Origin of the sequence: Streptomyces sp. NPDC048057 (assembly GCF_040653095.1) — a bacterium.
Taxonomy (GTDB): domain Bacteria; phylum Actinomycetota; class Actinomycetes; order Streptomycetales; family Streptomycetaceae; genus Streptomyces.
Map to the genome: position 1 here is coordinate 167,216 of NZ_JBEZNF010000010.1, position 57,671 is coordinate 224,886.

At 73.9% G+C, this 57,671-nt stretch carries 43 protein-coding genes and 1 pseudogene (2 of these 44 running past the window's edge); 19 read left to right on the top strand and 25 right to left on the bottom strand.

Annotated elements, in window-relative coordinates; translation table 11 throughout:
* On the bottom strand, positions 1-207 hold the start of the coding sequence (locus AB0E05_RS14260; RefSeq protein WP_361962900.1) for a CHRD domain-containing protein. Its footprint begins 708 nt before the window's first position; 207 of the gene's 915 nt are visible here — the first part of the coding sequence; the start codon lies at positions 205-207; its stop codon lies off the left edge, out of view.
* A 186-nt stretch (positions 208-393) separates the two neighbouring features.
* Here AB0E05_RS14260 and AB0E05_RS14265 point away from each other — a divergent pair, with 186 nt between their 5' ends.
* Positions 394-1,299, top strand: coding sequence for a class I SAM-dependent methyltransferase (locus AB0E05_RS14265; RefSeq protein WP_361962902.1), 906 nt, complete (start codon positions 394-396; stop codon positions 1,297-1,299).
* A gap of 21 nt (positions 1,300-1,320) precedes the next feature.
* Here the strand turns inward: AB0E05_RS14265 and AB0E05_RS14270 are convergent, their stop codons facing one another.
* The 4 genes from AB0E05_RS14270 to AB0E05_RS14285 form a co-directional block, all read right to left on the bottom strand.
* Positions 1,321-2,505, bottom strand: a complete 1,185-nt coding sequence (locus AB0E05_RS14270; RefSeq protein WP_361962904.1) for a lanthionine synthetase LanC family protein — start codon at positions 2,503-2,505, stop codon at positions 1,321-1,323.
* An 86-nt stretch (positions 2,506-2,591) separates the two neighbouring features.
* Positions 2,592-2,765 carry a hypothetical protein gene (locus AB0E05_RS14275; protein WP_361962906.1) on the bottom strand — a complete coding sequence of 58 codons (174 nt, stop codon included), beginning with the start codon at positions 2,763-2,765 and terminating at the stop codon, positions 2,592-2,594.
* Positions 2,747-5,374, bottom strand: coding sequence for a lantibiotic dehydratase (locus tag AB0E05_RS14280; protein ID WP_361962908.1), 2,628 nt, complete (start codon positions 5,372-5,374; stop codon positions 2,747-2,749). The genes AB0E05_RS14275 and AB0E05_RS14280 overlap by 19 nt, the downstream gene beginning before the upstream one ends.
* Before the next feature lie 58 nt (positions 5,375-5,432).
* Positions 5,433-6,257: a thiopeptide-type bacteriocin biosynthesis protein gene (locus AB0E05_RS14285; RefSeq protein ID WP_361962910.1), complete on the bottom strand. Its 825-nt coding sequence runs from the start codon at positions 6,255-6,257 to the stop codon at positions 5,433-5,435.
* A 293-nt stretch (positions 6,258-6,550) separates the two neighbouring features.
* Here AB0E05_RS14285 and AB0E05_RS14290 point away from each other — a divergent pair, with 293 nt between their 5' ends.
* Positions 6,551-7,891 carry a hypothetical protein gene (locus AB0E05_RS14290; protein WP_361962912.1) on the top strand — a complete coding sequence of 447 codons (1,341 nt, stop codon included), beginning with the start codon at positions 6,551-6,553 and terminating at the stop codon, positions 7,889-7,891.
* Between the two features lie 13 nt (positions 7,892-7,904).
* On the opposite strand, the gene AB0E05_RS14295 is transcribed toward AB0E05_RS14290, so the two are convergent.
* Genes AB0E05_RS14295 through AB0E05_RS14305 form a run of 3 tightly spaced genes read right to left on the bottom strand, consistent with a single transcriptional unit; the run spans position 7,905 to position 10,617 of the window.
* On the bottom strand, positions 7,905-8,444 hold the full coding sequence (locus tag AB0E05_RS14295; RefSeq protein WP_361962914.1) for a hypothetical protein: 540 nt from the start codon (positions 8,442-8,444) through the stop codon (positions 7,905-7,907).
* Positions 8,441-9,925 carry a HAMP domain-containing sensor histidine kinase gene (locus AB0E05_RS14300; RefSeq protein WP_361962916.1) on the bottom strand — a complete coding sequence of 495 codons (1,485 nt, stop codon included), beginning with the start codon at positions 9,923-9,925 and terminating at the stop codon, positions 8,441-8,443. Before AB0E05_RS14300 ends, AB0E05_RS14295 begins: the two co-directional genes overlap by 4 nt.
* 2 nt (positions 9,926-9,927) lie before the next feature.
* Positions 9,928-10,617, bottom strand: coding sequence for a response regulator transcription factor (locus AB0E05_RS14305; RefSeq protein WP_361962918.1), 690 nt, complete (start codon positions 10,615-10,617; stop codon positions 9,928-9,930).
* Between the two features lie 133 nt (positions 10,618-10,750).
* Here AB0E05_RS14305 and AB0E05_RS14310 point away from each other — a divergent pair, with 133 nt between their 5' ends.
* On the top strand, positions 10,751-11,407 hold the full coding sequence (locus AB0E05_RS14310) for a hypothetical protein (RefSeq protein WP_361962920.1): 657 nt from the start codon (positions 10,751-10,753) through the stop codon (positions 11,405-11,407).
* A 33-nt stretch (positions 11,408-11,440) separates the two neighbouring features.
* On the opposite strand, the pseudogene AB0E05_RS14315 reads toward AB0E05_RS14310, so the two are convergent.
* Positions 11,441-12,634: pseudogene (locus AB0E05_RS14315) on the bottom strand (RNA-guided endonuclease TnpB family protein); the annotation flags it as partial.
* A gap of 152 nt (positions 12,635-12,786) precedes the next feature.
* On the opposite strand from AB0E05_RS14315, the gene AB0E05_RS14320 reads away from it, so the two are divergent.
* From AB0E05_RS14320 to AB0E05_RS14330, 3 genes are read left to right on the top strand one after another with little or no spacing between them, the layout of a single operon-like run.
* The gene (locus AB0E05_RS14320) at positions 12,787-13,860 is read left to right on the top strand and encodes a peptidoglycan-binding domain-containing protein (RefSeq protein WP_361962922.1); all 1,074 of its coding nucleotides are present in this window, start codon (positions 12,787-12,789) and stop codon (positions 13,858-13,860) included.
* Complete coding sequence (locus AB0E05_RS14325; protein WP_361962924.1) at positions 13,857-14,618, top strand: ABC transporter ATP-binding protein; 762 nt, start codon at positions 13,857-13,859, stop codon at positions 14,616-14,618. Before AB0E05_RS14320 ends, AB0E05_RS14325 begins: the two co-directional genes overlap by 4 nt.
* Complete coding sequence (locus tag AB0E05_RS14330) at positions 14,615-15,826, top strand: ABC transporter permease (RefSeq protein WP_361962926.1); 1,212 nt, start codon at positions 14,615-14,617, stop codon at positions 15,824-15,826. The genes AB0E05_RS14325 and AB0E05_RS14330 overlap by 4 nt, the downstream gene beginning before the upstream one ends.
* On the opposite strand, the gene AB0E05_RS14335 is transcribed toward AB0E05_RS14330, so the two are convergent.
* Together AB0E05_RS14335 and AB0E05_RS14340 are read right to left on the bottom strand one after the other, a co-directional pair.
* The gene (locus AB0E05_RS14335; protein WP_361962928.1) at positions 15,813-17,318 is read right to left on the bottom strand and encodes an MFS transporter; all 1,506 of its coding nucleotides are present in this window, start codon (positions 17,316-17,318) and stop codon (positions 15,813-15,815) included. The genes AB0E05_RS14330 and AB0E05_RS14335 overlap by 14 nt on opposite strands.
* 105 nt (positions 17,319-17,423) lie before the next feature.
* On the bottom strand, positions 17,424-19,151 hold the full coding sequence (locus AB0E05_RS14340; RefSeq protein ID WP_361962930.1) for a right-handed parallel beta-helix repeat-containing protein: 1,728 nt from the start codon (positions 19,149-19,151) through the stop codon (positions 17,424-17,426).
* Between the two features lie 77 nt (positions 19,152-19,228).
* Between AB0E05_RS14340 and AB0E05_RS14345 the strand changes: the two genes are divergently transcribed.
* The 3 genes from AB0E05_RS14345 (at position 19,229) to AB0E05_RS14355 (ending at position 21,950) form a co-directional block, all read left to right on the top strand.
* Positions 19,229-20,125: a TetR/AcrR family transcriptional regulator gene (locus tag AB0E05_RS14345; RefSeq protein WP_361962932.1), complete on the top strand. Its 897-nt coding sequence runs from the start codon at positions 19,229-19,231 to the stop codon at positions 20,123-20,125.
* 119 nt (positions 20,126-20,244) lie between these two features.
* Positions 20,245-20,982 carry a transketolase gene (locus AB0E05_RS14350; protein WP_361962934.1) on the top strand — a complete coding sequence of 246 codons (738 nt, stop codon included), beginning with the start codon at positions 20,245-20,247 and terminating at the stop codon, positions 20,980-20,982.
* Between the two features lie 68 nt (positions 20,983-21,050).
* Positions 21,051-21,950 carry a transketolase gene (locus AB0E05_RS14355; protein ID WP_361962936.1) on the top strand — a complete coding sequence of 300 codons (900 nt, stop codon included), beginning with the start codon at positions 21,051-21,053 and terminating at the stop codon, positions 21,948-21,950.
* A 17-nt stretch (positions 21,951-21,967) separates the two neighbouring features.
* Here AB0E05_RS14355 and AB0E05_RS14360 read toward each other — a convergent pair whose 3' ends face one another.
* From AB0E05_RS14360 to AB0E05_RS14380, 5 genes are read right to left on the bottom strand one after another with little or no spacing between them, the layout of a single operon-like run.
* On the bottom strand, positions 21,968-22,696 hold the full coding sequence (locus AB0E05_RS14360) for a CPBP family intramembrane glutamic endopeptidase (RefSeq protein WP_361962938.1): 729 nt from the start codon (positions 22,694-22,696) through the stop codon (positions 21,968-21,970).
* Positions 22,697-22,701: 5 nt separating this feature from the next.
* Positions 22,702-25,257, bottom strand: a complete 2,556-nt coding sequence (locus tag AB0E05_RS14365) for an MMPL family transporter (protein ID WP_361962940.1) — start codon at positions 25,255-25,257, stop codon at positions 22,702-22,704.
* The gene (locus AB0E05_RS14370) at positions 25,254-26,186 is read right to left on the bottom strand and encodes a methyltransferase domain-containing protein (RefSeq protein WP_361962942.1); all 933 of its coding nucleotides are present in this window, start codon (positions 26,184-26,186) and stop codon (positions 25,254-25,256) included. The genes AB0E05_RS14365 and AB0E05_RS14370 overlap by 4 nt, the downstream gene beginning before the upstream one ends.
* A 51-nt stretch (positions 26,187-26,237) precedes the next feature.
* Positions 26,238-26,819 (bottom strand): hypothetical protein, encoded by a 582-nt coding sequence (locus AB0E05_RS14375; RefSeq protein ID WP_361962944.1) that lies wholly within the window; start codon positions 26,817-26,819, stop codon positions 26,238-26,240.
* Positions 26,816-28,054 carry an aminotransferase class I/II-fold pyridoxal phosphate-dependent enzyme gene (locus tag AB0E05_RS14380; protein WP_361962946.1) on the bottom strand — a complete coding sequence of 413 codons (1,239 nt, stop codon included), beginning with the start codon at positions 28,052-28,054 and terminating at the stop codon, positions 26,816-26,818. Before AB0E05_RS14380 ends, AB0E05_RS14375 begins: the two co-directional genes overlap by 4 nt.
* Positions 28,055-28,553: 499 nt before the next feature.
* Between AB0E05_RS14380 and AB0E05_RS14385 the strand changes: the two genes are divergently transcribed.
* The 3 genes from AB0E05_RS14385 to AB0E05_RS14395 are packed head-to-tail and all read left to right on the top strand — an operon-like array spanning position 28,554 to position 29,901.
* Positions 28,554-29,096, top strand: coding sequence for a TetR/AcrR family transcriptional regulator (locus tag AB0E05_RS14385; RefSeq protein WP_361962948.1), 543 nt, complete (start codon positions 28,554-28,556; stop codon positions 29,094-29,096).
* Positions 29,096-29,422 (top strand): multidrug efflux SMR transporter, encoded by a 327-nt coding sequence (locus AB0E05_RS14390; protein WP_361962950.1) that lies wholly within the window; start codon positions 29,096-29,098, stop codon positions 29,420-29,422. Before AB0E05_RS14385 ends, AB0E05_RS14390 begins: the two co-directional genes overlap by 1 nt.
* Positions 29,422-29,901, top strand: coding sequence for a DUF5360 family protein (locus AB0E05_RS14395; protein ID WP_361962952.1), 480 nt, complete (start codon positions 29,422-29,424; stop codon positions 29,899-29,901). Before AB0E05_RS14390 ends, AB0E05_RS14395 begins: the two co-directional genes overlap by 1 nt.
* On the opposite strand, the gene AB0E05_RS14400 is transcribed toward AB0E05_RS14395, so the two are convergent.
* The 4 genes from AB0E05_RS14400 to AB0E05_RS14415 form a co-directional block, all read right to left on the bottom strand.
* Positions 29,829-31,514 (bottom strand): MFS transporter, encoded by a 1,686-nt coding sequence (locus AB0E05_RS14400; RefSeq protein WP_361962954.1) that lies wholly within the window; start codon positions 31,512-31,514, stop codon positions 29,829-29,831. The two genes, AB0E05_RS14395 and AB0E05_RS14400, sit on opposite strands and share 73 nt — an antisense overlap.
* Positions 31,515-31,820: 306 nt before the next feature.
* Positions 31,821-32,789, bottom strand: coding sequence for a transposase (locus AB0E05_RS14405; RefSeq protein WP_361962956.1), 969 nt, complete (start codon positions 32,787-32,789; stop codon positions 31,821-31,823).
* A 102-nt stretch (positions 32,790-32,891) separates the two neighbouring features.
* Complete coding sequence (locus tag AB0E05_RS14410) at positions 32,892-36,746, bottom strand: amino acid adenylation domain-containing protein (protein WP_361962958.1); 3,855 nt, start codon at positions 36,744-36,746, stop codon at positions 32,892-32,894.
* A gap of 4 nt (positions 36,747-36,750) precedes the next feature.
* Positions 36,751-43,248, bottom strand: coding sequence for an amino acid adenylation domain-containing protein (locus AB0E05_RS14415; RefSeq protein ID WP_361962960.1), 6,498 nt, complete (start codon positions 43,246-43,248; stop codon positions 36,751-36,753).
* A 920-nt stretch (positions 43,249-44,168) separates the two neighbouring features.
* On the opposite strand from AB0E05_RS14415, the gene AB0E05_RS14420 reads away from it, so the two are divergent.
* Genes AB0E05_RS14420 through AB0E05_RS14445 form a run of 6 tightly spaced genes read left to right on the top strand, consistent with a single transcriptional unit; the run spans position 44,169 to position 50,234 of the window.
* A complete protein-coding gene (locus AB0E05_RS14420) occupies positions 44,169-45,170 on the top strand; it encodes a class I SAM-dependent methyltransferase (protein ID WP_361962962.1) in 1,002 nt (333 codons plus the stop codon).
* A 29-nt stretch (positions 45,171-45,199) separates the two neighbouring features.
* Complete coding sequence (locus tag AB0E05_RS14425) at positions 45,200-45,694, top strand: VOC family protein (RefSeq protein WP_361962964.1); 495 nt, start codon at positions 45,200-45,202, stop codon at positions 45,692-45,694.
* The gene (locus AB0E05_RS14430) at positions 45,691-46,653 is read left to right on the top strand and encodes a hypothetical protein (RefSeq protein WP_361962966.1); all 963 of its coding nucleotides are present in this window, start codon (positions 45,691-45,693) and stop codon (positions 46,651-46,653) included. The genes AB0E05_RS14425 and AB0E05_RS14430 overlap by 4 nt, the downstream gene beginning before the upstream one ends.
* A complete protein-coding gene (locus tag AB0E05_RS14435) occupies positions 46,650-47,552 on the top strand; it encodes an LLM class flavin-dependent oxidoreductase (protein WP_361962968.1) in 903 nt (300 codons plus the stop codon). Before AB0E05_RS14430 ends, AB0E05_RS14435 begins: the two co-directional genes overlap by 4 nt.
* Positions 47,549-48,418 (top strand): PhzF family phenazine biosynthesis isomerase, encoded by an 870-nt coding sequence (locus AB0E05_RS14440; RefSeq protein WP_361962970.1) that lies wholly within the window; start codon positions 47,549-47,551, stop codon positions 48,416-48,418. The genes AB0E05_RS14435 and AB0E05_RS14440 overlap by 4 nt, the downstream gene beginning before the upstream one ends.
* A gap of 22 nt (positions 48,419-48,440) precedes the next feature.
* Positions 48,441-50,234: a gamma-glutamyltransferase family protein gene (locus tag AB0E05_RS14445; RefSeq protein WP_361962972.1), complete on the top strand. Its 1,794-nt coding sequence runs from the start codon at positions 48,441-48,443 to the stop codon at positions 50,232-50,234.
* Between the two features lie 188 nt (positions 50,235-50,422).
* On the opposite strand, the gene AB0E05_RS14450 is transcribed toward AB0E05_RS14445, so the two are convergent.
* Positions 50,423-51,727, bottom strand: coding sequence for an MFS transporter (locus tag AB0E05_RS14450; protein ID WP_361962974.1), 1,305 nt, complete (start codon positions 51,725-51,727; stop codon positions 50,423-50,425).
* A complete protein-coding gene (locus AB0E05_RS14455; RefSeq protein WP_361962976.1) occupies positions 51,724-52,212 on the bottom strand; it encodes a MarR family transcriptional regulator in 489 nt (162 codons plus the stop codon). The genes AB0E05_RS14450 and AB0E05_RS14455 overlap by 4 nt, the downstream gene beginning before the upstream one ends.
* A gap of 295 nt (positions 52,213-52,507) precedes the next feature.
* Here AB0E05_RS14455 and AB0E05_RS14460 point away from each other — a divergent pair, with 295 nt between their 5' ends.
* Positions 52,508-52,996: a hypothetical protein gene (locus AB0E05_RS14460; RefSeq protein WP_361962978.1), complete on the top strand. Its 489-nt coding sequence runs from the start codon at positions 52,508-52,510 to the stop codon at positions 52,994-52,996.
* Positions 52,997-53,051: 55 nt separating this feature from the next.
* On the opposite strand, the gene AB0E05_RS14465 is transcribed toward AB0E05_RS14460, so the two are convergent.
* The 3 genes from AB0E05_RS14465 to AB0E05_RS14475 form a co-directional block, all read right to left on the bottom strand.
* A complete protein-coding gene (locus tag AB0E05_RS14465; protein ID WP_361962980.1) occupies positions 53,052-56,246 on the bottom strand; it encodes an amidohydrolase family protein in 3,195 nt (1,064 codons plus the stop codon).
* A gap of 196 nt (positions 56,247-56,442) precedes the next feature.
* Positions 56,443-57,243, bottom strand: coding sequence for a SigB/SigF/SigG family RNA polymerase sigma factor (locus AB0E05_RS14470; protein ID WP_361962982.1), 801 nt, complete (start codon positions 57,241-57,243; stop codon positions 56,443-56,445).
* A 226-nt stretch (positions 57,244-57,469) separates the two neighbouring features.
* Positions 57,470-57,671 carry the 3' portion of a DUF6328 family protein gene (locus tag AB0E05_RS14475; RefSeq protein ID WP_361962984.1) on the bottom strand. 338 nt of this gene lie beyond the right edge of the window, so 202 of the gene's 540 nt are visible here — the last part of the coding sequence; the start codon falls outside the window, past its right edge — the gene reads right to left on this strand; the stop codon is at positions 57,470-57,472.

A 57,671-nucleotide genomic window follows, 5' to 3' on the forward strand; every position in this document is an offset into this window, starting at 1 on the left:
TGCGACGACGCTCGCCCCCCGCCCGCCGTCGAGTCGGGCGATCAGCGAGGTCCCCGGCTCGGTGGCGGCCGGTGAACTCCGCTGCCCCGCGGCGGGCTGGGCCTTCGCCCCCGATGCGGGCGCCCCCGACGTGCCGTCGGCACCGGCGCAGGCCGCCACCGAAGCGGTCAGCAACACGACTTGGGCAGCGGCGAGCAGTCTGCGCATCGTCGTCACGTCCTTTCACTTGGACCACAGCGGACGCCCGAAGGCGCCGACGGGTCCGCACATCCGGGTACACGAAGCACGCACCCGGCGCGCTGGCGGTTCATCCGCCACCGAGGCCGTGCGGCGGCCGGCGGCGGTGACAAATGCGTTGGCGGCCCGCGCACGGGCGCCGTTAGCGTTGCGGCGATGACCCATGAGAACCCGCTCGCCTATCTGTTGGGCCTCGAAGGGCTCGCGCTGCTGCGCACCTTCACCGGGGAGTACGACCGTGCGTTCGCCGAGGCCAGGATCGCCGAGGTGCGCAGGCTGCTCGACGACGAGCGGCTGGCGCATGCCGGCGTGGAGGTCGACCGGCTGGACGCCGGCGCGGGGTACCGGATCTGGTCGGGGACGTACGACTTGCCCAACTCCGCCTTCGACACGGACGGTCCCGCGCTCAGGGACGTCCTCGACGGCCTGCCGGCCGGCACCGCGCTGGACGCCGCCTGCGGCACCGGCCGCGTCTGCGCCCTCCTCGCCGACCGGGGGCACGCGGTCATCGGCGTGGACGGCTCCCCCGAGATGCTCGCCCGGGCCCGCGAGCGCTTCCCCGGCGGTGAGTTCCGCCCCGGCGACCTGCACCGGCTCCCGGTCGCCGATGCCTCGGTGGACCTGGTGGTCTGTGCGCTGGCGCTCACCCACGTGCCCGATCTGGGTCCGGTCATGGCGGAGTTCGCCCGGGTGCTGCGTCCCGGCGGGCACCTGGTGACCTCGGACGTCCACCCCGAGCAGGTGGCGCGCGGCGCGGTGCCGGCCGTGCGGGACGGGGACGGCCGGCCGGGTCGGTTGGAGAGTCACGTCCACCGGATCGGGGACTACGTACGGGCCGCGCTCGCCGCGGGGTTCGCCGTGCGGCGCTGCGAGGAGCCCCGCCCGGTCGCGACCCGTCCCGTAAGCCCCGAGGCACCGGGCGATCTCGGTGCGGCGGTGGCGAGCGGGCCGTGGGAGCTGTGGCCGTGGTCCCTCGCCGCGCTGGTGCCCGACGCTGCCGGGGCGGCGTCGGCGGGTGTGCCCGGGGTGGTCGTGTGGCACTTCCAACTCGCCGGGGAGTGACGTCCTTTCGTCGGGCGGGCCCTATCTCAGCCCGAGGCAGGGCAGCCAGCTGCGGTCGCCGTCGTGGGCGGCGGTGAGCAGGGCGCTCAGTACGCCCGTGGCGCCGCCCAACAGCCCCGGGTGCAGCTCCGCCGAAGCGGCCGGGTCCGACAGGCGCCGCTCCAGGTGGTGCAGGAGCCGGGTGCGCAGCAGTACGGCGACGGGCAGACGCGCGTGCCGGGCGAAGGCGTCGGTGACGGCGAGGACGCCCGCCGCGCCGTGGCAGAGCCCGAGGAGGTCCGTCGGCTCCTCCCCGAAGAGGTGGAACTCCTCGTCGAAGCCCTCGGCGACGGTGGTGAAGGCGTCCAGCGCCCACTCGGCGGTCTCCTGGTCGTCGAGGGTGCGGGCGCCGTCCCACACGGCCCAGGCGACCCCGGGGTTCCCGTAGCACCACGCCTGGCGGGGGCGGGCGCCGGTCTGCGGTCGGCCTTCCAGCCCTGCGCCGTCCCAACTGCGGATGCCCCGGTCGTCGTCGAAGGACTGGCGGGTCAGCCAGTGAACGGTGTGGTGGAGGGCGCCGGTGAGGTGGGGTTCGGGGCCCAGGCGTCGTACGGCGGCGGTCAGCGCGGTCGCGACCCCGGCCACCCCGTGGCCCATGCCGGTGTTGATCCGGCCGTGGAGCCAGGACAGCGTGGGGTGGTCCGCGTACACGGTGCGCAGTCGCGGCAGGTCGGCGTCGTCGCAGAGCGCCGCGAGGTGCTGGGCGAACGGCAGCAGGGGCGCGGTGTCGGAGGTGCCCGCGGACAGTGCGAGGAGGGTGCCGGCGGGGCCGGTGATGAGGTCGTAGTCGGAGAAGGTGACGGACTCGGTGCGCCACGGGCGGCGTTCGGCGGCGTCCACGAGCCGGTCGCGGAGGCCGTCGGCGACGCGTTGCAGCGGCGGGTGCAGGAGGGCTGCGTGGTCCAGTCCGACGAGGGTGCCGGCCAGGCCGTCGTGGAGTCCGTGGCGCGGTGAACCGTGCCCGATCGTCCGGACCCACTGGGCGACGGCACGCCGTGCGCTGGCGGTCGCCCGGGGCGAGCCGGTCGCGGCGACGATGTGGGCGAGCACGGGGACGCCGGGGTCGGCGGTGGCCTGCGGCCCGGCGCGGTATCCGTCGAGCAGCTCCACGGCGAGGGCGAAGGGATCGAGGTCGGAGGCGGGGGCGTGCTGGGCGCTGGGCGACATCGGCTCTTCTGTCGGTGTGACGGGCCCGTACGGGGCGGGGGCTTGGGTGAGCCGCCCGGGAACCGTGCCCGGGCGGCTCGGTTCGATCAGCAGACGCCGATGACGCTGCAGATCAGAACGGTGCACAGGCCACTGCAGGCCCCGACGGCCGTGACCGCCTGGTCGGCGGTGGTGGGCAGGTCGGTGCTGGTGATGCGCTCGTCGAGCTGGTCGATCAGTTCGTCGAGGTCCGCAATCTTGATCAGTTCGTCGGTGGGCATGGAACCTCTCTCCTTTCGTGTGGATGGGTGGAGACCGTCCCGGCCGCCGTCCCCCGTGCGGAGGACGGTGCGGGAACGCCTTGGGTGAGGGCGGCTGCGGCCAGTGCCGCGAGCGCCACGGGGTCCCTGGTGCGGGAGATCCGGAGCAGCAGCTGCCCGGCGACGGCGGCGCCATGGTGCGTGGGGTCGCGCAGCGTCAGTTGGTCCGGGCCGGGCAGCATCTCTTCGAACAGCAGCTCGTCGCCGGGCCGACTGGCGCACATCCGGTCGATGAGCGTCAGCGAGGGCAGCGCTTCCAGGTCGACGGGCATGGGCTTGGAGTCCTGCGCGGGCCGGACGAAGACGAATCGCGGCAGCCGGGCCGAGTACCGCAGCGCGGCGAGGGCGCGGGCCTTGGCGAAGTCCCCGACGCGGGGCGACCACAGCAGGGCCCGTGGCACCCGCCAGGTGGCCGGTGCCACCACCAGGTCGCCGCCCACGGTCAGCCGGGGCATCCGGGCGATCTCGTCGGGCGGGCGGTCGAAGGCCGCCGCGGGGCAGTCGAGCCGGATGACGGTGCCCGCCGCCGGGTGGCTGGCACGCAACAGGAGTCCGACGAGGAGGTTGTACGGCGGCATGGGGGCGCGGGTGGCGTGGTAGACGGGCACGATCCGCTCGCCGTCCGCCTCCGCGACGGCGCGGGTGCCGGGCGCGGCGCCGACGGGGGCGCGGCGCAGGGTGATCCGGTCGAGCGGGAGGTAGCGCTGGGGCGGACCGCCGGGGGTGCAGTACGCGGCGTGGTGCGGGTCGCCGGTCCACCAGCGGGTGGTGACGGGCCGTCGCACCGCGTTGGCCGCCCGCTCGCCGATCGGGGGCACCAGGAGTTCGACGAAGCGGACGCCGGCCCGGCGCTCCACGGCGGCGAGGAAGGTGCGATAGCTCTCGACGGGGCCGTAGCGACCGTGCAGGGCTTTCAGTCCGTCGGCGAACCGGGCGTCGAGGACGCCGGCCGCGGACGCGGTCTCCAGGACGGCGACGGGTCCGGCGGGGCCGACGAGCGGGCGCAGCAGGCAGTCGAGTGGCCAGGCGGGGAGGGCTTCGGCGGTGGACGGCGCACCCACCGCGTCCAGCAGGGCGTGGTCGAGGTCGATCATTTCGTCGTCGCGGTGGCGCCCGATGTGGGTGAGCAGCCGGTCGTAGCCGGAGCCGGGGACGTGGGCGGGGTGCCAGCCGGTGTATCGGCTCGGGTGGGCCGCGGTGGGCACGGGGGCCTGCTCGGAGAGCAGGTGCGCGAGCAGGGTGCTGAGGGGACGGGGGTGCTCGTCGAGGGCTTGGGTGCCCGGTGCGGGCGCGGCGGGCACGGTGAGCTGGTCGGCCTGGCGGAGGGCCACCACGCGGGCGGCCACGGCCAGGGCGCGCTCGACGCGGGCGACGCCCGCGTCCGGGACGGTGGCGTCCACGGCCCGGTACGAGTCGACGAACCAGCCTTCGCCGTCGGCGCGAAGGCGGGGCCCGGCCTCGGAGCGGGGGCGGGAGGACGGGGCGGGGCGCGGCTGGGGCAGGGCTTCGGGCCCGGTGACGTGCACGGGCGGGACCCAGGCGCTGGCGTGGTGGCGCGGAGTGCCGCAGGGCTGGAGCACTCCGAGGTGGACCAGGTGGCTCAGGAAGGCGCGGAGCGCCGGGGAGCCGTCGCGGCCGGTGAGGGCCCGCTCCAGCTCCGCCAGGGGCCGCGGCCCGTCGGCCAGCAGGGCGAGCACCGCGTCCAGCGGCGGGGTGCGGCGCACGGCGACCTGTCGCATCCGGCCGAGGTCGTCGGGGTCGACGCCGTAACAGCGCAGGCGTCCGTCGGGGTCGGTGACGTGCAGGGCGGCCGGGGCGTACGCGATGGGGGCTTCGACGTCCCAGGGGTCGGCCGCGGCGAGCCGGGCGCGGACCCCGTGCACGTTCTCCGCGGTCGTGGCGGCGAGCGCACCGACCACGGCCCCCGGGGGCAACAGCCGGGCGCCCGCCCAGCCGTTGACCCCGCCGACCGGGACGAGTGCGACGTGACAGGCCCACCCCCGGGGCGTCGTCTTCACGGCCGCCCGGGCGACGGCGCGCCACAGATAGCCGCTGCGCTTGCGCAGCCGCTTGCCGGTCCACGTCTCGCCGCGGGCCAGATACGCCGTCACTTCCTGGGTCAGCCCGGGCGTAGCGGCGTCGACGAAGGTCCGCAGCACGGGGCTCTGGTCCAGCAGGGCCCACGACAGGGCGCCGATCCGCTGCCGCTCGGCGACCAGTGCCCGCTCGATGTCGGCCTGCACGACGTCCGACTGCTGGGCGGCCCGCACCAGGGCGGTGGCTTCCCTGGCCAGCCTTGTGGGCGCCGCCGCGAGCCGGTCCAGCAGGCGACACTCCTCGGGGCGGGGCACCGCGCCGGAGTGCAGCCGCCTGCGCAGCGCGAGCAGCGCGTGCCGCTCGGCGTCGGACAGTCGGGGGTCGGGGACGACGTCGCCCACCTTCTCGGCCAGGCGCCGGGCGCGCCCGGTCTGCCGGACGGCGGCGTCGGCGTGTGCGGCAAGCCGGGCGAACAGCAGCGGATTGCCCGCGCCGGTCCACAGCGAGCACGGGATCGCGGCGACTCTCGCCAACGCCGCTGTCCCCAGCAACGGGAAGGGCACCCTGCGAACGGAGCCGACCTCGACCATGTCAGGCCACCACCCCGTCGTCGGCCAGGGCTTCGGTCAGCAGGCACTGTCGGGCGGTGGGGATCCGCCCCCGGTTCCAGTGGAAGATCACGGCGTACGCGGCGGCGCGGCGCGGGCCGCGCACGGCTTCGCCTGCGGTGAAGTAGCCGCGGTGCCAGCCTTCGGCGGCGCGGGCCACCGCGGCCCGGTGCTCCGCGAGGACCGCCGGCCACTGTCCGGGCAGGGCGGCGAGGGCTTCCTCGCGCGGCCGGGCCCACCACTGGCGGATCCCTTCGGCGGCCCGGCGCCCGTCACCGTCCGCCCAGCCACCGGGGAGCGCTCGGCCGGTCTCGGACCGGACCGCCGCCCAGACCCCCCGGTGCTCCCATCCGACGACGTCGAGACCGGCCAACAGCTCCCGCACGAGCAGCAGGGACACCCGCCACGGCGCCGGCGCGGGCTCACCGCCGCGCCCGGTGTGCAGGTCCAACCAGGCCAGGGAGTCCGCGGTGAACAGCTCGTGCACCCAGGGCATGGCGGCTTCGCCGCCGAACAGATAGCTCTCCGGCTCGTACACCACGGCCACCGGTGGCGCCGCCCATTCCTCGAAGGCCTCGGTGCGCTTCAGCAACTCGGCCCGCAGACCGGCGGCGTCCGCCGCCTCCGCGGCCTGGAACCGCACCCTGAGCCCGGGCGGCTTGTGCATGAAGAAGAAGGCGCCGGCCCGGGCCGCCAGCAACTCGTGGGCGAGGTCGGCGAGCCTGCCGTACACATCCACCCACGTTGACTGACGAGGCGTCACATTGAGCTGCACCCAACTCGACTCGGGATACGGAGACTTGACCACCACTCCCCCTTTCCGCCGCGCCGCGGGCTGACGTTCCTTTCCCAAGAGAGAAATTCCTGATATCCATGGCATTCAAACAAATGCCGCACTAAGTCATATAATGCGCATCATGCTCTTTGCATATCTGTGCGGAATACATATCCGGGGGAAAGCCCGCCGCGCTGCGCCCCGGTCGCGACCGCCCCGGGGCGCTCGTACGGTGGTAGGGGTGCGGCATCGAACGGCCTCGGCGCCCGTACGCGTACCCCCGCGCCGTGCGCGGTGCCGGCCCGAACCGCCCAGGAGGTTCGGCCATGACACAACAGGTGCGGTGGACGCGGGTGGCGACGGCCGCGGAGTTGATGGACGCCGTCCACAGCGAAGTCCCGGCGATCCAGGTCGGCGGAGTCCTGCGCGGCATGCCGATGGTCACCCTGCCGCCGGGGGTGCGACTGCGCGGCGGCACCCTCGTCTTCGGCGCCCGGGGCATCCGGCTCACCAGTGACAACACCCTGGAGGACGTGACCGTCCACTGCCCCGAGCACGAGACCGCGATCGACAACGACACCGCCGTCGAGGAACTGGGCACCCTCACCCTGCGCCGGGTGCGCACCCGCGGCCAGGTGCTGCTGGTGGCCCGGGACTCGGTGCGCTTCGGCCACGTCCAGGTGGAGGAGCTGACGGTGGAGGCGGCCGACGTCCGGGGCCGGGCCGAACGGCCGCACGGCTTCGGCGTCGACGCCCTCCAGGGCGCGTTCACGCTCTGGAACCGCCAGCCCGACCCGGGGTGCGTGATCACCGCCGAACTCCTCGACCTGTCGGCGGGCTCCGACGGCACGCCGGTGCGCGGCAGCGGGGTGTTCGTCGGCGGGCACGGCGACGAGGACGGCCGCGGCGACGGCGGCACCGTACGCGTCGGCCTGCTGCGCACCGGGGAGATCCACACCGACGGCGGCATTCCGACCGGCACCCCGGACCTGATCTCCGGCGGGGTGTTCGTGATCTCCGGAGCCCGGGTGGAGAAGGTGCACACCGCCGGCCCGGTGACCACCTACGGACAGAACGACATGGTCCTCGACAACTGGGGCCAGGTGATCTCCTGGGAGGCCACCGCGCCCGTCACCTCCGTGGGCCCGAGCGGCATCGGCTTCGTCAACTTCGGCGACCTCGACCACCTCGACGTCCGCGCTCCGCTGACCACCCACGGCATCGGGGCGCGCGGCTTCAACGTCTACGACGGAACGCTGCGGCACGCCGCGTTCGACTCCATCACCACCACCGGGGACGGCGCGATCGGCGTCCAGGTCAGCAGGGACCTGCCCGAACTCGACATCCGGGGCGACCTCACCACCAGCGGCGGCACGGGCAGCAGCCTGGTGCGCGGCGTGCAGACGGAGTTGGCCGCCACCGCCCTCAGCGTCAAGCCGGGCGGCCGGATCGGCCGGGTCACCGTCGGCGGCCGGATCGCGAGCGAGGGCGACCGCCTGACCACCGTGGAGATCGACGGCGAACTCGACAGCCTCACCGCGCGGGGCGGCATCAGCGCCGCCGGGCAGGGCGCGGACGCGGTCCACGTCGGCGACTTCGCGCTCGACCTGTCCGGCGTCACCATCACCGCCGTCCACGGCCGCACCGTGGTCCAGGCCGCCGGGTGACCTGCCGCGGCAGCTACGTCAGGAAGTCCGAGCAGACGTACGTCGCGGGGTCCCCCTCCTGCGGCCGGACCGTCATGGGAACGTCGTCGGTCCGCTTCGTACCGCTGACGTCGAGCACCGCCTGCGCCCGGGCCATGCTGCACACCAACTGGCCGACCAGGTTGCGGTCCTGCACGGAGAGCTCGTCGAGTTGCGGGAGCGGCACGTCCACCGTGATCCGGCCGGCGCGGACCGTCACGTCGTAGTCCCCGTAGTAGTAGTCCGCCCCCACCAGCGTGGAGAGCCCGGCTGCGCGCTCCGCCTGCGTCGGCCCCTGTCCGAGGAGCTTGAGGACGTTGACGGGCTCGGCGAACGTCTCCAACGGGACGTCGGGGCGCGCGACCGCCTCCAGGCGGCCCGCCTGGGACACGAAGTACAGGCGCAGCCCCTTGGTCAGCCCGCCGGCGGACTGCCCGCCGTCGACGACGCCGGTGGGGCGCACCCCGCACCCGGCGAGCAGCACGCCAGCCGCCACTGCCGCCACGGCCACCGCCGCCCGGTTCCCCTCCCTCACCGGTCCTCCTCGCAGGTCGACCGCCACGGCAGGCGCAGGGTGAACACCGCGCCCCCGTCGGGGCCGTTGGCCGCGTCCACGGTGCCGCCGTGCAGTCGGGCGTTCTCCAGCGCGATGGCCGTACCCAGCCCGCTGCCCTCCGAGCGGGTGCGGGCGCTGTCCGCCTTGTAGAAGCGGTCGAAGACGTGCGCCAGGACCTCGGGCGGCAGTCCGGGGCCCCGGTCGGCGACCTCGATCGCGATCCGGCCACCGGCCCGGTCGGCGCTCAGCACGAGGGTGACCGGTTCCGCTCCGTGCCGCAGCGCGTTGCCCACGAGATTGGCCACGATCACGTCGACGCGCCGCCGGTCCACCGCGGCCACGACGCCGTCCGGCAGGTCGACGTCCACCTGCTCGGTCCAGCCGCGCAGGGAGAGCGTGGCGCGGACGGCCTGCGCGAGGTCGGTGTCGGTCGGGTTGAGCCGTGCCGCGCCCGAGTCGAAGCGGGACATCTCCATCAGGTCCTCCACCAACCGGGACAGCCGCGCGGTCTCCGCGCTCACCGTGCGGGCGGCGCGGGCCGCGTCCGGCGGCAGTTGGGCCGCGTCCTCGTCGAGGACGGTGGCGACCATCGTCATCGCCGCGAGCGGGGTGCGCAGTTCGTGCGAGACGTCGGCGACGAAGCGCTTGGCCCGGGCGTCCTGCTCGCGCAGCTCCGCGACGGACACCTCCAGGGCATCGGCCGTCTCGTTGAAGTCCCGTGCCAGGTCGGCCAGTTCGTCCCGACCGCGGACCCTGACCCGGATGCTGAGGTCGCCGGCGGCGTGGCGGCGGGTGGCGCGCCCGAGTTCGCGCACCGGGCGCAGCACGGTGCCGGCGGCCAGCAGGGCGAGGACGGTGGTGAGCAGCACCACCGGCACGAGGCCGGTGCGCACCGCGTCGACCACCCCCGTGGTGTCTTCGAGCTCCGCCCGCAGGGAGGTGACGGCGAAGACGTCGAGGCCGGACGGCGCGCCCCCGTCGGCGGTGACGGGGGTGCCCACCACCAGGTACGGGCTGCCCTTCCACTCGACGCGTTGGAAGCTCATCCGGTTGCGGCTGCTGACGGCCTCGCGCAGCTCGGGGGTGATGCGGGAGCGGTCGGCGGACACGTCGGACGAGCCCGTCAGCGCGCCGTACTGGGCGAGCACCATGGAGTCGTTGCCGAGCCCGTTGGCGATGCGGTTCGCCAAGGCCGTGAGGGAGACGTCGTCGGGCGGGATGTCGAAGTCCGCCGCGGCCTGTCCGACGCGGTTGCGCACGTCGTTGCGGACCGCGTCCTGCTTGCGCTCCAGGACCGCGGTGCGCGACTCGCGGTAGGCGAGCGCGGTTGCGGTCACCCCGCTGGCGAGGGCGACGAGCACGAAGGCGACGACGAGGCGGGCGCGCAGCCCGCCGAGCCGCCGCAGGAAGCGCCAGGGCGAGCGGCGGTCGCCGGGGCGGCGCTGCGGGGAGCGGCGCACGCTCACACCGGTCCGAAGCGGTAGCCGAAGCCCCGGACCGTCTGGACGTACCGCGGCCGTGCGGGGGTGTCCTCGATCTTCGCCCGCAGCCGGCCGACCGCCGCGTCCACCAGCCGGGAGTCGCCGAGGAAGCCGTGGTCCCACACGGCCTGGAGCAACTGCTCGCGGCTGAACACCCGCGCGGGCGAGGCCGAGAGTTCGAGCAGCAGGCGCAGTTCCGTGGGTGGCAGGGTGATCGGCGCGCCGCGTTTGCTGACGGTGAGCCCGGCCCGGTCGATGACCAGACCGGCGTGGTTCTCGCCGCGGGCCGACCCCACGGGTTCGGCCCGGCGCAGGGCCGCCCGGATCCTGGCCTCCAACACCGGCGCGGTCACCGGCTTGACCACGTAGTCGTCGGCGCCGGCCTCCAGTCCCTGGACGATGTCGCCGTCGTCGCCGCGCGCGGTCAGCATGATCACGGGCACGGTCGAGCCGCCCTCCCGCAGCCGTCGGCAGACCTCGAAGCCGTCGATGCCGGGCAGCATCAGGTCGAGCACGGCGAGTTCGACGGCGGCGCCGGCCGGGCCGGCCAGCAGGGCGAGCGCGGCCTCGCCGGTGGCGGCCGTGTCGACGTCGTAGCCGTGTCGGCGCAGCACCAGTTCCATGCCGTCGCGCACGGACACGTCGTCCTCGATGAGCAGTACTCGGGCCATGGAGCCGATTATGCGCGACGGTTTTCGCTGTTCAGGACCGGCGGCAGCAGGCAGGACGGCGATCGCGCGCATTGTTACCTGCTCATCATGTGGCGATGGCCCGATCACCATGTGGGCGGCCGACGGTCGTCGCATGACCATCCACACCGTCTCCCGCGGCACCGCCCGGCTCCGCCTCGCCGCGGCCGTCGCCGCTCCGCTGCTCGCCTTCTCCGTCGCCTGTGGCGACAACGGCGAGGGCGTACGCGCCGAAGGGGGCGGCGCGATCGCCTCCGTACCGGACGAGCCGACCGCGGGAGCCTTGGGCGACGGCGAGGGCAAGGAGTCCGCGAAGGCCCCCGCGGCGGGCAAGAGCGCCTTCTACGACGCACAGATGGAGTACGTCCGGTGCATGCGCACCAAGGGCGGCTCGAAGGACTACCCCGACCCCAAGCTCAGCGGCTACCTGGACTGGGACGCGATCAACGCGATGCCCGACCGGGTCGGCAGCGGCCAGGGACACAAGGGCGGCCGGGACGGCGTGTGCGGCCCGGAGCTGCGCGCGGCCAGCAATCTGGAGCCCAAGCGCGACAAGCAGAAGGACTACGAGTCGCTGATGGCGCACGCCACGTGCATGCGCGACGAGGGCGTCTCCCGGTTCGCGAGCCCCACCCTGTCCGGCGGCGGGGTGATGCCGGGCGGCGAGCCGAACCCGGTGTCCCCGGTACTCGACGAGAAGTCGCCCGTGTACAAGAAGGCCCGTGAGGCGTGCAAGGGCAAGCTGCTCGAAGGTCTGGACGGGATGCAGTAGGTGACACTCCCCCGCCTCAAGGCGGGGGCTTCTCGGCTCGCGCCGGGAAGCTTCCTGCTTCGTCGCCGACTGCCCGCCCGGAGTGCTCCGTTGAGGTCCTACACCGGCTCCACAGGCCGACACCGCCAGTCCGGCGGCCAGAAGGTTCTTCGCCGCGTTCACGTCCCGGTCGTGGGTCGTTCCGCAGTCGCACGTCCAGGTGCGGACGTTGAGCGGCATCTTCTCCCGGAGAGTGCCGCAGGTGGAGCACAGCTTGGAGGAGGGGAAGAAGCGGTCGACAGTGATCACTTCCCGCCCGTACCAGAGGGCCTTGTACTCCAGCAGGGTTCGGAACTCGGCCCATGCGGCATCCGAGATGGCGCGGGCCAGGGACCGGTTCTTGACCATGTTGCGCACGGTCAGGTCCTCGATCACGATCGTTTGGTTCTCACGAACAAGACGAGTAGTCAGCTTGTGCAGGCCGCCACGGCGCCGGTCGGCAATCCGAGCGTGGATCTTGGCTACCTTCTGTCGAGCCTTGCGCCGGTTGGCGCCGTCGCCCTTGGCCTTCTTCGCCAGACGGCGCTGGACCAGGGCGAGACGCGCACGGTCCTTGCGCTCATGCCTCGGGTTGGCGATCTTCTCGCCAGTGGAGAGGGTCAGCAGGTGATCCAGTCCGACATCCACCCCCACGGCACTCCCGGTGGCGGGCAGTGGCCAAGTGCCGGGATCCTCGCACAGCATCGAAACGAACCAGCGGCCCGCGCTGTCCTGGGACACGGTCACCGTGGACGGCTTCGCTCCCTCGGGAAGCGGCCGGTGCCACACGATGTCCAGCGGTGCGGCCACCTTGGCGAGCACCAGCTTCCCGTCACAGAGGCGGTATCCGGACGTGGTGTACTCGGCCGACTTCCGCGACTTCTTCCTCGTCCTGAAGCGCGGGTACTTGGCCCGCCTGGCGAAGAAGTTGGCAAACGCGGTCTGCAAGTGCCGCAGACACTGCTGGAGCGGCACCGAGGACACGTCGTTGAGGAACGCCAGTTCCTCGGTCTTCTTCCACGCCGTCAGCATCGCCGACGTCTGGTTGTAGTTGACGCGTTCCTGACGTGCCCATGCCTCCGTACGGGCGGCGAGCGCCATGTTGTAGACCTTGCGGACGCAGCCGAACGTACGCGACAGCTCCGCCGCCTGCTCGTCCGTGGGATAGAAGCGATACCGATACGCCCGCTTCACATACGCCGTGGTCACGCTCACAAACTAAGGGGACCACAGGTGAAGACCACATCTGCTGGTCAGAACACGGCCTTCCACCCAGCAGCGAAACCCCACCCCCCTGCCCAGCTCCACAGGAGTCCGTTCCCTCCCCGGCCTGAAGGCCAAGGTTCCCTCGGAGGTACCAGATGAAGCGCCGTACCGGATTCCTCGTCGGCGGTGCCGCGCTGGCCGCCGCCCTCGGCGCGGGCGCCCTGGTGTACGACGGCGGGAGCGTGGAGACCGCGGACGGCCGCGGTGACCTGCCGCCGGCGACCGCCCCCGTCACCCGCGCCGACCTCGTGCAGTCCACCACCGTGGACGGCACGGTCGACTTCGCCCAGCGCCGCCCGGTCAAGGCGGCCGTCCCGGGCACGGTGACGGTCGCGGCCCGGGAGGGCGCCAAGGTCACCCGCGGCCGGGCGCTGTACGAACTCGACGACAAGCCCGTCACCCTGCTGTACGGCCCGGTTCCCGCCTTCCGTGAGATGACGGTCGGCGCCCGCGGCAGCGACGTGCTCCAACTGGAGCGCAATCTCGTCGCGCTCGGCTACGGCAGCGGGCTCCGCGTCGACCCGCACTTCGACGAGGCGACGGAGGCCGCCGTCAAGCGGTGGCAGAAGTCGCTCAACCGCACGCCGTCGGGCACGGTCGGCAAGGGGGACGTCGTCTTCCAGCCCGCGGAGGTCACCGTCGTACGGGCGGACGCGGCGCTCGCCGACCAGGTGGGGCCGGACACGGCCGTCCTCACCGTCGCGTCCACCCGGCCCGTGGTCCGCGCGGAGCTGGACCGGGCCGACGTGTCGCTGACCGCGCCCGGCACCCGGGTCGAGGTGACCCTGCCCAGCGGCGCGACGGCCCGGGGCGAGGTCACGGGCACGGTCCGCCCGGAGGACCCGGGCGAGCCGGCGGCCGGGCCCGCGCAGGACTCCGTCGTCGTCGAGGTCGCCCTGGAGGGCGGGGCGTCGGCGGTCTCCGAGGAGGACGCCAAGGCCACCGCGAGCGTGCGGTTCGTCCGGGAGAGCCGCAAGGGCGTCCTCACGGTCCCGGTGGAGGCGGTCGTCGCCCTGCGCGGTGCGGACGGCGGTTACGGTCTCCAGATCGTCGAAGGCGACACGTCCCGGATGGTAAGGGTGGAGACGGGGATGACGGCGGACGGCCGCATCGAGGTCAGCGGCGCACAGCTCGCGGAGGGCCAGGAGGTCGGGGTGGCCAAGGAATGACGACCCCGCACTCCCCCGCCGCCGCGCAGGACGCCCTCCCCCGCGAAGCGGTCACCGCACCCGGGGCCGTGCCCGTCGTCGAACTGCGCGACGTCGGCAAGGCGTACGCGGGCGGCGTGCACGCCCTGCGCGGGGTCAGCCTCACCGTCCACGCCGGCGAACTCGTCGCGATCGTCGGCCCGTCGGGCTCCGGGAAGTCGACGGTGCTCAACATCGTCGGCACGCTCGACGCGCCCACCACGGGCACCGTCCGCGTCGCCGGGTACGACGTGGCCCACCTGTCCGACGCCCAGTTGTCGGCGCTGCGCGCCCGTCACATCGGCTTCGTCTTCCAGCACTTCCACCTGGCGGCGGGCCGCGACGCGGTCGACAACGTCGCGGACGGGCTGCTGTACGCGGGGGTGCCCCGCAGGCAGCGCCGGGCCCGCGCCCGCGTCGCGCTCGAACGCGTCCGCCTGGGTCACCGCCTCGGCCACCGGCCGGCCGAACTGTCCGGCGGGGAGAAGCAGCGCGTCGCCATCGCCCGCGCGCTGGTCGGCGAGCCGGACCTGCTGCTCGCCGACGAGCCGACCGGCGCCCTGGACACGGCGTCCGGCCGGGTCGTGGTGGACCTGTTGCACGAGTTGAACGCGGCGGGCACCACCGTCTGCGTCATCACCCATGACCACGACGTCGCGGACGCGCTGCCGCGCCGGGTCCGCTTCCGGGACGGCGAGGTCGTCGCCGACTCCCTTACCGCGAAGGCGGGTGCACGATGAGTTCCCGCGCCCCGCGCCCGCCGCGGCTGCGGCCCGCCCGGCTGGCGCCGGTCGACGTGCTCCGGCTCGGGGCGGTCGGGTTGCGCGCCCGGCGCGCCCGCGTCGTGCTGTCCGCCCTCGGCATCGCCATCGGGATCGCGACGATGGTCGCGGTGGTCGGTCTGTCGCACTCCAGCAAGGCGGACCTGATGGCCCGGCTCGACCGGCTGGGCACCAACCTGCTCACCGTGGAGGCCGGCAAGGACGCCGAGGGCAACGAGGCGAAGCTGCCGAAGTCGGCGGTGGCCATGGTCGAGCGCATCGGTCCCGTCCAGCACGCGACGGCGACCGGCGACGTGCCCGCCCGGGTCCGGCGCAGCGACGTGGTGCCGAAGGAGCGGACCGCGGGCGTCAGCGTCCAGGCGGCGCGCACCGACCTGCTGACGGCGCTGAACGCGGAGGTGGCGCAGGGGACGTGGCTGAGCGCGGCGAACGAGCGGCTGCCCGTCACGGTCCTCGGTTCGATCGCCGCCCAGCGCCTGGGCGTCACCACGCCGGGCGAGAAGATCCTGATGAACGACGAGTACGTGGTCGTGGTCGGCGTCCTCCGACCGGTGGAGCTGGTCCCCACCCTGGACCGGGTGGCGCTGGTCGGTTTCCCCGCGGCGGAGCGGTACCTGGGTTTCGACGGCCATCCCTCGATGCTCTTCGAGCGTTCCCCGGACGCCACCGTGGAGGACGTGCGCACCGTGCTGCCCCGTACGGTCAACCCCGGTGACGAGGGCTCCGTCAAGGTGTCGCGGCCCTCCGACGCGCTCGCGGCGAAGGCGGCCACCGACCGGGGCCTGACCGCGCTGATGTTGGGCCTGGGCGCGGTGGCCCTGCTGGTCGGCGGGGTCGGCGTGGCGAACACCATGGTGATCTCGGTGTTGGAGCGCCGTCAGGAGATCGGGCTCCGGCGGGCGATCGGGGCGACCAGGGGCGCGGTCCGCGCCCAGTTCCTCACGGAGTCCCTGCTGCTGTCCGCGCTCGGTGGCGCGGGCGGCGCCGTCCTCGGCACGGCGGCCACGTTCGGCTTCGCGCTGGCACAGGGCTGGACGCCGGTGGTGCCGCCGTGGTCCGTGACGGGCGGCTTCGCGGCGACGCTGGTCATCGGCGTGTTGGCGGGGCTGTATCCGGCGGTGCGGGCGTCGCGGCTGCGGCCCACGGTCGCCCTCAGCGCGACGTGACGCGCCGGCCGGTGGACCCGTCCGCCGGCCGGTCGCCGTCGGGCAGGGCGGACAGCGGTCGGGCGACGTCCTCCAGGGAGCGGCCTTCGGCGGCGACGGCGAAGAAGGCGGCGACCAGTCCGGCCGCGACCATCAGGGCCGCGCCGATGCCGAAGGCGAGCACGGCGTCCAAGACGACGCCGCTCTCCGTCAGCCCGGCGAAGACCAGCGGACCGGTGATGCCGCCCGCCGCCGTGCCGACGGCGTAGAAGAAGGCGATGGACATCGCCCGGGTCTCCATCGGGAAGATCTCGCTGACGGTCAGATACGCCGAACTGGCGCCCGCGGACGCGAAGAAGAGCACCACGCACCAGCAGAGCGTCATCGTGACGGCGTTCAGCACGCCGGCGCCGAAGAGGGCGGCGGTGGCGAAGAGCAGCAGCCCGGACAGCACGTACGTGCCGGCGATCATCGGCCGTCTGCCCCAGGTGTCGAAGAGGTGACCGAGGAGCAGCGGGCCGAGGAAGTTGCCGAGGGCGATCACGGCGAAGTAGTAGCCGGTGCTGCCGCTCGGCACGTCGAAGAAGCGCACCAGGATGGAGCCGAAGCCGAAGGTGATGGCGTTGTAGAGGAACGCCTGGCCGACGAAGAGCGCGAACCCGAGGACGGCGCGCCGGGGGTAGCGGCGGAAGACCGTGCGGGCGATCTCGCCGAAGCCGATGGTGCCGCGCTGGTGGATCGTCATCGTCGCCGTGGCGGGTGGCAGCGGTTGTCCGCGTTCCCCTTCGATCCGGTGCTCGACGTCGTCGACGAGCCGTTCGGCGTCGGGCGCCCGGCCGTGGATCAGCATCCAGCGGGGGCTTTCGGGCACGTGGCGGCGGACCAGCAGGATCACCAGGCCGAGGACGACCCCGAGGCCGAAGGCGAGGCGCCAGCCGACGTCCGCGGGGAAGAGGGCGGTGTCGAGAGCGACGACGGACAGCAGGGCGCCGCCCACCGCGCCGAGCCAGTAGCTGCCGTTGATGATGAGGTCGACCCGGCCGCGGTACCTGCTGGGGATCAGTTCGTCGATGGCGGAGTTGATGGCCGCGTACTCGCCGCCGATGCCGAAGCCGGTGAGGAAGCGGAAGAGGAAGAACCACCAGGCGGAGAAGGAGAGCGCGGTCATCGCGGTGGCCGCCAGGTACACCGCGAGGGTGACGAGGAAGAGCCTCTTGCGGCCGTAGCGGTCGGTGAGCCGGCCGAAGAACAGCGCGCCCGCGCAGGCGCCCGCCACGTACAGGGCCGCCGCGACGCCGGTGACCTGGGCGTCGGTGATCGTCAGTCCGCTGCCGTCCTCGGAGATCCGGCTGGCGATGGATCCGACGACGGTCACTTCCAGGCCGTCGAGGATCCACACGGTGCCGAGGCCGACGACGATCATCCAGTGCCACCGCGACCACGGCAGCCGGTCGAGGCGGGCGGGCACCGCGGTGGTGACGGTGCCCGTCGCGTCACGTGCCTGCTGGGTCATCGCCGTCGCCTCCCGACCGGACGCCGACCCCCGCGGGCCGGCCGCCGCGCCGATCAGCCGTACCACGCGCGCCGCACGGGCAAACCCCCGTGCGGCGCGGTCGGCTCACCCGCGGGGTGGCGCTGCGGGCGTACGCCGTCCCGCGGCGTGGAGGATCGCCGACGCCCGCGGGTCGGCGGCGAGCGCGGACGGGGCGAGGACGGTGTTGCCGTCGAGCACCACGCCGTCCGGGGCCTCGCCGGGGTCGGCGTCCCAGACGTTGTCGGTGAAGGTCACCCGGTCCAGCGGCGGCCAGACCGTCAGGACGACCGGGGCGTGCGAGCTGTGGACGACGTTGGCTTCGACGGTGACGTGGGCGGCGCCGTAGTCGGTGTAGATGCCCCAGTTCCAGGGGGTGACGGTGTCCCGGACGACGTTGCCGCGCAGCACCGCTCCGCTCTCGTACGAGTCGCCCTGGGGGCCGGACACGTAGATGCCGCCGCCGTCGGCGAGCACCTGCATGGTGTGGTGGACGAGGTTGTTCCGCACGTGGGTGCCGCGCCCCTCGTACACCACGATCCCGTTGTGCGGCACGTCGTCGACCTCGTTGTGGGCGATGACGGTGGCGGTGGCGCCGGTGACCAGGACGGCGGGCGAGCCGTGGTAGTCGAGGCCGACGCGGTGGACGTGGTTGTTCTCGATCCGGTGGTCGCGGGCTCCCTCGCCGATCGTCAGGCCGCCGCCGGCGATGTCGGCGACCTCGCTGTCGAGGACGGCGTTGCCGGCGCCCGCGCCCCGGAACTCCACGGCGACGCCGCCGAGTCGGACGAAGCGGCAGCCTTGCAGGGTGACTCCGTGGCACTCCTCGAAGAGCAGGTTCCCGGGGATGCTCGCTTCGTCGTCGGGGACGGTCACCTGCCCCTGTCCGTCGGCGAAGGTGACGGTGCTCAGGTCGCCGCCGTTGTCGTAGCCGTTGCCGTGGTAGTGCAGGAAGCCCTGCGGGGTGCTGGGGTGCAGCCAGGTGGCGTCGGCGAAGGTGACGCCCTGGAAGGTGAGGTCGCTGACGCCCCGGGCGTGCAGCAGCGTCTCCAGGACGGGTGCGACCACGCCCGTCGGGCCGTCGGTCGACGGCGGGGCCGCGCCGTCGCCGTGGTGCGGGCGGTAGTGCAGCACGGTGCCGGTCGTGGCGAACGTGCCGTCGGTGAGGAAGGCGGGGCTGTTCTCGGCCGCGGTGGGGGCGTCCACGCCGTGGAACTCGCCGGCGCCGGGCCCCTCCCAGCGCAGGACGGAGTGGTACAGGCGCGTCGCCCGCGCGAAGGCGGGGGCGGCCATGGTGATGGTGGTGGAGCGGGCGTCGCCGGTGACGGCCGCGACCCGGCAGCGGCCTTCGGACCAGGGGTAGGCGCCCCGGTAGACGAACTCGACGTCCCCCGTCCAGGACCCCGGTCCGCCGTCCTCGACGGTGTAGCCGTCGGGGGTGCGGACGAGGGGGACGCCGGCCAGCGGGATCGCGGCGCGTTCGACGCGGCGGCCGTCGGCGTAGAGCTGGCGGGGTGCGGGGCCGGGGAGTTCGGCGCGGTGGGTGCCGTCGTCCCCGGTGCTCCACTGCGCGATCTCGTGTCCGCCGCTGATCACCACCTCCTCCTGGTCCGGGGTGCCGTAGCCGTGGGCCCGGTAGACGACGCCGGAGTGGGCGGCGGTGAGCCGGAAGGTGTCGGTCAGGCGGTACGTACCGGCGCGGAGTGCGACCACGGTGCCGGGTCCTGCGGCGTCGCGGGCCCGCTCCAGCGTGGCGAACGGGCGCTCCGCGGTGCCCGGTCCCCGGTCGTCGCCCTGCGGATCGACGAAGAACATCAGGATCCTCCCCTGTCATGTGTACGGCGTACACTTCTGGTAGACAACATACACGCGAGGAACGAGGGAGGTGCGCCATGACGGACGTGGAGCGCAGCACCGCACTGCTGTGGGGCACCGGAGCCCGGCGCGGGCTCAGCCTGGAGCGGATCGTGCGCTCCGCGGTCGAGTTGGCGGACACGGAGGGGCTGCGCGCGGTGTCGATGCGGCGACTGGCCGAGCGGCTCGGCTTCACCACGATGGCGCTGTACCGGCACGTGCCGGGGAAGGCCGATCTGTTGGCCCTGATGCGCGACGCCGTCTTGGCCGAACTCGCTCCGACCGAAGCCCCGACCGAGGCCGCCCCCGCCGCCGCGCCCGCCGCCACGGGCAGTGACTCCGACGGCTGGCGTGCGGACCTGGAGGCATGGGCGCGCTCCGGCATCGAGCTCCAACGACGCCATCCCTGGCTGGCCGACCTGGGCGAAGAGCGTCAGATCCCGGGGCCGCACGGGGTGGCGTCCTTCGAGCGCGCCCTGAGCGTCGCAGCCCGCACGGGCCTGCCGCCCGCCCAGGTCATCGCGGTGGTGACGCTGGTGGGCGACTTCGTCGACGGCGCCGCCCGCAAGCTGGCGCTCGCCTCCCGCACCGAGCAGCGCACCGGCGTCAGCGACGAGGAGTGGTGGGGCGCACGCTCATCCCTGTACGACCAACTCGACGAGCGCTATCCGACCTTGACCCGGCTGTACGAGGAAGGGGGGTACGAGGCGCCACTCGACCCCTTCGAGTTCGGCCTGCGGCGGGTGCTGGACGGGGTGGAAGCCCTGGTGGCCGTGGCGGGCCAGCCACCCGAGCGTAACGAAAGTCGTAACGTAAAGACGTGCGCATCCTGCGGGAAGCCCGTCGAGCACAGCGCCACCGGCCGCCCCCGGACGTACTGCTCCCCCGCCTGCCGACAGCGGGCGCATCGACGGCGCGGCGCCACCACTTCCTGACCGACGGGGCACACCCCTCGCACCTTTTCTTGGCCGGCCACATATTGAAAATTAAAACTTTTCTGCTGGGGTTCAAAGCGCCTTGACTTCAAGTCGAGTTGAGGTTGCATCCTGGGGTCATGACGCAGACCACGACGGCGCACAGCCCGTCCACGCCCCCTGCCGGCTTCGACGACCTCGGGCGGCTGATGTCCCTGATGACCGGGGACGAGAAGCACGGCCCCGCCGCGACCTCCACCCTCGACGCGCTGTGGGTGCTCTACGACCGGGTGCTGCGGGTGACCCCCGCCACCGCCGACGACCCCGACCGGGACCGCTTCCTGCTCTCCAAGGGGCACGGGCCGATGGCCTATTACGCCGTGCTCGCCGCCAAGGGCTTCTTCCCCGAGTCGCTGTTGCCCGGCTTCGGCGGCTATGCGTCCCCGCTGGGGCACCACCCGGACCGGGTACTGGTGCCCGGTGCGGAGATCGGCAGCGGCTCGCTCGGGCACGGACTGCCGATCGGCGTCGGCACCGCCCTCGGGCTACGGGCCCAGGGCCGCACCGACTCCCGGGTGTGGGTGCTGATCGGAGACGCCGAGTTGGACGAGGGCAGCAACCACGAGGCCATCGCCTACGCCGGCTCCGCCGGCCTCTCCTCGCTGCACGCCCTGGTCATCGACAACCAGTCGGCCACGCACGGTTGGCGCGGCGGCATCGCGTCCCGCTTCGAGGCCGCCGGCTGGTCCACGGCGACCGTGGACGGCCGCGACCACGACGCCCTGCACGCCGCGTACACCGAACCCCACCCCGGGCGTCCGCACGCGGTGGTCGCCGTGGTCGAGCCGAGGGACGGCACCCCGCCCAAGGAGGCGTGAGCACCCCCGCTCCGCCACTGCACTCCCGCACCCCATCCGTCGCACCACCCACCCGAGGGACTTCCGCCATGGACACCATGCGTGACCGCTTCATCTCCACCACCTCCCAACTGCTCGACGAGGATCCGCGCCTCGCCGTCGTCCTCGCGGACATCAGCGCCGACGGCTTCGCCCCCGCCCAGCGGGCCCACCCGGACCGGGTCCTCAACGTCGGCATCCGCGAGCAGTTGCTGGTCGGCGTCGGCGGCGGGCTGGCGCTGGCCGGACTGCGGCCCGTCGTCCACACCTTCGCCAGCTTCCTGGTCGAGCGCCCCTTCGAGCAGGTCAAGCTGGACCTCGGCCATCAGGACGCCGGGGCCGTGCTGGTCAGCGCCGGCGGCTCGTACGACTGGCCGGCCGGCGGCTTCACCCACATGTCACCGGGCGACGTGGCCCTGCTCGACACGCTCGACGGCTGGACGGTCCACGTACCGGGCCACCCGGACGAGGCGGAGGCGCTGCTGCGCACCGCGGTCCGGGGCGACGACCGGGTGTACGTGCGCCTCTCGCTCCAGGAGAACGCGCAGCCGCTGCCCGTCACCGGCGGGGAGTTCCTCACCCTGCGCGAGGGCGGCGCCGGCGTCGTGGTCGCGGTGGGACCGATGCTGGACGCGGTGACGGAGGCGGTGGAAGGGCTGGATGTGACGCTGCTGTACGCCACGACCGTGCGCCCCTTCGACGGCGCCGGGCTGCGACGGGCGGTCGACGGGGCCGGCGCCGACGTGGTCGTCGTCGAGCCGTATCTGGCCGGCACCTCCACCGGCGCCGCGAACGACGCCCTGGCCGACGTGCCCCACCGGGTGCTGGGCCTCGGGGTGGGACGCAAGGAGCTGCGCCGCTACGGGCAGATGGAGGAGCACCTGGCGGCGCACCGCCTCGACGCGGCCTCCCTGCGCAACGACATCACCCGCTTCCTCGGCACCCGCTGACGCGGCCCGCCGTGCCGTCACGCCCACAGCAGTACGGCGCCGAGCAGCAGCAGGTTGCACACCCCCTGGGCCGCGGCGCACGCCAGCGCCGACCCGGTGACGGCGCGAGCGATGCCCAGGGCGAGGCCCATGAAGAAGACCGACGGCAGGACGCCGCAGACCACCTTCACGTTCAGCGGGTTCAGGCCGTAGTCGCCGAGGTGGACCGCCGCCCAGCCGGCCGCGGTGACGACGATGGCGACCCGGGTGTTCCAGCGCTCCTCGACCGCGTGGAAGAGGACGCCGCGGTAGCAGACCTCCTCGACCAGGGGGACGAGGACGCCCATGGCGAGCACCATGGCCACCGCGTCCGCCCAGGGCGCCCCGGGGACGAGCCCGTCGAAGATCCTCGGCACCCACGACGTCCAGTTGTCGTCGGCGGTGCCGAAGACGGCGCGGTTGGCGAGGAACGCCTCCGCGTAGACGAGGGCCACGACGACGGTGCAGACCACCAGTGCACCGGTGCGGTCGCTGCGGCGCACGCCCATGGCGGGCCAGTGCTCGCGGCCCACGACGAGCAGGGCGACGGCGCTCAGCCCCACGGACAGCGCCATCAGCGGGAAGCTGAAGGCACCGGCGACCCGGACCGCGGCGAGCAGGGCGAAGAGGACGACCGCCGTGGTCAGCAGATCGGCCTCGGAGCGCCGGCGCAGCCGGGCCAGGGGCCCGGCCGGCCGGGTCGGCGGTGCGGATCGGGGCGGGGTCATCGCCCTCACCCCGCCCCGGCGCGCCGCGGGGTGCGTCGGCGCAGGGTGGGGAACCACCAGTTGTAGCGCCGGAGCAGCAGCAGGGTGGCGGGCACGAACAGGATGCGGATGACGGTGGCGTCCAGCAGTACGGCGGTGCCGAGGCCGGCTCCGTACTGTTGCAGCATCAGGGTGGAGGACAGCGCCATCGTACCGAGGCTGCCGGCCATCACGAGGCCGGCGGCGTTGATGACCCGGCCGGTGTCCACGACGGCCGCCAGGGTGGCCTCGTCCTGCGGATGGCCCTTGCGGATCAGATCGCGCACCCGGGTGACCAGGAAGATCTCGTAGTCCATGCCGAGCCCCATCATCAGCACGGTCAGGAAGATCGGGAGGTCGTCGATGACGACCTCCCCGCGCAGGTGGTGGAAGACCAGCACGGTGATGCCGATGGCCCACACGTTGCTCAGCATGATGGTGGCGATCAGCCGCAGCGGGACGAGCAGGGACCGCAGGGTGAGCGCGAGCATGACGAAGACGCCGATGCTCACCAGGGCGACCATCTGCCAGAAGCTGGTGCGCAGGGCCGCCCCGTACTGCAGGTCCACCTGGGTGGCGCCGCCGATGGTCAGCTCTCCGACGTCCCCGCCGGCGGCGCGCAGCACGTCGTCCAGCCGGTCGACCGTGTCAGCCGCCGCGGCCGAGTAGGGGTCGTCCTTGAGCACCACCACGAAGCGCAGGGTGCCGTCGCGGGCGACGTGGTCGCCGAGGAAGGCCCGGTCCTGGCGCTGTTGGGCGGCGTCCCAGGGGCGGCCGAAGGGCTGGGTGGCGGAGTCGACGCCGGCGACCCCCTCGGTGGCGGCGATGCGTTCGGTCAGCCGGGTCACGACCTGCCGTCCCTGGTCGGTGAGTTGGCCGTCGCGCACCACGCCGTCGGCGGCCTCGCCCACGACGGTGGTGGGCAGCACGGCGCTGTCACCCCACGCGGACGCGAGGGCCTCGTACCCCGTGCGGGAGTCGGTGACCGGGCTCAGCTTCACCGGGTCGGACGTGGAGCGGTTGCCGGCGGCCAGCAGGGCGAAGGGCACCGTGGCGGCGAGGAAGACGAGGACGACGGCGACCTTGCGGCGGCGGGCGAACTCGGCCGTGCGCCGCAGGTGCCGGCCCATGGCGCCCTGCCGCTCCAGGTCGGAGAGGGGCGCGCGGCCCAGGGCGAAGAAGCGGTCCCCGAACAGCACCAGCAGACAGGGCGTGAGGGTGAGGGCGGCGGCGAACACGATGGGGATGCCGACGAGTCCGCCGTACCCCAGCGGGGGGATCCAGTCGACCGGGGACAGCAGGGTCGCGCCGAAGGCGAGCACCACGGCGCCGGCGGCCAGCAGCATGCTCTCGCCGGCGTGGACGGTGGCGTGCAGCGCGGCGTCCCTGGGATCCCGACCGGCGATGCGCTCCTGTCGGTAGCGGGAGGACAGCAGCATGCTGTAGTCGACGCCGGCACCCAGCATCACGAACTGCATGATGGTCATCGTGAACTGGGTGAGCGTCACCTGGTGGGAGAGGCCGAAGAGCGCGGCTTCGCTGACGCTCATGGACAGGCCCACCACCGCCAGGGTGAGGACGGCGGGGACGAGGGCCCGGAAGAAGAACAGCAGGACGACGAAGATGATGACGTACGCCACCGTCTCCATCAGCGCGGTGTCCGACTCGGCCTTGTCGTAGGTGTCGTGGATGAGGGCGAGTTCGCCGGTGACGTGGACGTCCGCGGCACCGTCCGCGCCGGCCGCGGACAGCGCGCCGCGGGCGGTCCCGCGCAGCCAGTCGACGTCCGGGTCGCGGTCGCCGCCGACGGGGTGGGCGACGGACACGACCGCGGTTCTGCCATCCTTCGCGATCAGCCGGTCCACCACGTCGGCGGGCACCGGCAGGGGGAAGTCGCGCCAGTCGGCGGCGACGGCGGCGCTGCGGGCGACGGTGGCCACCTGCGCCTCGTCGGCGGCGCGGGCGGTCTCCCGCGCGGCCGGGACGAGGGCCGGCGGGACCGTCCCACGGCGGGCGAGGGCGTCGACCGCGGCGGTGCGTTCTCCGACCGTCGCGCCAGCCCCGCCGATCTGCCGCCACAGCCCGGTGAGGAACTGCACGGTGGCGTCCCGGTAGACGGTGTACGCCGACGAGGTGGCCGCGACGTCGCCGCTGCGCCGCCTGGCGTCGAGCCGTTCGTCGAGGTCGGCGAGGGCGGCCCGGATCTGCGGGGTGTTGACGTCGGCGGCCTTGAGGACGACGGTGAGCTCGCGCTCGGAGCGCTGCGGGAAGGAGCGCTTGGTCAGGTCGTCGACGCGGGCGCTGCTGGTGCCGGGAACGACCTTGGACGCGCCCTGGTCCGTGAGTTGGGACGCCAGCCGACCGCCGATGGGCATGCAGACCGCGATCAGCACGGCCCAGAGCAGGATCACGGTCTTGGGACGGGCGATGAGCCGGCGGGCGAAGGCGTGCAGTGCGCGGTGCACCCGTCCGCCGTCGGACGGGGAGCCGTCCGCGCCCGGGGCGGCCGGCGGCGCGGGCCGGGTGACAGGGGGGTTCGTCATCCGACGCCGACCTCCTCGCCGCGGGCGTCGGGGCGGCCCTGGCGGGACGGGACGGGCTTGTGTCCGGTGACGGTGACGAAGGTGTGCTCGATGTCGAGTCGGCCCTCCCGGCGCAGCAGGTCGGCCAGTCCTTCTTCCACCCGGCGCAGGACGAGCTGTTCCCGGCCCCGGTCCACGGCGGTCTTGAAGCCGGCCGCCGCACCCGACCGCTGGACCCACTCCAGGACCGCTGCCGGGGTGTGCGCGGGGATGACCTGGGAGCCGTCCCGTTGGACGTCGACGCTCAGCCCGGCCTTGGTGAACCAGCGCGCCACCTCGGCGGCGTCCTTCGGCAGGGCCACCCGGATCAACCCGGTGAGCAGGGAGGGGTCGTCGGCGAAGACCTCTTCCAGCCGGGTGGTCAGCGCGCGGTGGGCGTCGGCCCTGGTCTCGATCACCATCACGTGGCCGCCTGGCCGCAGGACGCGTTCCACCTGGGCGAGGAGCCGGGCCGGCTTGGCGTAGCAGATGGCCCAGCCCACGACGACCACATCGGCGCTGCCGGTGGGCAGGCCGGCGATGAAGCCCTCCATGTCGCCGTCGGACAGCTCCAGGTGCAGCCCGGGCGACGGTTCGACGAGCGGCAGCACCTTGCGTCTGGCGACCTCCAGCATGCCGATGGACTTGTCGACCGCCAGCACGGCCCCGTGGCCGTCGAGTCTGCGGATGATGCCGGCCGTCAGATGGCCGGTGCCGCAGGCGAGTTCCACCACCGTGTCGCCGGGTGCGACGGGGACCTCGTCGAGGGCGGCGGTGGAGTGGCCGCCCATCACGGGGCTGAAGTAGGTGTCGTAGTCGGAACTGGCCGCGTCGTAGTCGGCCGTGGGGTCGGCGTGCGCCCGGCTGAGGGTGAGGCGCAGTGCTCGGGCGGCGAGACCTAAGCGGGACATGAGGACTCCTCGGTGCGGAAGGGGTTGCGGTACGGGGGGGCCGCGGGGGCTCTACTGCGGCGGCGGTGTGGTGCGGCGGGCGTGCGGGGTCGCGGCCAGCCGCAGCAGTGCGCAGGCGCAGGCGAGCGCGCTGGCGGCGGCCCGGGTCTCCGGCAGTCGCCACAGGCCCAGGGCGCAGCCGGCGCCCAGCGCGGCGGCCAGCCACAGGGCCGGGTACGCGGCGCCCGCCCAACTGGCGTGCGTACGGGCGGGGCCCTCGGCGTCGTCGGCGAGGAGCCCGGTGCTGAGGCCGGTGATGAATCCGGTGGCCAGCGCGGTGGTCAGGAGCGGTGCGAGGGCGGCGCTGCCCTCGACGGGGACGGCGACCGCGAGGCTCAGGGCGAGCAGCGCGGCGGCGACCGCGGTGCCGCGGCCGTCCGGTGTGCGGGCGCCCCGGCACGTCGCCGTCGACCGGGCCAGGGCCAGACCCGCGGCGAGGGCGAGTACGGCTCCGGGCGCGAGGATCCCGAAGCCGCCGAGAGCGCCGGGCGCGGCCGTGGACGCCGCGCCGCACGCCCCGGTGACGAGGCCGGCGGCGACGAGGGCCGGGACCTGGCCCCGGGCCGGGCGGCGGCGGGCCGGGGTGCCGTTCACGCGACGTCGGGGGCGCGGCCGTCGTGCTCCGGCGCGGCGAGCAGCGCCTTCTGCGCGGCGCAGACCTCGACGACGCGGTCGAGTTGGTCGAGGGTGTGCGAGGCCATGTAGCTGGTGCGCAGCCGTGGCTCGGCGGCGGGCGGCAGCACCGGATTGACGTACACGCCGTCGTGGTACATCCGGTGCCAGGCGGTGAGGGTCTGCGGCGTCCCCGGTGTCGGCAGGGCGACGATCGGCGTGCTGCTGGGGACGGTGCGCACGCCTACTTCGGCCAGCCCGCGCCGCACGTGGGCGGCGTTGGCCTGCACGGTGGTGGCCAGGTGGGGCTGGGCCCGCAGGATGCGCAGGGCGGCGAGCGCCGCCGCGGTGTTGGACGGTGTCGTGGACGCGCTGAACATCAGGCTGCGGGCGTGGTGTCTGAGGTAGTGGACGGCCTCTTCGCTGCCGGCGACGGCGCCGCCGAGCGAGGCGAGGGACTTGCTGAAGGTGACGGTGATCAGGTCGACCTCGTCGGCGAGGCCGAAGTGGGCGGCCGTACCGCGGCCTTCGGCGAGGACGCCGAGGCCGTGGGCGTCGTCGAGCAGGAGGCGGGCGCCGTGGGCCGAGCACGTCTTGACGACGGCCGGCAGGTCGCACACGTCGCCTTCCATGGAGTACACGCCGTCCACGACGACGAGCCGTCCGGCGTCGTCGGGCACCCGCTCCAGCGCCCGGCCCAGCGCCTCGGCGTCGTTGTGCGGGAACCAGCGGATCTTGGCTCCGCTCAGCCGGGCGCCGTCGAGCAGGGAGGCGTGGGCGCTGCGGTCCAGGAAGACGTGGTCGCGGGGGGTGAGGACGGTGCCGAGCACGCCGAGGTTCGTCTGGTAGCCGGTGGACATGACGAGGGCGGCGGGCTTGTCGAGGTAGTCGGCCAGCTCCGCCTCCAATTCCTCGTGTAACTCGGTGTTGCCGTTGAGGAAGCGGGAGCCGGTGCGGGACGTGCCGTACTTCTCCAGCGCCGAACGCGCCGCCGCCAGCACCTCCGGGTGTCCGGTGAGCCCGAGGTAGTTGTTGGAACCGCACATGATCAGGGAGCGATCGCCGCGGCGGACTGTGGGACCTTCCTTGCCCTCCAGCGGCAGGAAGAACGGATAGCGGTCGGCCGCCATGAGGTCCCGGGCCGCGGTGAAGGAGGCGAAACGCGAGTAGAGGTCCGCGGGATTTCCCCGCTCGGACAATGCAGAAAGCGCACTCATTACCTTTGTTCCTTGATCGATCGATCAATGATGAACGTGCCGGTGAGCGCGGCGCACGGCCGGGCGCACGCCAAAAGAAGGCGCGGTGAAATGGCTGTGCGCACACATCGAATGAAGGCACGTGGAATGCCCGCGTCGTTACGGGCCCATGGAATACGCGCGACAGCCGGGGGCCAACGCCGGTGTCCCCTTGTCGCGCGTAGGTGATCGCCCGCTCTCCGGGCGGCGTCTGCTAGGCGGAGTTTCCGATCATTCTGTCCCCCGTTGGTTCCGCGATGCCGGCAGCATGCCAGTGACGATGCCTGAAAGTACCCCCACCCGATGAAAAGTGTCAACGGCGGCTTGGACAATGCGTTTCGGCTCACCTGGAATTAATGAATCCGGTTCATCACAGGCACTTTCCCGATCATAACCGGACCCCATCGGCAGCATGGTAGGCTTTCGCAACCGTCCAGACGGTCGGGAATGCAGAAAAAGTCAAGAAGGAGCAGGTGGAAGCGTGCGCGACCGGATCCTGGACGCGGTGGAGAAACTGCTGGTGAAGGGTGGCGTCGATGCGGTCCGCCTCGACGCGGCGGCGGCCGAGGCCGGCGTGAGCAAGGGCGGGCTGCTGCACCACTTCCCCTCCAAGCTCGCCCTGGTCCAAGGCGTCGTGCGCCGGCTGGTCGACCGCTTCGAAGCGGTCCTGCCCGGCCCCGACGCACCGCCCGGCGCCTTCACCCGGGCCTGGTTGGACGCCTCGATCCCGCTGCTGGCACCCGCCGAGGAGGGGGCGCCGCCGTCCGCGGTGCCGGTCGCGCTCCTCGCGGCGGCGGGCGGGCCGGAGGTCCTCGACGTGCTGCGCGAGCGCTACCTCCACTGGCAGGAGCGCCTCGACGCGGACGGACTGCCGCCGGGCGTCAGCTCCCTGGTGCGCATGGCGGTCGACGGCTGGTGGACCGCGCGCCTGTTGGGGCTGGCCCCGCCGCAGGGCGTCGACCACCACCGGTTGCGCGCCCTCGTCGACGATCTGATCGCACCGCAGCACCCGGACGGCGCGTGATGGGGTACTTATTGGTCGCGGGGGCGATCGTCGCGGAGGTGGCGGCCACGCTCGGGCTGCGCGCCTCGCACGGACTGACCAGGCTCGCGCCGAGCATCCTGGTCGTCATGGGGTACGGGACCGCCTTCGTCCTGCTCGCCCAGGCCCTCAAGTCGCTGAACGTGGGACCGGTGTACGCCGTCTGGTCGGGCGTCGGCACGGTCGGCGCCTTCCTCGGCGGCGTCCTGCTCTTCGACGAGCGGGTGCGCACCGCCACCGTGGTCGGAGTGGCGCTGGTCGTCCTCGGCGTGGCCGTGATGTACCTGGGCGGAGGGCTGGAGCACTGATGGCGCCGACCACCCCCCGCGGCCTGCGCGCCGTGAAGACCGCGATGCTGGTGACCGACGTCGCCTTCCTGCTGTACTGGTCGGTCGCGCTGCTGAACCTCATTCCGCCGGAGCACGCCTACAAGGACTACCGCGATCCGGTGATGAGCGACTGGAACTACTCCTTCCTCCCCCTGGACGTCGCCGCGAGCGTGACCGGGCTCGCCTCGCTGTACCTGGCGGGCAGCAGGCGGCAGCGGATCGGAGGCCGCCACGACCTCCATCTCCCCTTGATGTTGGTCTCCCTGGCGCTGACCAGCGCCGCGGGGCTCCAGGCCGTGTCCTTCTGGGCCCTGCGCGGCGACTGGTCCCTCGCCTGGTGGATCCCGAACTTCCTCTTGTTCGCCTTCCCCGTTCCCGCGATCGTCTACGTGCTGCGCGGACCGTCCGCGCAGTCGACACCGACACACGACTCGGCGGCGACGGCCGGCAGGATGTGATCCCCCGTCACGCCGCCTGCGGACGCGTCCGGTTCAGCCTGGTCGTCCGCGACACCGGTCACGGACGCGTCCGGTTCGGCGGGGTCGTCCGCGACCGGGACGGCCCGGAGGAAGACGGCGGCGAGCACGGCCGCGCCGACCAGGCCGATCGCGCTGAGCACCGCGGCGGTGCGCAGACCGTCGGCGACGGCGAGCCGCGCCGCCTCGCGCAGCGCCGCACCCACCTCGTCCGGTAGCCGTTCGGCGACGGCGAGGGCGCCGCCGGCCGTCTCCTTCGCCTCCTGGAGCACCGTGGCGTCGAGGGACGCGGGCGCCGTCTCGCCCAACCGGCCCTGGTAGACGGCCATGGAGACGCTGCCCAGGAAGGCCATGCCCGCGGCCAGCCCCAACTCGGCTCCGCTCTGGGAGATCCCGGAGGCGAGGCCCGCGCGCTCGGGCGGGGCGGAGCCCACGATCGCGTTGGTGGTCAGCGCCAGCGTCGGGGTCACCCCGGTGTAGACGACGGTGAAGGAGGCCACGGTCCACGCAAGGCTCGCCTCGGTGGCCGTGGCGGCGACGGCCACGGCGCCCGCGCCGGCCGTCGCGAGGCCGCAGGTGATCACCACGGCCGGGCGCACCCGCCGGACCAGGGCGGGCACCAGCAGCGTCGCCGCGATGCCGCTCAGGACGGACGGCAGGGTCCACAGCCCCGCCTGGAGCGGGGTGAGTCCGATGGCGGTCTGGAGGTACTGCATCACCAGCAGTTGGGAGCCGGCCATCGCGCACACCGCGAGGGTCTGGGTGCCGAGCGCCGCGCTGAACGCGGGCAGCCGAAACAGGTCCAGGTCCACCAGCGGCTCGGCCGACCGCCGTTGGCGACGCAGGAAGACCGCGCCCACCAGCAGGCCGCCGACCACCCAGGCCAGCACTTCGAGGCTGGCGCCCGCGCCGGCGAGGCGCTTCGCCCCGTACACCACCGACAACACGGCCACCAACAGGAGCAGGGCGCTGGTCAGGTCGAACCTGCCGGCCCCCGCGCCGCGTTGCTCGGGCAGCAGCAGCGGGCCGGTGACCAGCAGCAGGAGCATCACCGGCACACCGATCAGGAAGACCGAACCCCACCAGAAGTACTGGAGCATCGCGCCGCCCACCAGGGGGCCGATCGCCTCGCCGGCGGTGAAGCAGGTCATCCAGAGCGCGAAGGCGAAGGTGCGCTGCGCCGGGTCGCGGAACATGGTGGTCAACAGGGCCAGCGTGGACGGCATCAAGGTCGCGCCGGCCACCCCGAGCAGCGCCCGGGCCAGGATCAGCAGTTCCGCACCGGGTGCGAAGGCCGCCAGCACGGACGCGACGGCGAACGCGGCGGCACCCACGAGCAGCAGTCGTCGACGGCCGATCCGGTCCCCCAGGGTGCCCATCGTCATCAGGAAGCCGGCGACGAGGAAGCCGTACACGTCCAGGATCCACAGCAACTGGCCGCCGGTGGGGGCGAGGTCGGCGCCGAGGCTGGGGGCGGCGACGTGCAGCACCGTCAGGTCCATGGCCAGGACCGTCGTCGGCAGCGCCAGCACCCCCAGGCCGATCCACTCCCGTCGTCCGGCCCGGGCGGGGGCCTCGTGCTTCTTCGGGGTCATTCCTCGACCATTCCTCACTAAAAAGAGCGGGAACGGGAAATGCGGCACCCGAGTCGACAGGTGACGCACTCCCGCGAAAGGCGCAGCAAAAGCCTTTCTTGCGATGTCGAGTGTAAGGGAGATAACGGTCGGTCAATTCCCCCGAGGAGCAGCAGAAAGTACGCCCTGAGGTGCGAAGATGCAGAGACGGAGCCAGGTGCGGAAGCGCCGTCGAAGCTGCCGGGAGGCACTCAAGTACGGAAGAAGGGGCCATCCCACCGGATAGCCCCTCACCTTCCGCGCTTTCTTCGCCTCACCTCGGCAAGGTCAGCGCAATTCCTCATGAATTCCCGATGCCTGGGTCACCCGGAGAAATGCATGGGCGAACATGGCGAGGGTCATGTGGCGGTACCAGGCCCGCCATTTCCGCACCGCGTAGCGGTCGAGACCCGCCTCGCGGCGCGCCGAGGCGAAGTGGGAGCGCACGGTCTCCTCCTGGGCCGCGACCGCGACGAGTTCGTCGAGTCCGGTGCCGGGCGGTGCGTAGCACTGGTACGACCCGCCGCCCGCGCGGCCGATGCGCCACCGCACGAAGCCGCCGTCGGCCACCTCCTTGGTCACCGGCGGCCCGCTCATGAGGCTGGCCAGCACATAGGGCGTCCGGTTGGCCTCCAGCGCCTGGCGGAAGGCCGCGCTGTCCCCGTAGTACGGGGTGTCTGCGACCACCCAGCGGGCCGGCGCCCCCGCGTCGAGCGCGCGTTCCACCATGGCGAGGGCGAGGTCCTCGCGGGAGGTCCCCGCCTTCTCGGGGATGCCCGCCCTCGTGCGGTGCACCGGGTCGTCGGCCCGCTGCGGCGGCAGGAGCAGCTCCCGGTCGATGGCGCAGCTGACCCCGCGCGGATCCACGTGCAGGAGGAAGAGCCCGATCTGGTAGTTGTCCATCCGGCCGGACGCCGCGGAGTACTGCCGGGCGACGCCCGCCGAGTCGTGCCCCTTCTTCAGGAAGCCGTCCTCCGCGATCACGAGGACGGACTCGTCGGAGCCCATGCAGGCGAGGACCATGTCCCGCACCCGGTCCCGGACCCGGTCCTCGCTCCACCGGGCGGTGGTGAGCAGCCGGTTGCGCCCGTCGTCCGCCGCGGCGCCGGCCCGCTGCGGATCCGGCGGGGAGAGCAGCCCCTGGAGGTAGTCGTGGGCGTGCCGGCGCGGCTCGGCCCGGGTGAACTGGTCGTCAAGCCACTCGAAGAAGTAGCTGAGCGGGCCCGGCGCACCGCTTTCGACGGGGTTGTCCCACATGGTTCCTCGGCCTCCCGGGGTCGTTGAACTCGCCACCGGTCGGCCCCGGCAGGACGATCGCATCCGTCGACCCTATGCTGCCGGCGCCCGCGCCCCCGGCGGTCAGTCCGGGAGCGTGCGCAGCGCCTTGCCCAGGTGGGGCCCGATGACGGCGAGGGCGTCCGGCTCCATCATCCGCAGGTGCTCGGCGGCCACCGGGACGACCGTGAGGTCCCCCTCGACGTGCGGGCGCCAGCGGTGCGCCATGCCGGGCCCGCGGTCGCCCTCGGCCGAGGCGAAGACGGTCAGGGCGCCGTCGTACGCACCGGCCGCCGAAGCCGCGTCCAGCAGCCGGACGTTGTTCGAGGTCACCTCCAGCAGCCGGGCCTTCGTCTGTTCGGCCTCCGCCTCGGGGTGCTGCCACGCGTGCCGGCCGTCGAGCGCCACCGCACGGACGTCCAGGGGTTCGGCCGCCGTCTCCTCCCGTTCGCTGCCGACGGGCCAGGCGTCGATCGCCGCGAGGAGCTCCACCCGGTGGCCGAGCGCGCGCAGCCGGACGGCGAGGGAGTGCGCGACCGTGCCGCCGAAGGACCAGCCGGTCAGGAGGTAGGGGCCGTGCGGCTGCTCGTCGGTGATCTGTCGGCAGTAGTCGGTGACGAGTTCCCCGTAGCTCCGGGCGAGCGGGGCGGCGCCGTCGAGCCCGCGGGCCTGGAGGGCGAGGACGGGGTGCTGCCGGGGGACGTACGGCAGCAGCGCCGTGTAGCTCCACCCCACCCCGCTCCCGGGGTGGACGCACCACAGCGGCGTGCCGTCGCCCTCCCGCAGCCGCAGCAGCGGGGCGAACGCCGCCGGCGCCGCCTCGTGCTCCCGCAGGAGTCCGGCGACGGTGGGGCGCAGGAAGACCTGTTGGACGGTGACGTGGACGCCGGCCGCGGCGCGGGCCCGTTGGATCAGCCGGGGGACGAGCAGCGAGTGTCCGCCCAGTTCGAAGAAGGAGTCATCGACGCCGACGCGGTCCGCGGCCACCCCCAGGACGTCGGCGAAGACCGCGCGGAGCGCCGACTGCGCCTCGGTCAGCGGGGTGGTGCCCGCGCCGGTCGCGGGGGCGGACGTCGGCGGCGGGGGCAGGGCCGCGCGGTCGAGCTTGCCGTTGCGGGTCATCGGCAGCGCGTCCAGCGCCACCACCGCCGCGGGCACCATGGGCTCCGGCAGGGTGTCGCCGAGCGCCCGTCGGACGCGGGCGGGGTCGATCGGCCCGGCCCCGGCGGCGGGCACGACGTACGCCAGCAGTCGACGGTCCTCGGCGGAGCGCTCCTGGACGACCACCGCACACCGGTCGACCTCGGGCAGGGCGCCCAACGCGGCCTCCACTTCGCCGAGTTCGATCCGGTGTCCGCGGACCTTGACCTGGCCGTCGGCCCGGCCGACGTACTCCAGTGCGCCGTCGGGCAGCCGGCGGGCGAGGTCGCCGGTGCGGTACAGCCGGGTGCCCGGTGGGCCGAAGGGGTCGGCGACGAAGCGTTCGGCCGTGAGCGCGGGAAGACCCAGATAGCCGCGGGCCAGCCCCCACCCGGCGACGTACAACTCCCCCACCGCGCCCGGTGGGAGGAGTCCGAGGGCGGTGTCCAGAACGAAGAGACGCACCCCGTCGAGCGGTCGGCCGATGGGCACCGGGCCGGGCGGGGTGGGGTCGCCGGGCGCGATGCGGTGGTCGGTGCAGTTCACGGTGGCTTCGGTCGGGCCGTACAGGTTGTGCACCGTCACGTCGGGGTGGCGCCGGCGCCAGCGCTCCAGCACGGGTCCGTGCAGCGCCTCGCCGCCGATCATCAGGGAGTGACTGGGGTGCGCGGCCCGGGGCAGGGAGTTCATCAGCTCCAGGTGGCTGGGGGTCACGTCCATCTGGGTGGGCGGCGTGCGCTGCTCGGCGAGCGGCGTCGACCGCCCTTCGACGTGCACCCGCCCGCCGGCGATCAGCGGCGGGTAGAGCCCGGTGACCGCGGCGTCGAAGGAGATCGACGCGGTCAGCAGGCTCACACCGGTGGAGCTGGGGTAGCGCGCGCGGCAGTCCCGTACGTAGGCGGCGAGGGAGCCGTGGGTCACCACGACGCCCTTGGGTCGACCGGTGGAGCCGGAGGTGTAGATGACGTACGCGGGATGCGCCGGCCGCAGCGCGGTCACCCGGTCCGCGTCCGTCAGCGGCGACCGCTCCCCCTGAGCGCCGTCGGCGACGTGCAGCACCGGACAGCCGGCGGGAGCGGCTTCGGCGGCCGGCCCCGGCTCGGTCAGCAGCAGCCGGGGCGCCGCGTCCTCGACCATGTACGCGATGCGCCGCTCGGGGTACTTCGGATCGAGCGGTACGTACGCGGCGCCCGACTTCACCACCGCGAGCAGCGCCACCACCAGGTCGACCCCGGGCCGCAGCAGGACGGCCACCCGGTCCTCGGGGCCGACGCCCCGGCCGATCAGCTGGCGGGCGAGCCGGGTCGACCGGGCGTCCAGCTCCGCGTACGTGAGCTGGTCCTGCGCGCACTCCACCGCGACGGCACCCGGGGTGCGCGCCGCCTGCGCCGCGAAAAGCTCCGGCACCAGGTCCCCGTCACCGGGCGTCGACGAGCCGCCGGCGGCCAGCTCCGCCCGCTCCGCCTGGGTGAGCAGCTCCACCCGGCCGATGCGCAGGTCCGGTTCGGCGGTCACGGCCGTCAGCAGCCGCACGTACCGTGCGGCGAGGAGGGCGACGGTGCCCGGGTCGAAGAGGTCGCTGCGGAATTCCACCGCGCCCACCAGCCCCGCGGCCAAGCCCTGTTGCCCGGCCCGCAGCTCCGTGAGGTGGACGGCGAGGTCGACCTTGGCGATCTGTCCGTGCACCGGTACGTGCGACGCGTCGATGCCGGGCAGCGCGGGCACCGCGCGCACGTCCTCCACCAGGCTGAGCACCACTTGGAAGAGCGGGTTCCAGGAGGCGGAGCGCGTCGGGCGCACCGCCTCCACCAGCCGCTCAAGGGGCAGGTCCTGATGGGCGTACGCGGCCAGGTCCCGCTCGCGCACCCGGGCCAGCAGCTCCCGGAAGGTGGGGTCGCCGCCGGTGTCGGTGCGCAGCACCAGGGTGTTGACGAACATGCCGATGAGGTCGTCGAGCCCTTCGTCGGTGCGGCCGGCCACGTCCGCGCCGATGGGGATGTCGGTGCCCGCGCCCAACCGGGTCAGCAGGGCGGCCAGGGCCGCCTGGAGGACCATGTGGAGGGTGGCGCGCTCGCGGCGGGCCAGCTCCAGGGCGGCCCGGTGGAGCGCGGGGCCGATGGTGAGGGGGACGGAGCCGCCGTGGTAGGAGGCGACCGCGGGCCGCGGCCGGTCGGTGGGGAGCGCGAGGCATTCGGGGAGTCCGGCCAGGGCGCCCTGCCAGTAGGCCAGTTGCTCGGTGACGAGGCTGTCGGGGTCGTCGTCGCTGCCGAGGAGTTCGCGCTGCCACAGGGCGTAGTCGACGTACTGCACCGGCAGCGGCTGCCAGTCCGGGGCGCTGCCGCGGGTGCGGGCGCCGTACGCGGCGGCGAGGTCGCGCAGCAGCGGGGCCAGCGACCAGCCGTCGGCCGCGATGTGGTGCACCAGGACGAGCAGCACGTGCTCCCGCTCGCCGAGCGCGAACAGGAAGGTGTACAGGGGTGGTTCGCAGGAGACGTCGATGGGGCGCCGGACCGCGGCGTCCAGGGCCGCCGCCAGCTCCGGCTCGCTCACGACACGGGTGCGCAGCGGCGGGCGGGCGTCCTCGGCGTCGAGCACCACCTGCCGCGGTACGCCGCCGGGTGCGGGGTACACGGTCCGCAGGCTCTCGTGCCGTGCGACCAGGTCGGCGAAGGCGGCTTCGAGGGCGGACCGGTCCAGCGGGCCGCGCAGCCGGTAGGCCAGGGCGATGCGGTAGCCCGTTCCGCCGTCGAGCCCGTCGAGGAAGAGGGTGCGGGCCTGGGCGTAGGAGAGGGGGATCACGGCGTCACTCCCCCCGCGGCATCCGGCGCAGCGCGGGCCGGCGCCGTCGACCGGTGTCGGAGTCCGGGTCGGGCAGGGCGGCGGCCAGCCCGGCCGGCGTCGGCGACTCGAAGACGGCGCGTACGGACAGGTCCGCGCCGAGCACGGTGCGGACCCGGCTGGTCAGCCGGGTCGCCAGCAGGGAGTGGCCGCCCAGGTCGAAGAAGGACTCGTCGACGCCGACCCGCTCCAGGCCGAGCAGTTCGGCGAAGAGCCGGCACAGGGTCTCCTCCTGCGGGGTGCGCGGCTCGCGGACCTCGACGTGTCGGGAGAAGTCCGGTGCGGGCAGCGCCCGGCGGTGCACCTTTCCGCTGAGCGTCAGCGGCATCCGGTCGAGGAGCACCAGGGCGGAGGGCACCATGAAGTCGGGGAGGGCGTCGGCGGCGAAGGCGCGCAGCGCCCGCTCCGTCACCTCCGCGCCGGGGTGCGGTACGACGTACGCCACCAGGCGTCGGCCGGCGGCGGTGGCGGAGCCGTCGTCCCGGACGACCACGGCGACCTGGGCGACCTGCGGGTGGCGGGCGAGCACGGACTCCACCTCGCCCGGCTCGACGCGGAAGCCCCGCACCTTGACCTGGTCGTCGGTGCGGCCGGCGAAGGCGAGCCGGCCGTCGTCGGTCCAGCGCACCAGGTCCCCGGTGCGGTACATGCGCGTGCCCGGCGGGCCGAACGGGTCGGCCACGAACCGCTGGGCGGTGAGGGAGCGCCGGGCCCAGTAGCCGCGGGACAGTGCGGCGCCGGCGATGTACAGCTCTCCGCGCACGCCCGGGGGCACCGGTCGCAGCCGGCGGTCCAGCACGTGGAGACGGGTGTTCCAGATCGCCGCGCCGATCGGTGCGGTGGGCGCGTCCCACCCGGCGAGGTCGGCGTTCGTCAGGGCGAACGCGGTCACCAGATGGGTCTCGGTGGGCCCGTAGAGGTTGTGCAGCCGGCGCCCGGGGGCGAGCGCCAGGAACTCCCGCAGCCGCGGGGGCAGTCGCAGCGCCTCCCCGCCCTGGTTGACGTCGCGCAGCGCGGGCAGCGCGAGGCCCTGCTCCAGCGCCGCGTCGGCGATGGCCTCCACCATCACCTGCGGGGCGCAGATCTCCTCGACGCGGTGCTCGTCCAGCCAGCGCACCAGGGCCGCCGGGTCCCTGCGGACGTCGGCACCGGGCACGGCGACCTGTTTGCCCGCGGTGAGCGGTTCGATGATCTCCCAGGCGGAGACGTCGAAGCTGAAGGCGGAGAACTGCGCGACCGGCCCGCTGGGCGCGGCAGTGAGTCCGTCGGCGATCCACCGGGTGTGGAACTGCACCAGGTTCACCAGCGGTCCCGCGGTCATCACCACCCCCTTGGGGGTGCCGGTGGAGCCCGAGGTGTGGATCACGTACACCGGGGAGTGCGGCAGCAGGGGCGCGGTGCGCTCCTTGTCCTGGACGTCGTCGCCCGGGTGCCCGGCCAGTCGGGCGCGCACCGCGGGGTCGTCCAGGAGGACGCGGAGCGCCCCGGCGGGCAGGTCGGCCGCGGTCGCCGCGGTGGCCACCAGCACCGCGGGGCGTACGTCGGCCAGGAGGAACGCGATGCGGTCGGCCGGGTATCCGGGGTCGAGGGGCAGATAGGCCGCGCCCGTTTTGAGGACGGCCCAGACGGTGGCCACCAGGTCGACGGAGCGGGGCAGCGCGAGCGCCACGACCCTTTCGGGGCCCGCGCCGTGCGCGATCAGCTCGCGCGCCAGCCGGTTCGCCCGGGCGTTGAGTTCGGCGTACGTCAGGTGCTCGCCGGCGGCGGTGACGGCCGTGCGCTGCGGCTCGCGGGCCGCCCAGGACTCCAGCAGCTGCGGCAGCGTGACGTCGGCGGTCTCGTGTGCGGTGGCGTTCCCCTGCTCGACGACGCGTTCCCGTTCGCCGGGGAGGAACAGGTCGAGGGCGCTGAGCGGTGCGTCGGGGCGGGCGACCACCGCGTGCAGGAGGAGCAGCAGCCGCTGTGCGGCGCGCTGCACGGTCGACCGGTCGAACACGTCGGTGCTGTAGTGCACACGGCCGCTGAGCCCGGCGGGTTCGCGTGCGGCGGGTGAGGTGTCGTCCAACTCGACGATCAGGTCGAAGTGGGTCGTGCCGGTGTCGACCGGCTCTTCGCGCACGGTGATCCCGGGCAGGTCCAGGCGGCCGGTGCGGGTGTTCTGGAGCGCGAGCATCACCTGGAACAGCGGGTGGCGGGCCAGGGAGCGGTCCGGCACCAGCTCTTCGACGAGCTGTTCGAAGGGGAGGTCCTGGTGGGTGAGGGCGTCCAGGGCCCGTTCCCGTACCCGGGCCAGCAGTTCGGCGAAGGAGGGGTCGCCGGTGACGTCGGCCCGCAGCACCAGGGTGTTGCTGAAGAAGCCGACGAGTTCTTCGAGCGCGACGTGGGACCGTCCCGCGGTGGGGAAGCCGATGGGGACGTCGTCACCGGCGCCGAGCGTGCTCAGCAGGGCGGCGAGCGCCGACTGCATCACCATGAAGAGGCTGGCGCCGCGGGACCGGGCCAGGGCGTCCAGGTCCCGGTGGAGGGCGGCGGGGATGGTCAGCGGGACGGCGGAGCCGCGGGAGGAGACGTCGGCCGGCCGGGGCCGGTCGACGGGGAGGTCGATCTCTTCGGGCAGCTCGGCGAGCGCCGTCTTCCAGTACGTCATCTGACGCGCCACCACGCTGTCGGGGTCGTCGGCGGAGCCCAGGGCGGCTCGCTGCCACAGCGCGTAGTCGGGGTACTGCACCGTCAGCGGAGGAAGGGCGGGGGCGCGGCCGGCGCGCCGTGCGGCGTACGCCGCGGACAGGTCCCGCATCATCGGCCGCAGCGACGAGCCGTCGCCGGCGATGTGGTGCATCACCATCAGCAGGACGTGCTCGTCGGGGCCGTCGGCGAGGAGCGTCACCCGCAGCGGTACCTCGCGGTCGAGCGCGAAGGGCAGCAGGGCGAGCCGGGTCAGTTCGGCCGCGAGGTCCGCCGGGGCCGGGGTGAGCGGCATTTCGGTGTCCACGTCGTCCAGCGGCAGCACCCGCTGGTGGGGTTGGCCGTCGGCGGTGGGGAAGACCGTGCGCAGCGCCTCGTGTCGGGCCGTCAGGTCCCGGAGCGCCGCCCGGAGGGCCGCGACGTCCAGGGGTCCGCTCAGGCGCAGCGCGAGCGGGTGGTGGTAGGTCGCGGCGGCCTGTTCCAGCTGGTGCAGGAACCACAGCCGTGACTGGGCGTACGACAGCGGGATCCGCTCGGGGCGGGCCGTGCGCACCGGTCCGGACGACGGTGCGGCCGAAGGCGGTGCGGCCCCGGGGTCGAGGCGGGGTGCGAGGGCCGCGACGGTGGGCGCTTCGTACACCGTGCGGATGCCGATCTCCCGGCCGAACTCGGCCCGGACGTGGCCCAGCAGCCGGGCCGCGGACAGGGAGTGGCCGCCCAGGGCGAAGAAGTCGCCGTCGCGTCCGACCCGTGCCGCGTCGATGCCGAGCACGTCGGCGAAGAGCGCGCACAGGGTGCGCTCCGCCGCGGTCCTCGGCGGACGGGCGGCGTCGGCGGGCTCCGGCGGCGGCACGGTCAGGGCCCGCCGGTCGACCTTGCCGTGGACGTTCAGCGGCAGCTCGTCGACGGGCACCAGTTGGGTGGGGACCATGTGCGGCGGCAGGAAGGCGGCGGCCTCCCGGCGTACGGGGTCCGGGTCCAGCGCCGCGCCCGATGTCGGCACGACGAACGCGACCAGCCGTCCCCCGGCCCTGGCGTCGTCCGCGGCGAGGGCCGCGGCCTGGGCGACGCCCGTGCACCGGGCGAGCGCCGACTCCACCTCGCCCAGTTCGATGCGGAAGCCCCGCACCTTGACCTGGCCGTCGGCGCGGCCGACGAAGTCCAGGACTCCCCCGGCGCGACGGCGCACCAGGTCGCCGGTGCGGTACATCCGGGTGCCGGCCGGGCCGAAGGGGTCGGCCACGAAGCGCTCGGAGGTCAGCGCGGTCCGCGCGAGGTAGCCGCGGGCGAGGCCGGCGCCGGACAGGTACAGCTCCCCCACGACGCCGTCCGGCACCGGGTGGAGTCCGTCGTCGAGGACGTGGGCCGTGGTGCCCGCCACCGGCGGGCCGATGGGCGGGCCGGCACCGAGCGCGGGGCCGGTGCACCGCTGCCGCGTGGCCTCCACGGTGGTCTCGGTGGGGCCGTACGCGTTCCACAGCTCGCGGTCGTCGGTGGCCCAGCGGTCCACCGTGTCCGCCGGCATGCGTTCGCCGCCCGCGGTGACCGTGCGCAGGTCGGGCAGTTCCGCGGGCCGCAGTGCGGGCATCGCCCCGGGGCTGAGGTGGGCCACGGTCACCCGCTGTTCGACGAGGAGCGCCTGGAGGGCGTGGGGGTCGATGCGCTGGGTGTCGTCGGCGATCACCACGGTCGCGCCGACGGCCAGGGGCACGTACAGGTCGAGGACCGCGGCGTCGAAGCCGAAGGAGTGCCAGGCGAGCACCCGGTCGCCCGGGCCGATCTCCTGGTCCGCGGCGGAGTTGTGCACGAAGAGGGTGATCGCCCGGTGCTCGACGACGACCGCTTTGGGGCGGCCGGTGGAGCCGGAGGTGTACAGGGCGTACGCGGAGTGTTCCGGTCGCAGGGCCACCGGCGGGGCGACCTCGGCGCAACGCTCTTCGCCGAGGTCGGCGTTGAGGTCGTCGAGGTCGTCGAGGTCGTCGAGGTCGTCGAGGATCAGCAGGGGGCCGTCGGGCCATGCGGCGGCGGCCTGTTCGGCGAGTGCGGCGACGGTCACCACCAGCGCGGGCGCGCAGTCCGCAAGGACGAAGGCGATGCGTTCGCGCGGATGGTCGGGGTCGACGGGCACGTGGGCCGCGCCCGCCTTCTGCACCGCCACCGTCGCCACCACGGCGTCCAGCGAACGGGGCATCAGCAGCGCCACGAACCGCTCGGGAGCCGCCCCGCGGGCGCGCAGCGCGCGGGCGAGCCGGTCGGCGCGCGCGTCCAGTTCGGCGTACGTCATGGACGCGTTCCCCAGCACCAGCGCCGTGGAGTGCGGGGTACGGGCCGCCTGCGCCGCGAACACCTCGGGCAGGACGTCGTGTTCGGGAACGAGGGCGTCCGCGCCGCGGCCGTCGCACAGCGCCCGGGTCCGCTCCTGCTCGGTCAGCAGCCCGACGCGGCCCACGGGCGTGTCCCCGCCGACCGCGGTCAGGCTCTGGAAGAGCCCCGCAAGCCGGGTCAGGTGGCCGTGGTGCGCCGGCTGGTCGTAGAGGCGGGGATCGGCGTCGAGCGCCAGGCGCAGTCCGCCCTCGGGGACGTCGTCCCACAGCAGCAGCGAAAGATCGTTCAGGGGGCCGGCGGACACGTTGTGCGTGGTGTACGTGCCGTCGGCGAAGGCGCCGTGGCAGGGGAACGGGATGACGTTCACGGACATCGGCCACAGGGAGTCTCCGGGCACCACGCCCAGGTCGCGGCAGAGGTCTTCGGAGCGGTAGCGCTGGTGGCGCAGGGCGGTGCGGATCTGCCGGGAGACCTGGTCGGTCAGCTCCCCGAGCGGCGCGCGGGGGCGGACCGTCAGCCGGAGGGGGACCGCGTTCGACATCATGGCCGGCACCACCGGTGCTGCGTCGGCCGCCGGCCGGACCGGGCCTCGGCGTCGCACGGCGTTGCGGCCCCGGCCGGCGACGGCGAAGCCGAGCACCACGTCCGACTCGCCGGTGACCCGGCTGACGTAGAGCGCCGTGGCCGCCGTCACCAGCCCCGACAGGCTGGTGCCCAGGGATCCGGCCGCGGCCCGCATCCGTTCGGTGTCCGCCGGGGTGACGGGCCGCCCCTCCCGGCGTCCCTCCCGGGCCGGGCCCTGCGGGCGCAGTCCGCTCGGGCTGCGCGGATCGGGGCGATCGGCCAACTCGGCCGTCCAGTAGGCCCGGTCGTCGGCGAACTGCTGCGAGCGGCGGTAGGCGGCCTCGTCGTCGACGAGGGTGCGCAGCGGGGCGAAGGCGGGGCCGGCGGCGGCGCGGCCCTCGGCAACCGCGGTGTAGGTCTGCGCCAGGCGCTTGGCCCACTCGGCGAAGCTGTAGCCGTCGTAGAGGATGTGGTGGCATCCCAGGTAGGAGAAGAACCGGTCGGGTGCCAGTTGGAAGAGCGCGTGGGTCGCCACCGGACCGGTGCGCAGGTCGCGTAATCGTCCCAGGTCGGCCCGCATCCATTCCAGGGCCGCGGCGCGGGGGTCGGCCTCGGCCCGGAGGTCGACGACCTCCAGGGGGCGGGCCGCTGCCCCGTCGACGTACTGCCGGGGTCCGTCGTCGCCCTCGGCGAAGACGAGCCGGAGGACCTCGGTCTCCTCGATGACCCGGTCCAGGGCCGTGCGGAAGATTTCCACGTCCAGGGCCGCGGAGATGTCGAGGTATTCGGCGACGTTGAGGATCGCGCTGTCCGGATCGAATTGCTGGGCGTACCACATGCTGCGCTGGCCGGCCAGGAGGTCCAGGCTGGCCACTCGACGATCCGGCATCTCACACCTCATATCCATGACAGCGGTGACGGCGGCGCGGAAGAACTCCCGGCGCTCGGCACAAAGGGCGGAGAACGCAGCCGGGCGGGGAAAGCGGGCGCTTTATCCGGGCGTGGTGCGGACGGCCGTGGAAGGCGGTGTGCGCCCGGTCCGCGCCGCGCCGGCGGTGCTACCGAGCGGCGGGGGCGGGCCTGCCGCGGGGCCGGCGACGACAGTCGGTGCGGTGGTCCGGTCGTGCCGGCCACGGCGAGGCCCCACCCCGTGCGCGCTCACCTCGGTGCGGTGTTTCGCGTGTCACTGCGTTCCCCGTTCTGACGACGACGGCAGCCGTCTCCCTGAAGCGGTCACGGGCGAAGAAGTGGCCATAGTGTGACCTGAGGTCCCACGAAGGGCAACCCCTGGGTTCGCCGTGGTCATCGACGTGCTCCGGCGTCGGCGGGCGGGGCGCCCTCTCGACAAGGGCACGGCCCGTGGGCATCCTGTGACTCCGTCGACCACCCGGATCAGGCCCCTTGCCGTCGGGAGGTCGGGTGGGGAGTATGACAGGGCATCACCGGGCGGCGCGTTCTTCGAGCGTCGCCCGTACACGGTTCTCGCACAGGGATCTCGCACACGGTTGCCGCACCGCGGGGGAGAAATCCGGTCGCTCCTTTCCGGGCCGGAGTTCTGCGGAACGCATCCGTTCACGGGCCCCGTTTTCCCTGCACGGAAGTTCTTCCACACGGATCTGCCGCACGACCTTCTGCACGGACTTCTGTACGGACTTTCCGTACGGACCTTCTTCACAGCCCGGTGCACGGCTCTTCCGCACCGCACGGTTTCTCTGCTTCTCTGCACAGTGGTTTCTGCACACAGTGGTTCTTGCCACAGCGGTTTGTCCGGCCCATCTGCACGGTGACCTTGGGGGGGAGCGAGCGGGCATGGCGATCGAAGGTGTCGAAAGAAGATCAGTGGCCCACATCTTCAATGCGGCGGTGGCGGCCTCGGCGATCAGTGCGGCGTGGGAACTGGGTGCCCTGGACGAGCTGAAGTCCCGGGGAGCGCTCGACGTGCCGGCGTTCGCCGGCGAGCACGGGCTCGACGTGACGGCGACGACGGGCCTCTTCCGCGCCCTGGCCGCGGTGGACATCGTCGAGCGGGTCGACGACAAGGTCACCCCGGCGCGCAACTTCGACGAGGCGTACCGCACGCGCTCGTTCTTCCACTGGCTCTCCCGGGGCTGCGGCGACCTCTTCCGCCGCATGCCGGAGCTGCTTCCCGAGCGGAACCGCACCGGCGACTTCTACCAGCGCGACAGCGCCGCGATCGCCCTGGCCTGCCGGGAGATCAGCTCGTTCTGCTACGACCCCTGGTTCGACGAGGCGCTCGCCGGGCTCGACTTCGCACCGGGCGTGGTGGCGGACCTGGGCTGCGGCAGCGGCGAACGCCTGTTACAGGTGTTACGCCGCCACCCCGGCGCCCGCGGCGTCGGCATCGACATCGCCGCGCCCACCCTGGAGGTCGCCGCCGCCGCCGCGGACGGTGCGGGCCTCGCCGACCGGGTCTCCTTCGTCCGGGCGGATGTCCGGGAGATGCCGGCGCGCGACGACTTCGCCGAGGTGGAGCTGCTGACCTGCTTCATGATGGGCCACGACTTCTGGCCCAGGCCCCGCTGCGTGCAGACGCTCCAGCGGCTGCGCACCCTCTTCCCCGGCACCCGGCGGTTCCTGCTGGGCGACGCCACCCGCACGGTGGGCGTCGCCGACCGCGACCTGCCCGTCTTCACTCTGGGGTTCGAGGTCGCCCATGACCTGATGGGCACCTTCATCCCGCAGGCCGCCGACTGGGAGTCGGTCTTCGCCGAAGGCGGCTGGCGCCTGCGCAGGAAGCACGCGATCGACATCGCGGTCGGAGAAGTGATCTACGAGCTCGAACAGCTCTGATCCGTCGCACGCCGACCGAAGGGATGACCGTGCCCCCGCCCGCCGCGCCCCGGCTGCACCACATCGCCGTGCAGACCGCCGACCTGGCCAACTGCGTCGCCTGGTACCGCGAGTACTTCGGCTGCCGGCCGACCTGGTCGACCGACGTCTTCTCGCCGCTGACCCGCAGCAGGCTCCCCGGCATCGTCGCGATGGCCGAACTGGAGGCGGACGGGGTGCGGTTCCACGTCTTCGAGTACGACGACGGAGCGGACGGGCCGGACGGCCTGGGCGGCTCCGCCGGCGCGGCGCCGCCCGTCGGCCCCCGCTTCCAACACGTCTGCCTCGTCGCGTCCACCTCCGCCGAGCTGCGCGCCCGCCGTCGACGCTGGTGGGACGTCTTCGACTCGGGCCGCTTCACCTTCGCCCGCAGCGAGGGCCCCACGGACGTCGTCGTCGACGACGACGGCGTCGAGAGCTTCTACTTCTACGACGTCAACGGCCTTGAGTTCGAGTTCACCCACGTCCCGGAAGGAGTGCGGTGAAGACCTCGTCAGCACAGGCCGCCCTGGGCTTCTCCGACCGGCCCGGCTGGGACTTCGGCGACTACCCGTACGCGCTGGAACCCCTCGCGCTCCCCGCGCCGCCCCGCCCCGTCACCCTCACCGCCGGCGCCCTGCCCAGCGACGCGGAGGAGGCCGTCACCCGCTTCCTCGACGAGGCCCGCCACGGATTCGGCACCACGGACCCCGTGGACGCCGACTCGCTGGAGCAGCTGTTCTGGTTCCGCTGGATGATCGGGCACCACGTCTCCTTCGTCATCTGGCGGCTGCTCGCCGACGCCCTCGACGACGTCACCAGCGGCACCGGCGACCAGGACGCGGCTGCCGTGCGGCTGACCGAGTACGTCCGGGCGTACTGCGGCATGCTCCTCTACACCGGCTCCAGCACCCGGACCGTGTACCAGCGCACGATCCGCCCCAGCATGTACCGCCAGCACAGCAAGTTCAGCGGCACCTGGGCCCCGGACTACCCGGCCGTACGGAGCCTGTTCCGGGGCCGCAGACCGCCGCCGGTCGTCCCCGCCCGGGCGCCCGCGCTGCTGCGGGAGATCGCGCTGACCAACCAGATCCACCTGGGGGTGGCCTCCAAGCTGGTGGAGCGGGGCCGCTCGCTGCTGCAACACGCCGTCCTGGAGGGCGACATCGGCAGCCACCGCACCTGGGGAGCCGTCTTCGACTGCTACTTCCTCACGCTGCGCGCACCGGTGACCCCGCTGGAGGTGACGGCGCAACTGCTGCGCCGGCACAAGGCGATCGCCATCGACCTGGCCACCAACGGCCTCTATCCCGACGTCGGCGAGCCGGCGGACCCGGTGCCGCACGAGCTGTGCGACCCCGCGGTGGCGCAGTGCGAGCAGGACCTCGTCGCCGCGCTCGTGCGCACGGCGGCGCTCGCCGCCGGGCGCGCACCGGTCCCGGGCACCGCGGGGCGGGCGCGGTGAGGCGTCTGCGCCACGGCGTGGTGCTGCTGCCCGAGCACCGCTGGGAGACGGCCCGGCAGCACTGGGTGCGCGCCGAGGAACTCGGCTTCGACCACGCCTGGACGTACGACCACCTCATGTGGCGCTGGCTGCGGGACCGTCCCTGGTTCGGCGCGGTCCCCACGCTGGCCGCGGCTGCCGCGGCCACCACCCGCATCACCCTGGGCACGTTGGTCGCCACCCCCGCCTACCGCCACCCGGTCCCCTTCGCCAAGGAGATCGTGACCCTGGACGACATCGCCGGGGGCCGGTTGGTGTGCGGCCTGGGCGCCGGCGCCGGCGGCCACGACGAGGAGGTGCTCGGTACGCGCCCGCCGACGCCGGCCGAACGGGCCGACCGCTTCGCCGAGTTCGTCCACCTCACCGATCTGCTGCTGACGCAGCCCACCACCAGCTTCTCGGGCACGTACTTCAACTGCCGCGACGCGGCCCTGAACGCCGGCTTCGTCCAGCGGCCCCGGGTGCCGCTGGCCGTCGCCGCCACCGGCCCGCGCGGTCTGCCGCTGGCCGCCCGGCACGCGGACGTCTGGATCACCGCGGGCCGGCCCGGGTGGGGGGAACCCCTGCCCTACGAAGAAGCCCTGCCCCAACTCGCCCGGCAGGTCGACGCCGTGGAAGCGGCCTGCGCCGCGGTCGGACGGGACCCCGCAACGCTGCGCCGCCTGGTCGTGACGGGCGCGATGATCAGCGGGGTGTCCGCGTCGGCGGACGCCTACGTCGACGCCTGCGGACGGTTCGCCGAACTCGGCTTCACCGACGTCGTGCTGCACTGGCCGCGCCCCGACTTCCCCTACCAGGGGCGGCCGGAGGTCCTCGAAGAGATCGCCGGCGCCGTGCTGAAGCCGGAGGGCCGCGGGTGATCCCGTACGAGATCGTCCACATGTTCACCAGCCGCCCCTTCGCGGGCAGCGCGCTCGCGGTCGTCCCGGACGCAGCGGGGCTGGGCGAGGCGACCATGGCGGTGCTCGCCGCCGAGTTCCACACCGCCGAGACCGCGTTCGTCCTGCCGGCCGCCGATGCGCAGGAGGACTACCGCGTACGGGTGTTCCAGCCCGGCGGCGAGTCCCCGTACGGCAGCCACAGCGCGGTGGGCACCGCGGCGACCCTGGTGCGGCTCGGACTGCTGCCGGCTGGGGACGCGGTCCAGGGGTGCGGCAGCGGACGCCAGACGCTGTCCGCCACCGCCACGGGCGCCACCCTCGTCAGCCGCGGCACGGTCACGACGCGCGCCCTCGACCCTCGGCCGCTGCTGGCCGTCGCCGGCCTCGGCAGGCGCGACGGAGCCGACGAACCGGCGCTCGCCACGGGCTTCGGCGCGGGCTTCGCCCTGTTGCCCGTACGGGACGGGGCGCTCGCCCGGGCCCGCGCCGACGTCCCGCGGATGGCGGTCGACGGCCTCGGCGCGCTCTGCGTCTTCGCCTGGGACCCGGGGAGCCGGACCGTGCGGGCCCGGCTGTTCGCCCCCGGCTTCGGCATCCCCGAGGACCCGGCGTGCGCGCCGGTCGCCACCGCGCTGGGCCTGTGGCTGACCGCGACCGGGCGGCTGCCGGCGCACGACGGCACCCATGCGTACACGGTCCACCAGGGTGTCGAAACGCCCCGGGACGCCCTGCTGGGGTGCACGATCACCCTGGTGGACGGCCGCCCCGTCGAGGGCAGCGCGACCGGCGACGTGACACCGGTCGCCGCCGGGACCGTCGCCGTCCCGCCCCCACCGCCCGTCTGACCACCGTCCGGGAGGACCCTTCGTGCTGCACCGCCCCGAACTCCACGGCACCCGCGGCGCCGTCGCCGCCACGCACTGGCTGGCCTCCGCGACCGGGATGGCGATGCTCGACCGCGGCGGCAACGCCTTCGACGCGGCCGTCGCCTCCGCGCTGGTGTGCCAGGTCGTCGAGCCCCATCTGAACGGGCCGGCCGGGGACGTGCCGATCCTGGTGTACGAGGCGGCGAGCGGGCGGACGCGGGTCATCTGCGGCCAGGGCCCCATGCCGCGGGCCGCCACCCCCGCGGCGTTCCGCCGGCTCGACCTGGCCGCCGTCCCCGGCTCGGGGCTGCTGGCGGCCTGTGTGCCCGGTGCGTTCGGCGCCTGGATGCGCGTGCTGCGGGACTACGGTCGGCTGCGCGTCGAGGACGTCCTGGAGCCCGCGATCGGGTACGCCGCCGACGGGTACCCGCTGCTGCCGAAGGCCGCCGCCATGATCGAGACGATGGCTCCGCTCTTCCGCGACGAGTGGGCCGAGTCCGGGCGCACGTTCCTGGTCGACGGGAAGGCGCCCGCGCCCGGGGCGCGGATGCGCAACCCGGCGCTGGCCGCGGTGTTCCAGCGCATCCTCGCCGAGGCCAAGGCCGCCACCGCCGACCGCGCGGGCCAGGCGGACGCCGCGACCGCCGCTTTCTACGAAGGCTTCGTCGCCGAGGCGATCGACCGCTTCGTCACCACCACGGAGGCGATCGACTCCACCGGCCGGCGCCACCGCGGGCTGCTCACCGGCGCCGACCTGGCGTCCTGGCGGCCCGGCAGCGAGCCCACGCTCACCGTCGACTACCGCGGCCACCAGGTCCACAAGGCGGGCCCCTGGTCGCAAGGCCCGGTGTTCCTCCAGCAACTGGCCCTGCTGGAGGGCTTCGACCTCGGTGCGACGGAGTACGGGAGCGCGGACCACCTGCACACGGTGGTGGAGTCCGCGAAGCTCGCCTTTGCCGACCGGGAGGCGTGGTACGGGGACCCGGACCACGCCGACGTGCCCGTACGGGACCTCCTGGACCCCTCCTACGCGGCGGCCCGCCGGGCGCTGATCAGTCCCCGCGCCGCGGACGAGCTGCGGCCCGGCTGGCCCGGTGGCCGCAAGCCGTGGATCCCGCCGGTCCGGGACCTCGCGCCCGTGCCGCACGAGCCGGACTGGCTCGCCCAACTCGGCGACGGCATCCCCGCGGTGCTGCGGCGCACCGCGGCCAAGGGCGACACCACCTGCGTCAGCGCCACCGACCGGGACGGCAACATGATCGTCGCCACCCCCAGCGGCGGCTGGTTGAAGAGTTCCCCCGTGGTGCCCGGGCTGGGCTTCCCGCTGGGCACCCGGGGGCAGATGGCGTGGTTGGAGGAGGGGCACCCCAACACCCTCGCACCGGGCAAGCGGCCCCGTACGACGCTCAGTCCGACGCTGGTGCTGCGCGACGGCCGGCCGCTGCTGGCCTTCGGCACGCCCGGCGGGGACCAGCAGGACCAGTGGACGCTGAACTTCTTCGTGCACCACGTCGACTTCGGGATGGGCCTCCAGGCCGCGGTGGAGGCACGGACCTTCCACACCGACCACGTGCCGACCTCCTTCACCCCGCGCCGCGCGGACCCGCTGACCCTGGTGGTGGAGGAGGGCTTCGCACCCGGGACGCTGGCGGAGCTGCGACGGCGCGGGCACCAGCCGAAGGAGGTGGCGCCCCTGTCGCTGGGCAAGGTCTGCGCGACCGGGGTGGACGCGCACGGCGGCGTGGTGGCCGCGGCGAGTCCGCGCGGGGAGCAGGCGTACGCCGTGGTGCGCTAAGGGCTGCCCCGTCATTCGTCTGCGGGTGCAGGCAGAGGAGTTCGGGGGCGCGGGGAACTGCGCGACAAGCCCACCGCCGGGCCGCAGACGCCATCACCGCACATGCGTCACGGCGCCACCGCGCCTGCTCGGCAACGGCGCTGCGGGACTCTCCGGTCAGGTCCGAGGGACATCCTTTCGGCCGCCCGTCACGACGTGACCTTCGCGGCGGAGTCAGCGGCGTCCGGCGCAGTCGTGGACGTCATGGCCTCCTGAGCCGGGGTGCGATACGCCCGCAGCGGTTTGTTGACCGCGGCCACCACGGCGACGGCGAGCGCGGCGGACAGCCCGCCGGTCACCAGGGCGAAGGGGGCGGAGGTGACCGACGCCAGCAGACCGCCGCGGAAGTTGCCGAGTTCGGGGCCCGCGACGCCGATGACGTGTTCCACCGAGGAGACCCTCCCCCGGTAGGCGTCAGGGGTCTCCAACTGGACCAGGGCACCGCGGGTGATCACCGACACGGTGTCCGCGGCACCGGCGACGGAGAGGCAGCCGAGCGTCAGCCACAGCGGGTCGGCGAGGCCGAAGCCGGCCAGCGCCAGGCCCCAGACGCCGGCCGCGGTCAGTTGGACCGGGCCGGCGCGGCGCCAGCGCGTGACCGTGCCGGAGAACAGGCCGGCCGTGATGCCGCCGACCGCGACGGCCGTCAGGAACAGACCGAGGGTCTGCGGATCGCCGCCGAAGCGGACCTCGTTGACGAGGGGGAAGAGCGCGATCGGCATGGCGAGCAGGGTCGCGGCGAGATCGGTGGCCAGCGCCCCCCACAGCGCCGGCTGGGCGAAGAGGACCCGCCAGCCGCCGCGTTCCGGGCGCCGCCGGCCGCGCCCGGAGTCGGGGGCGCCGGTGCCTTCCGGGCGCATGACCGGCAGCCGGAGCAGCGCGAGCACCGCGATCGCGACGGCCGCGGCCTGTGCGGCGTAGGCGACGGAGAAGCCCCACTGCGCGATGATCACTCCGGCCAGTGCCGGGCCGACGAGCATGGCCGCCTGGAAGGAGACGTTCGCCAGCGCGATCCCGGAGGCGACCTGGTCGGCCGGCAGCAGCCGGACGGGGAAGGTGCGCCGGGCGGGCGCGCCGAGCGCGCTGCACGCGCTGCCGAGGGCGACGAGGGCGAACAACAGCAGGACGTTGCGGTTGTCCGCGGCGGCCTGGGCGCAGAGCCCGGCCGCGACCAGCAGTTGGCCGCCGGTGGTCGCCCGTACCACCGCACGGCGGTCGACGGAGTCGGCCAACGCGCCGCCGACCAACCCGAACAGCACCATCGGCAGGCCGACCGCGAGCCCGATCGCGCCGGTGCCCACCGGGCTGCCGGTCAGCTCCCAGACCTGGGCCAGCACGGCGACGGTGGTGATCTGCCCGCCGAGCTGCGAGGCCGAGGTGCCGATCCACAGGTCACGGTAGGGGCGGCTCTCCCGCAGCGGACGGACGTCGAGGAACCGTATCCGCCGCCTCACTGCGGCTCTTCGAGGTGGTCGAGGATCCGCTGCTGCATGGGCCGGCGCTCCAGTGCGCTCCGCAGCTCTTCGACGACCGCGGTCAGCGCGTGCGGGATCTCGGCGTCCAGTTCGGCGACGGTCGCGTGGGTGGCCCGCCATTCGGCTTCCAGGAACGGCACGAGCGCCCGGCCGCGCTCGGTCAGGTCGATCACGCGCGTACGGGCGTCACCCGGCCCGGGTTCGGAGGTGACCAGCCCCTCCTTGCGCATCGCGGCGACGGTCTGGCTGACCGCGGAGTGCGAACGGTCCAGGGAGTCGGCGAGTGCGCGGATGGTCAGCGGCCCGGTGTGCGCGAGCCGGATGAGCGGATAGGCGAACCGCGGTCGCACCCCTTCGATGCCGCGGGCGAGGTAGATCTGCTCGATCTCGGCGTCGAGGTCGGCGAGGAGGCGGTGCAGGGCCTGCCAGGGGTCGGGCAGTGTGGTGGGATCGAAAGATGTCACAGCGCTAATATAACAGCGCTACGGCATCTCTCCGGGCGCGTCGCCGCGCCGACGGGCTTCCGGTACCTGGCCTGCCGAACGGCGCCGCCCCCTTCGCGGGCGCGGTCACGCCGTGACGCGTGCGCCGTGATGGCGCCTGCGGCCCGGTGGGGGGGGCTTGTCGCGCAGTTCCCCGCGCCCCTGAACCCCCTGCCCCAGCCGGCAGTCGAGTGGGGGTAGCGATACAGGCAGCACTTTCGGAAGAGTAGGGTGATGGGCCCGTTCGTCGCTCTGGGGGCGTGACCAAGGGGGTTGGGTGGAAGCGGAGTTGATGGCGCTCGCGGCAGCAGGCGCGACGGCGCTCGTACAGCAGATGGTGGCGGATTCGTGGGTGCAGGCCCGCGATCGCCTGGTGTCGTTCTTCTCGCGCGGCGGCGCCGAGGGGGACGAAGAAGGGCACGCGGGGGACGCAGGGAGCGCGGCGGACGCGAACGTGATCGAGGGCGAGTTGGAGACCGCGCGCGGAGCGCTCTCCCTCGCAGCGCAGACCGGTGACGAGCGCGCCGCGGTGAACGTCGAGACGCAGTGGCGCGAGCGGCTGCGGCGCGCGCTGGAGGCCGATCCGACCGCCGCCGCCGAACTGCGCACGGTGCTCGCCGAGTTCGCGCCCGAACCGGCCCGCCCGCCGGGCCAGGAGGTGCGCAACACCATCAGCGGGGGCGTCCAGCACGGGCCGGTGGTGCAGGTGGCCGGCGACCTGGGGTCGCTGACCTTCGGGGCGCCTCCCGCCCCGCGGCGGGACTGACCTGCGCGGGGTGCCGGGCAGGAGCGCTCCCGCCCGGCACCCCGGCACGCTTCTCCTACGGACCGCAGCAAGCGTCCCGCCGCATCAACCGCCCCACCTCCCGCCAGTGCTCGTCGTCCTCGTCCGCGCCGCGGCGCGCCTCCGCCCAGGAGGCGACCAGGTCCGGGACGGTGTACGGGGTGCCACCGCGGACCACCGCGACCGTGCGCACCAGCGAGTCGAAGTCCGTGAACGGATCGCCGTCCACCACGGTCAGGTCGGCGACCTTGCCCCGCTGCACGGTGCCCAGGTCCGCTTCGGCGCCCAGCATGCGGGCGGGCAGCACCGTGACGGTGCGCAGGGCCTGTGCCGCGGAGAGCCCTCCCCGGTGCAGGGCCCGCAGCCCCAGGTGCAGGGCGAGGCCGACCAGGGTGAGCGGGGCGTCCGTGCCGAGGGCGACCAGTCCGCCGTCGGCGAGCACCTGCCGGTAGACGCCGATCTCCCGGTCGAGTGCGGCGAGTTGGGCGTCCGTCGGCGCGGTGGCCGCCGCCTTCCGCGCCGTCGCGACGTCCCAGGGCGGCATGACCGCGGTCACCCGGGGGTCGTCGACGAGCGCCGGATCGGCCCCCAGCAGCGGCGTGGCGGTGAAGGGCGTGGCGACGAGCGAGAGGCGCCCGCCGCGTCCGCCGTAGATCGAGAACACGTCGTCGTAGGCGCGCCCGGTCGCGGTCACCGCGCGTCCCACCTCGCCGCGTTGGGTGGCCTGGAGATGCGTGGTCAGGTCGTGCCCGAGCTGGATCCCGGGGCTGAGCAGATGGCTCCCGGTCCGCACCCCGAGCCGTTCCCGGGCGAAGCGCGCCGCCTCCTCCATGATCCAGCCCGGGGCCCGTACGTAGGTCTTCACGAGGTCCCAGTCGAGCGCGGCGCCGCGCTCCAGGGTCCGGCGCAGCGCCTCGGGGGTGCGGTGGGCGCGGCCCATGCTGTAGGCGACCCGTGATCCGTCGAGGAGTTCACCGGTGGTCAGCAGCCGTGGGCCGGCCAGTTGCCCGGACGCCACGGCCTCCCGCAGCCGCGCCTGTTCGTGGGCGACGCCGCCGAAGGAGACCGCGGTGGTGATGCCGTACGCGAGTTGGGCCGCGCCCTGCCGTGCGCCGTAGCTCGTCCAGGGGTGGGTGTGGGCGTCCCACAGCCCGGGCAGCACGGTCCGCCCGGAGGCGTCGATGCGGTCCAGTCCGGTGCGGCGGCCGGCCCGGTGCGGTTCGACGGCGGCGACGCGCCCGTTCCGTACGAGCACGTCGACGTCCTCCCGCACGGTGTCGCCGGTGCCGTCCCACAGCTGCCCGGCGTGGACGACCGTGTCGGTCAGGGCGGCCCGGCGCCGGTCGAGCGGCAGGCGCACGGTCCGCGCGGCGCGCCCGTCGACGCCGATCAGCCGCAGCCGGGTGCCCGACAGGTAGAGCAGGGTGGTGGAGTCCCCCGACCAGGACGGGTTGTCGGCGGGTTCGGTGGTCAGGGTGCGCAGCGGGCCGCGCGGGGTGCCGTCGGGCGTCACCGGCAGCAGGGCGAGCGCGGATTCGACGACGACGGCCATCCACCGCCCGTCGGGGGACCAGACGGGACCGGAGTCGTACCGGTCGGAGACGGAGGTGTGGGGCGCGACGGCGTGCAGCCGGTGCGTGCCGTCCGCGGTGTCGACCACCCGGATGAGGTTGTAGCCCTCGCGGAAGCGGAGGTTCAGTCGGTTGCGGTCGCAGAACGCGACGTGCCGTCCGTCGGGGGACCAACTGGGCCGACCGGGCAGCCCGCCGCCGCTCAGGGGGTCGGCGACGACGCGTTCGGTGCCGGTCGACAGGTCCCGCACCAGCAGTCGACCGGTGGTGTCGAGACAGGCGAGGCGCGTCCCGTCGGGCGAGAGCGCGGGGAAGAGCCGGCCGCCGGTGGCGAGCGCGCGTTCGGCGCCGGTGGCCAGGGAGCGCTGGTAGATCCCGAGGAGTCCGTCGCGGTCGTCGGCGTAGAGCAGGGAGCGTCCGTCGCGCGCCCACACCGGCCCCAGGAGGTAGCGGCCGGCGGGCGACTGGCGCAGCTTCGCCGGCGGGCCGCCGGAGGTGCGGCCGAGCCAGAGCGCGCCCAGCGCGGCGAAGGCGATCTGCCGGCCGTCGGGCGAGAGCGCCGGCAGGTGGATCCCGCGCACCGGACGGGCCCGCGCCCCGCCCAGGTCGTACGACTTGGGCCGGTACGCGGGTCGTTCGACGGGCAGCACGCCCGCGAAGGGGACGGTCCGCGGGCGCTCGGGTTCCGTCGGCCGTACGAGGGTGAACTGGCCGTCCACGGTGAGCAGCAGCTCCCCGGCGGTCGTCCAGCGCGGGGGTACGGGGGCGATGTCCCCGGCGACGGCGACCGGCCGGCCGTCGACGACGAGGGTGCACGAGCCCGCGGGCTGCGGGGTGGTGCGCAGATAGGCGAGGCGCGGGCCTTCGGCGCCGCGGCCCGGGGCGAGCGTCGGGGCGACGATCTGCGCGGCCGTCGTCTCGGTGCGTTCGACGGTGACGGGGCCGGCCGCGTCGGCGGGGACCGAGGCGACGGTGCGCGCGTCCAGGCTCACGCCGGTGGCCGTGGTGGTGCCCCGGGCGCGGACGAACCAGATCCGTCGCCCGTCCGGCGACCAGGTGGGGTCGAAGTCCTCCCAGGCGCCCCCTTGATGGGGCCCGTCCTGGTCGGGCAGCCCGGTGAGCCGGGTGACCTTTCCGCTGCGCAGGTCCAGGACGTGGATGCGGTACGGGCTGCCGGTGACCGGGTCCCCGCCGCGCTCGGACGCGAAGGCGATCCGGGTTCCGTCGGGTGACCAGGCCGGGCCCCGGTCGTCGAAGGGCCCGTCGGTGCGGCGGGTCAGCTCCGATCCGTCGGTCCGTACGGTCCACAGGTGGAAGCCGCCGTCCCGGTAGGCGGCGAAGGCGACCGACCGGCCGTCCGGGGAGTGCACCGGACGGTTGGGCTCCAGGCCGGCCGGGGTCAGGGAGACGGCCTTGCCGCCGCCGGGCGGCACCGACCACAGGACGCTCTGCACTTCGGCGATCAGCCCTCCCCCGGTGGGCGACGGGCTCGCGGAGCCGTTGGTGGCGGCGGTGAGCACCAGGTGCCGGGCCTCGGCCCGGACTTCGGCGGCGCTGGCGGGGGCGGGGACGGTCGCGGCGGCGAGCGCGGCGCCGACGGTGCCCGCGCCGGCGAGCAGCCGGCGGCGGGACAGGGCACTGCCGCCGGTATCGTGGTCCATGCGCATGGTCACTCTCCTCGTCAGGGGCGAGCCTGGTCAGGGGTGAACCTGGTCAGGGTGGAGCGCTCCCGGGCCGGCGGGCGTCACCGCGGCCCGGACCCGAGACAGCATGGCTCTTCCCCTGCGGCCACAGCAGCACCGCAGACGGGTCATTCACCCACAGTTCACAGATCCCCGGTGATGCGTCGGCTGCCGCTCACGGTGCGCCGTCGAGCGCCTTGCGGCGCAGTTCGCGGCAGGTGGCGGTGAGGATGCGGGAGACGTGGACCTGGGAGAGCCCGAACTCGGCGGCGATGCCCGCCTGCGTCATGTCGTGGAAGAAGCGCAGGTAGAGGATGCGCTGTTCGCGTTCGGGGAGACGGGCGATGAGGTGTCTGACGGCTTCCCGGTCGACGACGGTCTCCAGGCCGGGGTCGGGTGCGCCGAGGGTGTCGGCGAGGGCCGACGCGCCGTCGGGGGCCGTGCCCAGCGGGGCGTCCAGGGAGAGCGCGGTGTGGGAGTGCAGCGCCCGCAGCCCTTCCCGTACGTCGCCCTCGTCCAACTCCGCGTGGTGCGCGATGTCGGCGGGGGCCGGCTCGCGGCCGGTGGCGCTCAGCTCCTGGTGGGCGATGCGGACGCGGTTGCGCACTTCCTGGACGCGGCGCGGGACGTGCAGCGCCCAGGAGTGGTCGCGGAAGTGGCGGCGCACCTCGCCGGTGATGGTGGGCACGGCGAAGCTCTCGAAGGCGCTGCCCCGGCTCGGGTCGTAGCGGTCGACGGCCTTCACCAGGGCGAGCGCCGCGACCTGGCGCAGGTCGTCCATCGGCTCGCCCTTGCTGCGGTAGCGGGCGGCGATGCGGTGCGCCATCGGCAGCCACGCCTTCGTCACCTCCTCCCGGACCCGGTCGCGCTCGCGCCCCCGTGGGAGGACGGCGAGTCGGCGGAAGGCGGTGGTGGTGTCGGGGGCGTCGTCGTGCGGACGGGTACGCCGTGCGGCACGGGGGGCGAGCGTGCTCATGAGACCTGCTCCAACGAGTCGGTGTCACGGTGCTGGCCCGCGGGGCGCCGGTGGTCGGACGCGGGTGACCGCGCCCACCGGCCGTGCGGACCGGCTGCGTCCGGCCCCGGCGGGCCGTGCCTGCGTTCGGAAGCACGTAGTGCGCGCGTGCCCCACCGCCACCGCGGCAAACCCCTGCCCTTCGCGCCCCCGTGCGAGGGGTCGGCGTCGTCCGAGTGCGCGGGCCCTAGGAATGACCGGAGCGCGGCTGGCCGTCCTCCGGTAGTGCGTGGCGGGCGCGGGTCCACAGGGGCAGGGCGAACCAGCACAGGACGAACCAGAGCGTCAGGGGGACGACCAGCCAGACGGCGAGGGTGTCGTGGAGGGCGACCCGTAGGACGAGGAGGAGGGCGGAGGCCATCGTGCACAGCAGCAGGACGAGGCCGACG

Bases quoted from the DNA above. Each gene is read 5' to 3' on its own strand.
- AB0E05_RS14265 (WP_361962902.1), top strand. From the start codon at position 394: ATGACCCATGAGAACCCGCTCGCCTATCTGTTGGGCCTCGAAGGGCTC.
- AB0E05_RS14270 (WP_361962904.1), bottom strand. From the start codon at position 2,505: ATGTCGCCCAGCGCCCAGCACGCCCCCGCCTCCGACCTCGATCCCTTC.
- AB0E05_RS14275 (WP_361962906.1), bottom strand. From the start codon at position 2,765: ATGCCCACCGACGAACTGATCAAGATTGCGGACCTCGACGAACTGATC.
- AB0E05_RS14290 (WP_361962912.1), top strand. From the start codon at position 6,551: ATGACACAACAGGTGCGGTGGACGCGGGTGGCGACGGCCGCGGAGTTG.
- AB0E05_RS14305 (WP_361962918.1), bottom strand. From the start codon at position 10,617: ATGGCCCGAGTACTGCTCATCGAGGACGACGTGTCCGTGCGCGACGGC.
- AB0E05_RS14310 (WP_361962920.1), top strand. From the start codon at position 10,751: ATGACCATCCACACCGTCTCCCGCGGCACCGCCCGGCTCCGCCTCGCC.
- AB0E05_RS14320 (WP_361962922.1), top strand. From the start codon at position 12,787: ATGAAGCGCCGTACCGGATTCCTCGTCGGCGGTGCCGCGCTGGCCGCC.
- AB0E05_RS14325 (WP_361962924.1), top strand. From the start codon at position 13,857: ATGACGACCCCGCACTCCCCCGCCGCCGCGCAGGACGCCCTCCCCCGC.
- AB0E05_RS14330 (WP_361962926.1), top strand. From the start codon at position 14,615: ATGAGTTCCCGCGCCCCGCGCCCGCCGCGGCTGCGGCCCGCCCGGCTG.
- AB0E05_RS14335 (WP_361962928.1), bottom strand. From the start codon at position 17,318: ATGACCCAGCAGGCACGTGACGCGACGGGCACCGTCACCACCGCGGTG.
- AB0E05_RS14340 (WP_361962930.1), bottom strand. From the start codon at position 19,151: ATGTTCTTCGTCGATCCGCAGGGCGACGACCGGGGACCGGGCACCGCG.
- AB0E05_RS14345 (WP_361962932.1), top strand. From the start codon at position 19,229: ATGACGGACGTGGAGCGCAGCACCGCACTGCTGTGGGGCACCGGAGCC.
- AB0E05_RS14350 (WP_361962934.1), top strand. From the start codon at position 20,245: ATGACGCAGACCACGACGGCGCACAGCCCGTCCACGCCCCCTGCCGGC.
- AB0E05_RS14355 (WP_361962936.1), top strand. From the start codon at position 21,051: ATGGACACCATGCGTGACCGCTTCATCTCCACCACCTCCCAACTGCTC.
- AB0E05_RS14360 (WP_361962938.1), bottom strand. From the start codon at position 22,696: ATGACCCCGCCCCGATCCGCACCGCCGACCCGGCCGGCCGGGCCCCTG.
- AB0E05_RS14365 (WP_361962940.1), bottom strand. From the start codon at position 25,257: ATGACGAACCCCCCTGTCACCCGGCCCGCGCCGCCGGCCGCCCCGGGC.
- AB0E05_RS14370 (WP_361962942.1), bottom strand. From the start codon at position 26,186: ATGTCCCGCTTAGGTCTCGCCGCCCGAGCACTGCGCCTCACCCTCAGC.
- AB0E05_RS14380 (WP_361962946.1), bottom strand. From the start codon at position 28,054: ATGAGTGCGCTTTCTGCATTGTCCGAGCGGGGAAATCCCGCGGACCTC.
- AB0E05_RS14390 (WP_361962950.1), top strand. From the start codon at position 29,096: ATGGGGTACTTATTGGTCGCGGGGGCGATCGTCGCGGAGGTGGCGGCC.
- AB0E05_RS14395 (WP_361962952.1), top strand. From the start codon at position 29,422: ATGGCGCCGACCACCCCCCGCGGCCTGCGCGCCGTGAAGACCGCGATG.
- AB0E05_RS14400 (WP_361962954.1), bottom strand. From the start codon at position 31,514: ATGACCCCGAAGAAGCACGAGGCCCCCGCCCGGGCCGGACGACGGGAG.
- AB0E05_RS14405 (WP_361962956.1), bottom strand. From the start codon at position 32,789: ATGTGGGACAACCCCGTCGAAAGCGGTGCGCCGGGCCCGCTCAGCTAC.
- AB0E05_RS14415 (WP_361962960.1), bottom strand. From the start codon at position 43,248: ATGCCGGATCGTCGAGTGGCCAGCCTGGACCTCCTGGCCGGCCAGCGC.
- AB0E05_RS14420 (WP_361962962.1), top strand. From the start codon at position 44,169: ATGGCGATCGAAGGTGTCGAAAGAAGATCAGTGGCCCACATCTTCAAT.
- AB0E05_RS14465 (WP_361962980.1), bottom strand. From the start codon at position 56,246: ATGGACCACGATACCGGCGGCAGTGCCCTGTCCCGCCGCCGGCTGCTC.
- AB0E05_RS14470 (WP_361962982.1), bottom strand. From the start codon at position 57,243: ATGAGCACGCTCGCCCCCCGTGCCGCACGGCGTACCCGTCCGCACGAC.